General features: G+C 72.6%; 36 protein-coding genes and 2 pseudogenes. 14 read left to right on the top strand and 24 right to left on the bottom strand.

Going from position 1 to position 48,547, the window contains the following annotated elements:
• From KUM49_RS09235 to KUM49_RS09210, 7 genes are all read right to left on the bottom strand, one after another.
• On the bottom strand, positions 1–932 hold a 932-nt coding region (locus KUM49_RS09235), incomplete at its 3' end, for an acyl carrier protein (protein WP_217236253.1).
• Between the two features lie 60 nt (positions 933–992).
• The gene (locus KUM49_RS09230) at positions 993–14,894 is read right to left on the bottom strand and encodes a type I polyketide synthase (RefSeq protein WP_217236252.1); all 13,902 of its coding nucleotides are present in this window, start codon (positions 14,892–14,894) and stop codon (positions 993–995) included.
• Positions 14,895–15,051: 157 nt separating this feature from the next.
• Entirely contained in the window at positions 15,052–16,776 is a 1,725-nt protein-coding gene (locus KUM49_RS09225) for a fatty acyl-AMP ligase (RefSeq protein WP_217236251.1), read from the bottom strand.
• A gap of 258 nt (positions 16,777–17,034) precedes the next feature.
• A complete protein-coding gene (locus tag KUM49_RS09220; protein ID WP_217236250.1) occupies positions 17,035–17,271 on the bottom strand; it encodes a hypothetical protein in 237 nt (78 codons plus the stop codon).
• Between the two features lie 476 nt (positions 17,272–17,747).
• Positions 17,748–19,280, bottom strand: coding sequence for a helix-turn-helix domain-containing protein (locus KUM49_RS09215; RefSeq protein ID WP_217236249.1), 1,533 nt, complete (start codon positions 19,278–19,280; stop codon positions 17,748–17,750).
• Positions 19,281–19,438: 158 nt separating this feature from the next.
• A complete protein-coding gene (locus tag KUM49_RS48125; protein WP_254400971.1) occupies positions 19,439–19,624 on the bottom strand; it encodes an aldo/keto reductase in 186 nt (61 codons plus the stop codon).
• An 11-nt stretch (positions 19,625–19,635) separates the two neighbouring features.
• A complete protein-coding gene (locus tag KUM49_RS09210) occupies positions 19,636–20,046 on the bottom strand; it encodes an aldo/keto reductase (RefSeq protein ID WP_308406577.1) in 411 nt (136 codons plus the stop codon).
• Between the two features lie 67 nt (positions 20,047–20,113).
• Here KUM49_RS09210 and KUM49_RS09205 point away from each other — a divergent pair, with 67 nt between their 5' ends.
• From KUM49_RS09205 to KUM49_RS09185, 5 genes are all read left to right on the top strand, one after another.
• Complete coding sequence (locus KUM49_RS09205; protein WP_217236248.1) at positions 20,114–20,734, top strand: L-threonylcarbamoyladenylate synthase; 621 nt, start codon at positions 20,114–20,116, stop codon at positions 20,732–20,734.
• Positions 20,735–20,879: 145 nt separating this feature from the next.
• Positions 20,880–21,635 (top strand): dienelactone hydrolase family protein, encoded by a 756-nt coding sequence (locus tag KUM49_RS09200; protein ID WP_217236247.1) that lies wholly within the window; start codon positions 20,880–20,882, stop codon positions 21,633–21,635.
• Positions 21,636–21,852: 217 nt separating this feature from the next.
• Positions 21,853–22,734: an MHYT domain-containing protein gene (locus KUM49_RS09195; protein ID WP_217236246.1), complete on the top strand. Its 882-nt coding sequence runs from the start codon at positions 21,853–21,855 to the stop codon at positions 22,732–22,734.
• Positions 22,735–22,781: 47 nt separating this feature from the next.
• A complete protein-coding gene (locus KUM49_RS09190; RefSeq protein ID WP_217236245.1) occupies positions 22,782–24,284 on the top strand; it encodes a metallophosphoesterase in 1,503 nt (500 codons plus the stop codon).
• Positions 24,285–24,356: 72 nt separating this feature from the next.
• Positions 24,357–25,385, top strand: a complete 1,029-nt coding sequence (locus tag KUM49_RS09185; protein WP_217236244.1) for an LLM class flavin-dependent oxidoreductase — start codon at positions 24,357–24,359, stop codon at positions 25,383–25,385.
• Between the two features lie 6 nt (positions 25,386–25,391).
• On the opposite strand, the gene KUM49_RS09180 is transcribed toward KUM49_RS09185, so the two are convergent.
• Positions 25,392–26,366, bottom strand: coding sequence for a TauD/TfdA family dioxygenase (locus tag KUM49_RS09180; protein ID WP_217236243.1), 975 nt, complete (start codon positions 26,364–26,366; stop codon positions 25,392–25,394).
• 262 nt (positions 26,367–26,628) lie between these two features.
• Between KUM49_RS09180 and KUM49_RS09175 the strand changes: the two genes are divergently transcribed.
• Both KUM49_RS09175 and KUM49_RS09170 read left to right on the top strand, forming a co-directional pair.
• Positions 26,629–27,459 (top strand): aldo/keto reductase, encoded by an 831-nt coding sequence (locus KUM49_RS09175; protein WP_217236242.1) that lies wholly within the window; start codon positions 26,629–26,631, stop codon positions 27,457–27,459.
• A 75-nt stretch (positions 27,460–27,534) separates the two neighbouring features.
• On the top strand, positions 27,535–28,137 hold the full coding sequence (locus tag KUM49_RS09170) for a DNA polymerase ligase N-terminal domain-containing protein (RefSeq protein ID WP_217236241.1): 603 nt from the start codon (positions 27,535–27,537) through the stop codon (positions 28,135–28,137).
• 3 nt (positions 28,138–28,140) lie between these two features.
• Here KUM49_RS09170 and KUM49_RS09165 read toward each other — a convergent pair whose 3' ends face one another.
• The 9 genes and pseudogenes from KUM49_RS09165 to KUM49_RS09125 all read right to left on the bottom strand — a co-directional run.
• Complete coding sequence (locus tag KUM49_RS09165) at positions 28,141–30,477, bottom strand: SpoIIE family protein phosphatase (RefSeq protein WP_217236240.1); 2,337 nt, start codon at positions 30,475–30,477, stop codon at positions 28,141–28,143.
• Between the two features lie 65 nt (positions 30,478–30,542).
• Complete coding sequence (locus tag KUM49_RS09160; RefSeq protein ID WP_217236239.1) at positions 30,543–31,010, bottom strand: peroxiredoxin; 468 nt, start codon at positions 31,008–31,010, stop codon at positions 30,543–30,545.
• Positions 31,007–31,387 carry a MauE/DoxX family redox-associated membrane protein gene (locus tag KUM49_RS09155; protein WP_217236238.1) on the bottom strand — a complete coding sequence of 127 codons (381 nt, stop codon included), beginning with the start codon at positions 31,385–31,387 and terminating at the stop codon, positions 31,007–31,009. Before KUM49_RS09155 ends, KUM49_RS09160 begins: the two co-directional genes overlap by 4 nt.
• Positions 31,388–31,567: 180 nt before the next feature.
• A complete protein-coding gene (locus tag KUM49_RS09150) occupies positions 31,568–32,086 on the bottom strand; it encodes a MarR family winged helix-turn-helix transcriptional regulator (RefSeq protein WP_217236237.1) in 519 nt (172 codons plus the stop codon).
• A gap of 39 nt (positions 32,087–32,125) precedes the next feature.
• Entirely contained in the window at positions 32,126–33,322 is a 1,197-nt protein-coding gene (locus KUM49_RS09145; RefSeq protein ID WP_217236236.1) for an NAD(P)/FAD-dependent oxidoreductase, read from the bottom strand.
• Positions 33,319–33,516, bottom strand: a complete 198-nt coding sequence (locus tag KUM49_RS09140) for a ferredoxin (protein ID WP_217236235.1) — start codon at positions 33,514–33,516, stop codon at positions 33,319–33,321. The genes KUM49_RS09145 and KUM49_RS09140 overlap by 4 nt, the downstream gene beginning before the upstream one ends.
• Positions 33,517–33,569: 53 nt before the next feature.
• Positions 33,570–34,799, bottom strand: a complete 1,230-nt coding sequence (locus KUM49_RS09135; protein ID WP_217236234.1) for a cytochrome P450 — start codon at positions 34,797–34,799, stop codon at positions 33,570–33,572.
• A gap of 213 nt (positions 34,800–35,012) precedes the next feature.
• Entirely contained in the window at positions 35,013–35,741 is a 729-nt protein-coding gene (locus KUM49_RS09130) for a response regulator transcription factor (protein WP_217236233.1), read from the bottom strand.
• Between the two features lie 71 nt (positions 35,742–35,812).
• Positions 35,813–36,169: pseudogene (locus KUM49_RS09125) on the bottom strand (TetR family transcriptional regulator); the annotation flags it as partial.
• A 128-nt stretch (positions 36,170–36,297) separates the two neighbouring features.
• Here KUM49_RS09125 and KUM49_RS09120 point away from each other — a divergent pair.
• The 3 genes from KUM49_RS09120 to hemC all read left to right on the top strand — a co-directional run bounded on the left by KUM49_RS09120 (position 36,298) and on the right by hemC (position 39,259).
• Entirely contained in the window at positions 36,298–37,278 is a 981-nt protein-coding gene (locus tag KUM49_RS09120) for an ATP-dependent DNA ligase (protein WP_217236232.1), read from the top strand.
• Positions 37,279–37,421: 143 nt separating this feature from the next.
• Positions 37,422–38,198, top strand: a complete 777-nt coding sequence (locus KUM49_RS09115) for an NPP1 family protein (protein WP_217236231.1) — start codon at positions 37,422–37,424, stop codon at positions 38,196–38,198.
• Between the two features lie 125 nt (positions 38,199–38,323).
• Positions 38,324–39,259, top strand: a complete 936-nt coding sequence (hemC, locus tag KUM49_RS09110; protein WP_217236230.1) for a hydroxymethylbilane synthase — start codon at positions 38,324–38,326, stop codon at positions 39,257–39,259.
• Between the two features lie 16 nt (positions 39,260–39,275).
• On the opposite strand, the gene KUM49_RS09105 is transcribed toward hemC, so the two are convergent.
• The 4 genes and pseudogenes from KUM49_RS09105 to KUM49_RS09090 form a co-directional block, all read right to left on the bottom strand.
• Positions 39,276–39,791, bottom strand: coding sequence for a hypothetical protein (locus KUM49_RS09105; RefSeq protein ID WP_217236229.1), 516 nt, complete (start codon positions 39,789–39,791; stop codon positions 39,276–39,278).
• Between the two features lie 189 nt (positions 39,792–39,980).
• Positions 39,981–40,841, bottom strand: a complete 861-nt coding sequence (locus KUM49_RS09100) for an ABC transporter permease (RefSeq protein WP_217236228.1) — start codon at positions 40,839–40,841, stop codon at positions 39,981–39,983.
• Positions 40,801–41,639: pseudogene (locus KUM49_RS09095) on the bottom strand (ABC transporter ATP-binding protein). Before KUM49_RS09095 ends, KUM49_RS09100 begins: the two are co-directional and overlap by 41 nt.
• Positions 41,636–42,091: a MarR family winged helix-turn-helix transcriptional regulator gene (locus KUM49_RS09090; protein WP_217236227.1), complete on the bottom strand. Its 456-nt coding sequence runs from the start codon at positions 42,089–42,091 to the stop codon at positions 41,636–41,638. Before KUM49_RS09090 ends, KUM49_RS09095 begins: the two are co-directional and overlap by 4 nt.
• A 360-nt stretch (positions 42,092–42,451) precedes the next feature.
• Here KUM49_RS09090 and KUM49_RS09085 point away from each other — a divergent pair, with 360 nt between their 5' ends.
• Positions 42,452–43,243: an RNA polymerase sigma factor SigF gene (locus tag KUM49_RS09085; RefSeq protein ID WP_217236226.1), complete on the top strand. Its 792-nt coding sequence runs from the start codon at positions 42,452–42,454 to the stop codon at positions 43,241–43,243.
• Between the two features lie 10 nt (positions 43,244–43,253).
• On the opposite strand, the gene KUM49_RS09080 is transcribed toward KUM49_RS09085, so the two are convergent.
• Complete coding sequence (locus KUM49_RS09080; protein WP_308406576.1) at positions 43,254–43,586, bottom strand: ANTAR domain-containing protein; 333 nt, start codon at positions 43,584–43,586, stop codon at positions 43,254–43,256.
• A gap of 165 nt (positions 43,587–43,751) precedes the next feature.
• On the opposite strand from KUM49_RS09080, the gene KUM49_RS09075 reads away from it, so the two are divergent.
• Complete coding sequence (locus tag KUM49_RS09075) at positions 43,752–44,555, top strand: VOC family protein (RefSeq protein ID WP_217236224.1); 804 nt, start codon at positions 43,752–43,754, stop codon at positions 44,553–44,555.
• Between the two features lie 72 nt (positions 44,556–44,627).
• Here KUM49_RS09075 and glgX read toward each other — a convergent pair whose 3' ends face one another.
• Both glgX and KUM49_RS09065 read right to left on the bottom strand, forming a co-directional pair.
• Positions 44,628–46,772: a glycogen debranching protein GlgX gene (glgX, locus tag KUM49_RS09070; RefSeq protein WP_217236223.1), complete on the bottom strand. Its 2,145-nt coding sequence runs from the start codon at positions 46,770–46,772 to the stop codon at positions 44,628–44,630.
• On the bottom strand, positions 46,769–47,281 hold the full coding sequence (locus KUM49_RS09065; RefSeq protein WP_217236222.1) for a pep a2: 513 nt from the start codon (positions 47,279–47,281) through the stop codon (positions 46,769–46,771). The genes glgX and KUM49_RS09065 overlap by 4 nt, the downstream gene beginning before the upstream one ends.
• Before the next feature lie 317 nt (positions 47,282–47,598).
• Here KUM49_RS09065 and KUM49_RS09060 point away from each other — a divergent pair, with 317 nt between their 5' ends.
• Both KUM49_RS09060 and KUM49_RS09055 read left to right on the top strand, forming a co-directional pair.
• Entirely contained in the window at positions 47,599–47,898 is a 300-nt protein-coding gene (locus KUM49_RS09060) for a DUF5133 domain-containing protein (RefSeq protein ID WP_217236254.1), read from the top strand.
• 72 nt (positions 47,899–47,970) lie between these two features.
• Positions 47,971–48,547 (top strand): maltotransferase domain-containing protein (locus KUM49_RS09055; RefSeq protein ID WP_217236221.1); only part of this gene is annotated, 577 nt, incomplete at its 3' end.

Here is a 48,547-nt window from a genome sequence, read left to right as displayed (position 1 = left end):
GTGGAGTGGGGGGCGGGCGCGGCGGGGGACGGTGCCGTGGCGGGTGCGAAGGCCGGGATCGGTGCCGTGCCGGGCGTGGTGACGGTGGATGGCGGTGCGGGTGTGGCCGTGGCGATGGCGGTCGGCGGTGCGGGGGTGACCGTGGGCGTGCGGGGGGCCGTTGCGGTCGTATGCGTCCCGAGCCCGGCCGCGGGGACAGCCTCGAGCCAGCGCCGGGCGAGGGTGCGCGGGCGGGCGTCCGCGAACACCTCGTCCAGGTCGATCTCCAGACCCAGCCGGTCCTCCAGCTCCGCTACGAGTTCCACGGCGTTCACGGAGCTGCCGCCGGCGTCGAAGAAGTCGGCGTCGCAAGAGAGGTGTCCGCCGGGGAGGTGGCGGCCGGCGGCGGTGGCTATGAGGGTGGCCAGGGCGTCGAGGTCCGGAGGTGGGTCGGTGGCGGGCGTCCGGTCGGACGCGGAGGTGCGCGGCGCGTCGACGACGGGGGCAGGCGGCGGATCGGCGGCGGGCCCGCGGTCGAAGGCGGGCGCGCGATCCGGCGCGGAGGCGGCGAGCGACAGTTCGACGGCAGAGCCAGACGCCGGCCCAACGCCGGACGCCTTGCCCGGCACGGGCTCAGTCCCGGACACAGGCCTCTTGCGCGGCAGAGGCCCGGTACCGGTACCGACCCCACCCTCGACATCGAGCCCTTCAGCCTCACCCGGCACGGCCTCGGCGCCGGGCACCGGCCCACCGCTGAGCCCGGACCACGTCCCGGCACGCGGTCCCCCCGAGTCGGCCGCCCGGGCCCCTTCCGTCGCCCGCACCTCCTCGCCCGGCCGCGCCACCCTCGCCAGCAGCTCGTCCACGCTCAGTCCCGTCCCGCCCCGCTCGATCGCCTCGGCGGTGGCTCGCTGTGCGGCGTGTGCCGACGCGGCCTCGTTCACCTCACGCATGAGTGCCCTTCATGATGTGCGCTGACTTGTCCCCCACTGCTGCCACTGCTGCCGGCCCGATCACCGCCGGCGCCACGACCGGAACCCTCGCAGCTGTTCCGGCGTGACCACGGTCTCCAGTCTCTCGTCGTCCTGGTCGCCGCCGCCGAGCGCGGCCACCAGACGCCGGGCCGGTACGTTGCGCGGAGTCCGCTCGGTCGTCAGCCGGATCTTCGTGCAGCCCACCTGTTCGGCGCGGTCGGCCAGCCACTGCAGCAGGCGTTCCTCGACGCCCCGGCCGAGGGCACGGCAGCTCATCAACCAGTTCAGGACGTCGAGTCGGTCGCCGTCGGCCCGTAGCGCCAGGAGGCCGATCTGACCGTAGTCACCGAACCGGTCGCGCGCGGCGGCGGTCCAGACCTCGCCGTGCTCCCGCCACCGGGCGAGGTCGCCTCCGTCGGCCGAGCGGGCGCGGAGGGTGAACTGGTTGGTGCGGCGCACGAGTTGTTCGGCCCGCTGGACGTCCGCCTCGGACAGGGCCCGGACGTCGACGGCCAGCTCCAGTTGTGAGAGGAACTCCTCGAAACCGGCCTGTTCGCGTACGGCGTCCCGCTCCCGTTCCTGTGCGTAGAACCGGGCACGCAGCGTGTCCTCGGCGGTCGCCGCCGCGGGGACCAGCGGCCACAGCCGGCCGAGGAAGTCCGCCAGTCGGTCGGCCGGGGGGCAGGTGACCGACAGCACCTGCGGCAGCGCGGAGCGCACCGCGGCGATCTCCACGGGGTTGTCGTCGAGGAACAGGAAGCTGTCGAGGCCGAGGCCCAGGGTGCTCGCCGCGTCCGCCAGGCGGGCCGGCTTGGGGCCCCAGGTGGCGCAGAGCACGCTGAAGTGCTCTGCCTTCAGCAGGCTGTCGGGGCGGTCCAGGACGGCCCGGACGGTGTCCTCGTCGTTGTTGCTGACCAGTGCCAGCAGCGCGCCCGCCTCCCGCCACCGCAGCAGCCTGCGTGCCAGCAGGGCGCGCGGACCGGTCAGGTCGACCGCTTCGGGGCCGGTCTCCCCGGCCACGCCGCCCCACAGTGTCTCGTCGCCGTCGACGGCGATCACCTTGGGCGCGGGGCGGCGGACCGCCCGTACGACGTCGGCGAGACGCAGGGCCACCGCCGCCTGGAAGCGCGGGGTGAACGGCAGGTGGGCCAGCCGTTCGGTCCGCTCGTCGAAGCGTTCGTCGACCTCGTGGAACCGGGTCCAGTCGTCGGGGCCGAGCACCCCGATGCCGGGCGACTCGGCGAGTTCGGCGGCGACTTCGCGTTCCCAGCGGGTGAAGCGGTCCGCGGTGCGCGCGGACGGCAGGAAGCCCACGATCAGCGGCTTGCGGGTGCGTTCCGTCAGGGCCCGCAGTGCGGCCGGGTAGGCGGTGCGGAGCTCCGCGAGCAGCCCGTCGCCGGCCGGCCCGAACCGCTCGAAGTCCACCGCCCGCAGCAGCACCGCGCCCACCTCGGTGGCGGGGTCGGCGAACACGCCGGCCGGGTCCTGGAGGGCGGCGAGGACCTGGTGGTACGGGGCTTCCGCGACCGTTGGTCCGCCGTCCTGCGCGCCCCTGCCGCCCTCGTCGACCGCCGCCTCGTACAGCAGCGGCAGGTTGCCGAGGGCGAAGGTGGCGGCGAGGGCGAGGCTGCCGTCGACGGGAGGGGGCGGAGTCGTCGTACGCACCGGTGCCGTCGGCTCGTCGGCCGTCTCCTCCAGCAGCCGCACCAGCTCCTCCCCCAGCCCGCCCGCGCTCGCCGCGTCCAGGATGTCGAGGTTGTGGTCGAGCCGGATGCGGCCGGCGTCCGGGGTCATGGTGATCATCAGGTCGAGGTCGGAGTAGCCGATCCCGGCCGGCAGGACCTCCAGGTGGTCGAGTCGGCCCGCGGCGGAGCGGACGTAGTTGAAGTACACCTCCACCAGCGGCGCGTCGGGCCGGTGCAGCCCCTGCTTCGCCAGCGTCGCCAGAACGTCCGAGAACATCGCGCCCTTGGCGAGGATCTTCTCGAGGCGGCCGTCGGTGCGGCGCAGTACGTCCTCGATCCGTTCGTCCGCCCCGGCTTCGGCCGGGAACGGTACCGGGACGCCGTAGAAACCCACCGCGCCGAAGGCGTCGGCGTGGATGCGGGTGTCCACGGGCACGGCGAGGACGAAACGTTCCCGCTCCCTCAGCCTGGCCAGCAGGACGGTCAAGGTGCCCAGGCAGAACGCGGCGGGCGTGACGGCGAGCCGGCTCGCGGTCGCCGACACGCGGGCCATGAGTCCGTCGGGAATCGGCACGGTCACGCTGCCGGCGCGGTACGACCGCGTCTGCGGGCGGGGATGCGCGAGCGTCAGGTCGAGCCGGGCACTGCCCTGGAACGCCTCGCGCCACTCGGCCGTGACGGCGCCGGACCCGCCGGTCCGCTGGGCCTCGATCAGCAGGTCGACGTCGCGGTTGGTGACGGTGCCGGACAGCTCGGTGCCGGACAGTTCGGCGTCGATCTCCCCGGCCACCAGCAGCAGCGACTGGAGATCGCTCACGGCGTGGTGCGCGCCGAACACCAGGGTCTGGCCCAGCGCACCGGCATCGAGCAGCTCGAACCGCCACAGCGGCGGGCTCGTCAGGTCGAACGACGGCTCCAGCAGGCGCCGCAGCCGGTCGGCGGCGTCCAGCGGCCCGTCGGTGACGGTCGTCCACCGCAGCACGGGCCGCTCCAACTCGCGCTCGACCAGCAGCTGTCGCCCGCCTTCCGCGCCCGTGACGATCGCGGTACGCAGTGCCGCGTGCCGTGCGGTGAGCCGGTCGAGGATGCCGGTCAGGGCCTCTCGACGGGTCGGCGTGGTGAGCCGTACCGCGAGCCCGACCGCGTGTGCCGCGTCCGGCATGCCGGGCCGGGCGCTGCGCAGGAGTCGTACGACGTCACGGGTGGCGGGACGCAGCGCGCTCTCGGGTACCTCCGCGACCGTCTCGGCCTGGTACTCCTTGCGGTCGCCGTCGGGCAGCACGGTGGCCAGGGCGTGGGACAGGCCGCGGATGTCGGTGGCCGAGAACATGGCGGCGGCCGGGAGTTCGGCGCCGAGTTCGCGGGCGAAGGCGTTGCGCAGGCGGACGAGCATGAGGGAGTCCAGGCCCAGTTCCTTCAGGGCGGTCGTGGCGGACACGTCCGCGGCTCCCCCGGCGACCTGGCCGATCCGGGCCCGTACGTACGCTTCGAGCCGTTCGGCGCGTTCCCGGTCCGTCGTCGCCGCGAACACGCTCTTCACGAGGTGGTCGGAAGCGGCCGTGGGCGCCGGGGTGCCGGCCAGGTCGGCGAGGATCGGGCGGGTGCGTGCCGCGTCCGGGTCCAGGGCCAGCAGCTCCCGGTCCAGGGCGAGGGGGGCGAGTTGGCGGCGCCCGGTGGCGAGCACGCGGTCGAACAGCTCGCCGCCCTCCTGCGCGGAGAAGGCGATCAGGCCCGACCGGCCGGTCTCGGCGGCCCGGGTGCCTGACGCGGCGACCATGCCGACGCCCGCCCAGGCGCCCCAGTCCAGGCTCAGTGCCCGGCGGCCGGTGCGGGAGAGGTGGTGGGCCCAGGCGTCGAGGAAGGCGTTGGCCGCCGAGTAGGAGCTCTGTCCGGGCGAGCCGAGGAGACCGGCGGCCGAGGCGAACAGGACGAGGCTGTCGGCCTCCGGGACCAGTTCGGTCAGCAGGGCGGTGCCGAGGACCTTGGGGGCGAGGACGCGCAGGACGCGGTCGTCGGTCAGGTTGGCGACGGTGGCGTCGTCGAGCACACCGGCCGCGTGGACGATTCCGGCGATGGGGCCGGCGGCGCGTCGTACGGCGTCCAGGGCGGCGGCCAGGCTGTCGCGGTCGGCGACGTCGGCGCGGGCCAGGTGCACGGTGACCCCGCGCTCCTCCAGTTCCCCGATCCAGCTCGCGGCCTCCTCGGTGGGTGTGCCCCGGCTCAGCAGGGCCAGGCGGCGGGCGCCCCGGCCCGCCAGCCGCTCGGCGACGACCCGGCCGAGGCCGCCCAGGCCGCCGGTGATCAGATACACGCCGTCCGGGGTGATGTCGCCGTGTCCCGCGTCGTCGGGGCGGGTGCGGGTCAGGCGTGGGACCAGGCGGCCCTCGCCGCGCAGGGCCATGAGGCGTTCGTCGTCGGCGTGCCGCAGCTGTGTCCACAGCGCGTCGACGCCGTCCGTGGGCGGCAGGTCGATCAGTGTGGCCGCCAGCTCCGGATGCTCCTGGGCCACGGCGAGGCCGAAGCCCCAGGCGAGCGCCTGCTCGGGGCGGGTGACCCGGGTGCTGTCACCGGCGGCCTGGCTGCCTCGGACGACGACGAAGAGGCGGGGTGCCCGGCCCTGGGCGCGGTCGGTGAACGTCCGTACCAGGTGGAGGGTGGTCAGGCAGCAGAGCCGGGCCGCCTCCTCGGCCGTGCCGGCGTCCGTGACCGGCGGGGCGTCGAGCGCCGACAGCTGGACCACGCGCTCGGGCGGCGCGTCCGGGAAGGCCTCGTCGAGGAGTCGGCTCAGGTGCCGTGGATCGGCCGGGTCGATGACATGGCGGCCGGGCCCCTCCGTGCCGTACACCGGTCCTCTGCGGGCGATCACATGCGGCACGGCGGCGGAGTGCAGGCGCTCGGCGAGCGCGTCGGCCACACCGGTCCCGTCCGCCAGGATCAGCCAGCTGCCTTGTGTCTGCGGCTCCTTGGCGGCCGGGCGTGGCTGCCAGCGGGTCTCGAACAGTGCGCCGTCCAGGGGCGAGAGGGCGGCCAGCGTGAACTCCTCGGCTGCCAGGAGGAGTTGTTCGTCCTCGTCGTACAGGCGCAGGTCGAGTGTGGCCGTGTCGCCGTCCAGGGCACGCAGTGTGCAGGCCGCCCAGGCGGGGGCGGTGGCGCGGCCGGTGAAGCGGAGACGGCCGACGCCGGCGGGGACGAACGCCCGCCCCTGGGGTGCGGCGCCGGGCAGGGCGGCGGTGTGGAAGGCGGCGTCGAGGACGGCGGGGTGCAGCAGGTGGCCGTCGGCGGGCCTGCGGGTGAGTCTGCCGAGTGCCGCGCCGGACGTTCGGCGGCCCTCCTCCAGGCCGCGGAAGGCGGGCCCGTAGTCGATGCCGAGGGCGGTGAGACCGGCGTAGACGGCCGGGAGGTCGGCGAGTTCGTCGCACCGCTCGCGCCACGCGGCAAGATCCTCGCCCCCGTCTTCGGCGGGTGCGGTGACCGCCACCCGCCCGGCGACGTGCCGCTCCCACGATGTGCCCGTGGCCGTCGAGGCGATGGTGAAGTCCCGGAAGCCGTCCGCGGCCGGGTGCAGGACGAGTTGCAGACGTACGGGCGTCTCCGCGTCAAGACGCAGCGGCTGCACGAACCTGACGTCCACCAGCCGGACCTCGCTGCCGTCCTGTACGGCCGTGGCGGCTTCCAGCGCCATGTCGAGGAAGGCCGCGCCGGGGAGCCAGACCTCGCCGGTGACGCGGTGGTCGGCCAGGTAGGCGAAGCGGGGGTCGCGCAGGTCGACGTCGGCCTGGAAGAGGTGCCGGCCGGGTTCGTCGCTGGTCTCGACGTGGGTGCCGGTCAGCGGTGAGCCACTGGTCGTCGGGGCGGGGGCGAGCCAGTGGCGTTCGCGGGTGAAGGCGTACGTCGGCAGGTCGACACGGTGCCCGGTCGGGAACAGCGCCGACCAGTCGGGAGCGTGCCCGGCGGTGTACAGCTCGCCCAGCCCGCGCAGGAGGGCGTCCTGTCCCCCGTCCCCGCGGCGCAGTGAGGCGACGCCGACCGCGTCGACGCCGGCCTCGGCCGCGACCGCCTCGATCGCCGCGCCGAGGGAGGGATGCGGGCTCAGCTCGACGAAGCAGCGGTGGCCGTCGGCCAGCATCCGCCGCACGGTGTCCGCGAAGCGGACCGGCTCGCTGAGGTTGGCGAACCAGTATCCGGCGTCCAGCCGTTCCCCCGGCACCGGCTCGGCCAGGACCGTCGAGTACAGGGGGGTCGGGGTCGAGGTTCCGCCGACGGTGGCGAAACGGTTGAGCAGTTCGTCGCGCAGCGGGTTCATCAAGGGGGTGTGCGAGGCGAACGCGGTCGACAGCCTGCGGGCGGGGATGCCCCGCTCCTCCAGGTGACGGGCCAGGTCGGCCAGTGCTTCGGCGTCGCCGGAGACGGCCGTGGAGTGGGCGCTGTTGACGGCTGCGACGAACAGCCGGCCCGCGTGGCGCGTGAGCAGTTCCTCCACCTGCGGGCGGGGCAGTTCCAGGGCCAGCATGCCGCCCCGGCCCGCCAGGGGTACGACGGCCTGAGCGCGCCCGGTCACCACGGTCACGGCGTCGTCCAAAGTGAGCGCGCCCGCGCTGTACGCGGCGGCGATCTCGCCGAGGCTGTGCCCGATCACCGCGTCCGGGGTGACGCCGAGGGAGCGCCAGGCGGCGGCCAGTGCCGCGTTGACGGCGAACAGCACCGGCTGGAGGATGTCGGTCCGGTCGAGGCGGGTCGTGTCCGCGGTGTCGCGCAGGACATCGAGCACGGACCAGCCGGCGTGCCGGGCCACCGCCTCGTCGAGCCGGGTCAGCTCCTCGCGGAACATCTTCGACTCGGCGAGCAACTGCCTGCCCATGCCGGGCCATTGACCGCCGTGCCCCGAGAAGACGAAGGCGACCTTGCCCGTCTGGTCCTCGTGGGGCGGCGCGATCGGCGTCCGTCCGTCCGCCAACCCGTCGAGTCCGGCGAGCAGTTGGGCCCGGTCGCCCGCGACGAGTGCCGCGCGCCGCTCGAAGTGGCTGCGGTGCCGGGCCAGGGTGTGGGCGACGCCGGGCAGGTCGGCGTCCTCGGCGAGGTGCCCGGCCAGGCGGGCGGCCTGCTGCCGTACGGCGGTGTCGTCGCGCCCGGACAGCACGAACAGCCGCTTGCCCGGGCTGGGTTGCGCCGTGACGGACTCCACCTCGGTGTGGGGGGCCTCCTCCACGATCACGTGTGCGTTGGTTCCACTGATCCCGAAGGCGCTGATCCCGGCTCGCCGGGGCCGCGCGGCCGACGACGGCCACGGCCTCGGCTCCTGGAGGAGACGCAGCCCGCTGTCGTCCCAGTCCACGTGACGGCTGGGCGTGCCGACGTGCAAGGTGCGCGGCAGCGTCTCGTGCCGGAGCGACTGCACCACCTTGATGAGCCCGGCGACGCCCGAAGCGGCCTGCGCGTGACCGATGTTGGACTTCAGCGAGCCCAGGTACAGCGGGCGGTCCTGAGGCCGGGCGTCGCCGAAGACCCCGGCCAGGGCGTTCGCCTCGATCGGGTCGCCGAGGGTGGTGCCGGTGCCGTGGGCCTCGACGTAGTCGATGTCGGCGGGCTCCAGCACCGACAGCTCCAGGGCCCGCCGGATCACCTGCTCCTGCGCGGGACCGTTGGGCGCGGACAGGCCCTGACTGCGGCCGTCCTGGTTGACGGCGGTGCCGCGCAGCACGGCCAGCACCTCGTCGCCGTCCCGGCGGGCGTCACCGAGCCGCTTGAGTACGACCATCCCCGCGCCCTCGGCCCAGATGGCGCCGTCGGCCGCGTCGGAGAAGGAACGGCAGCGGCCGGTCGGGGACAGGCCGCGCAGCCGGCTGAACTCGACGAAGGTCTGCGGTGTCACCATCAGCGTCACTCCGCCGGCGAGCGCGAGGTCGCACTCGCCCGCGCGCAGCGCCTGGGCCGCCAGGTGGACCGCCACCAGGGACGACGAGCAGGCGGTGTCGACGGTCAGCGCGGGCCCGTTCAGGCCGAGGGTGTAGGCGAGCCGGCCGGAGGCGACGCTGAGGGCGGTGCCGGTGCCGACGTATCCGTCGAGCTGGTCGAGCCGGGAGCCGGACAGGTAGTCGCTGCCGAACATGCCGACGTACACGCCGGTGCTGCTGCCCGCGAGGCGGGCGGGCACGATTCCGGCGCGTTCCAGCGCCTCCCACGTCGTCTCCAGCAGGAGTCGCTGCTGGGGGTCCATGGCGGCGGCCTCCTTCGGGGTGATGCCGAAGAAGCCCGCGTCGAAGGACTCGATGTCGTCGAGGAACCCGCCTTCACGGGCGTACGACTTGCCCCTCGCCTCCGGGTCGGGGTCGTACAGCGACTCCACGTCCCAGCGCCCGGCCGGGAACGGACCGACGGCGTCACCGCCCCGGGTGACGAGGTCCCACAGACCCTCGGGGTCGCTGACACCGCCGGGCAGACGGCAGGCCATGGCGACCAGGGCGACGGCTTCGTCGGCCGCAGATGTCGTGGGGCGGGCGGTCTCCCTGGCGGGGGCGGCGCGGCGGGTCGGCGCCAGTGCGGTGGTCAGGAGGTGGTCGGCGAGCCGGGCCGGTGTGGGGTGGTCGAAGAGCAGGGTGGCGGGGAGCCGGGTGCCCAGACGGGTGTTGATGCGACCGCGCAGCTCGACCGCCGTCACCGAGTCCATGCCCAGTTCGCGCAGCGGCTGGTCGGGACGCACCCCCTCCGCCGAGCGCAGGCCGAGCGCGAGCGAGGCCTCCTCGCGGATCAGGGCGAGGACGCGGGCGGCGCGTTCGGCCTCGGGCAGCCGGGCGAGGCGGTCCGCGAGGCCCTGTCCGCCGTCGCCGCGCGTGCGGGGCGCGGGCAGCAGCGAGCGCCAGAGGGCGGAGCCGGGTCCGTCTGCGATGGCCGCGTTGTCCCGCAGGCGCGGCAGGTCCAGGGCCCAGGCGACCAGATGCGGGCTGTTCCGGTGCAGTACGAGGTCGACGAGGTCGCGGCCCTGGTCGGCGGTGAGGGCGCGCAGGCCGAGGCGGGCCATCCGGTCGAGGTCGGCGTGGGCGGCGGCCAGGCCCTCCCCGGCCCAGGCGCCGAACGAGACCGAGACGCCGGGCAGGCCCGAGGCTCTTCGGTGGTGGGCCAGTTGGTCGAGGAAGACGTTGGCGGCCGCGTAGTTGGCCTGGCCCGCGTTGCCGAGGACACCGGCGGCCGAGGAGACCAGCAGGAAGAGGCCGAGCGGCAGGCCGGCGGTGAGGCGGTGCAGGTGGGCGGCGCCGTCGACCTTGGGGCGCAGGACCTGGGCGAGGCGTTCGGAGGTCAGTTCGGCGACGATCCCGTCGGCCAGGACGCCGGCGCAGTGCACGACACCGCGCAGGGGCAACTCGTCTCCGACGCGGGTGAGCAACGCGGCCACCGCTTCCGCGTCCGCGATGTCGCACGCCGCCACTTCGACCCGGGCGCCGAGCGCGGACAGTTCGGCGGTGACGTCGGCGGTGCGGGGATCCTGGGCACCCCGGCGGGACGTGAGCAGCAGCCGCGGGACGCCGCGCTCGGCGAGCAGGCGGGCGATGTGGCGCCCTACGGCGCCCAGGCCGCCGGTGACCAGTACGGTGCCGTCGGTGGGCACCTCGGCCGGGATGCCCGCCGCGTCGACCGGGCGGGCGCGCACCAGCCGGGGCGCGAGCAACCTCCCGTCACGGACGGCAAGTTCGGGCTCGTCGGCCTGGGTGACGGCCGCGGTCAGCGCGGCGGCGGGGTCGGAGTCGTCGAGGTCCAGCAGGGTCAGTCCGAGGTCGGGGTGCTCGGCGCGGGCGCCGCGGGCCAGGCCCCAGAGCACCGACTGGGCGAGACCGGGCACGGTGTCGTCGTCGCCGGCCGCGACCGCCCCCCGGGTCACCCACACGATCCGGGCGGGTGCCTCCTCGGCCGGCAGGGCGATCAACCCCTGCAGCTCGGCGAGGGCCGTGGCCGCCAACGCCTGTGTCGCAGCGGCCGTTTCGTCGTCCGGCGCCGGGTGCGGCCAGAACCGTACGAGAACGTCGGCGCCCGTCCCGCACAGCTCGGTCCCCGCCGCGTCGAGAGCGCTCAGGGCATCGGCGACCCACGGATCGTGCCGGTCGCCGACGACGCTCCACGAGGTGCCGGGTGCCTCGGCCGGCCGTGGGGCGACGGGCTGCCACGCCACCTCGTACAAGTGCCGCCCGTTCTGCGAACCGCGCAGGTCCGCGGGACTCACCGCACGCAGCCGTACCGATTCCAGACGGCCGGCGAGGAAACCGTCGGTGTCCCACAGCGCCACGTCCAGGGTGAGGTCGGTCCCCGAACCGCCGGTGCGCCGTACGGACGCGGTCAGTTCGGTGGCGCCGCCGGGCGGCAGGACGCAGCGGCCCACCGCGATCGGGAGCAGCACCCGGTCCTCGGCGGCGTCGAACGCGGCGGCGACGTGCAGCGCGGCGTCCAGGAGTGCCGGGTGCACCGGATAGGGGTCGCCGGCGTCACGGGCCACCGGGGGCAGGGACAGGCGGGCCAGAAGTTCACCGTCACCGGTGGTGACGGCCTGCCGTACGCCCCGGAAGGCGGGGCCGTAGCCGAGACCGAGGCCGGCCAGGCGGGCGTACGTCTGCTCGCTCCAGGCTTCCTCGGCGGTCTCCGGCCACACCGGCGGTTGCCCCGCCGCCGCGGAGGCCGGCTCGGCGGCCGACGCCGTCGCGTGCAGCGTCCAGCCTGCGGACTCGTCGCCGCGGGGGCGACTGTGCACGGTGACCTCCGGTACCGGACCGGCGGTGGTCACCTCGACGGACACCTCGACCGTGCCGGAGGCGGGCAGCGTGAGGGGCGCGAGGAGGAGCAGGTCGGTGACGTCTCCCGGGCGGGCCACGGCGAGCGCGGCACGGCACAGTTCCATCAGGGTGGTGCCCGACACCACGGTGCGGCCGAAGACGGTGTGGTCCGGCAGCCAGTCCGCGGTCGCCGTCGACCATTCGTCGCGGAACGTCCAGCGGGTCTCGTCCGGGGACTGGAGCTGGATGCCGAGCAGCGGGTGGGCGGCGCGGTCGAAGAATCCGGGGCCTGCGGTGGCGGTCGCGGGCTCGATCCAGTGGCGCTGCTGGTCCCAGGCGTAGGTGGGCAGGTCCGCCGGGTCGGTGTGCGGAACCAGGCGGCGCCAGTCGAGGTGCCGTCCCTGGACGTGGAGTTCGGCGGCCGCCCGGTCGAGGCAGGCGGGGCCGCTCTCGTCGCGGCGCAGCGAGCCGATCGCCACGAGGTCGTGGCCGGTGTCCTCGCCGATGGTGCGCAGGGCGGTCAACAGGGCGGGATGGGGGCCGAGTTCGACGAAGTGGCGGTAGCCGTCGGCGGCCATGCGCGCGACGGTGGGGGCGAAGCGGACGGGCTCGCGCAGGTTGGTGTACCAGTAGTCGGCTTCGAGTTCCTCGGTGACCGGTTCGCCGGTGACCGTGGAGTACCAGGCGACGGACGTCGGGCAGGTGGTGACGCCGTCGAGTTCGTCGAGGATCGCCGTGCGGACCGGCTCGACCCGGTCGGTGTGGGAGGCGTAGTCGACGTCGAGGCGGCGGGCGAACACCTGCTGCCGGTCGAGGTCGGCGAGCAGGGTCTCCACGGAGCCCACGTCACCGGCGATCACGGTCGAGCGGCCGCTGTTGACGGCGGCGACGGAGATCCGGCCGTCATGCTCGGCGATACGGGCGCTCACCTCGGTGTGCGGCAGGGCGACGACGGCCATGGTGCCGGTGCCGGACAGCTCGGTCAGGGCCTGGCTGCGCAGGGCGACCACGGCCGCGGCGTCGTTGAGGCTGAGCGCCCCGGCGACACAGGCGGCGGCGACCTCGCCCTGGCTGTGTCCGATCACGGCGTCGGGACGTACGCCGCGGGCCCGCCACACGGCGGCCAAGGACACCATCACCGCGAAGAGAACCGGCTGGACCACGTCGACACGGTCCGGGGAGGGGGCGTTGGTGTCGCCCCGCAGGACGGCCGCGACCGACCAGGTGGTGAAGGGGCGCAGGGCGGCGTCGCAGCGGTCGAGTTCGTCGGCGAACACCGGGTCACTGTCGAGAAGGTCACGGGCCATGCCGGTCCACTGGGAGCCCTGGCCGGGGAAGACGAACGCCACTTTGCCGTGCGGCCTGGCCCGTTCCGGGCCGACGACCCACTCCGGGTCCGGCCGCCCCTCGGCCAGCCGGCGCAGAGCGGCCAGCAGCGCGTCCCGACCGCCCGCCCGGACGACGGCCCGCTGCTCGAAGTGCGTGCGGTGGTGGGCCAACGCGGCGGCCACGGACGGCAGCGCCACGTGCGGCTCCGCGGCGAGGGCCGCGTGGAGACGGTCGGCCTGCCGCTGAAGGGCGGGAAGGGTACGGGCGGACAGCGGGAAGAGGCTCAGTGCGGGGCGTCTCGCACCGGTCGCGTGTGCCTGTTCCTGCGGACCCTTGTCGGTCGGGTCGGGATTCTGTGGTGTTCCCTCACCCGGCCGACCCTGTCTTCGCGGTGCACCATCGCTCGGGTGGTCCGCGTCCTGCTCCGGCTCCCCACCTGGGCGGGCCGCCCCCGGCAGAGTCGCCGGGCCCGGTCGCCCCTGGTCCTGCTCCGTCTCCTCGTCCGGTCGAACCGACTCCGGCAGCACACCGCCACTTGAGGGGACCGGGCCCCGCCCCGCCAGGTCGCGCGGTGTCTCCTCGAGGACCACGTGTGCGTTCGTGCCGCTGATTCCGAACGCGCTGACGCCGGCGCGTCGTATTCGTTCCTCGTTTCGGGGCCAGGGGCGGGTGTCGGTGAGGACGGTCAGGCCGGCGGTCGTCCAGTCGACGTGCTCGGTCGGGGTGTCGGCGTGCAGGGAGACGGGGAGTTGTCCGTGGCCGAGGGACAGCACGGTTTTGATGACGCCGCCGATCCCCGCGGCGGCCTGGGTGTGACCGATGTTGGACTTCAGGGAGCCGATGCCGAGCGGGCGGTCGACGGGGCGGCCAGGTCCGAACACGGCGGCCAGTGCTCGGCCTTCGATGGGGTCGCCCAGCGGGGTCCCGGTGCCGTGGGTCTCGACGTAGTCCACGTCGTCGGGCCGTAGGCCGGCCGCGTCCAGGGCGGCGCGCACCACCCTTTCCTGGGCGGGTCCGTTGGGGGCGCTCAGGCCCTGGCTGCGGCCGTCCTGGTTGATCGCCGAGCCCTTGACGACCGCGAGGACCCGGTCTCCGTCCCGGCGGGCGTCCGCCAGCCGCTTGAGCAGGACCAGGCCGCAGCCCTCGGCCCACACCACGCCGTCCGCGCCGGTCCCGAACGGACTGCACCGCCCGGACGGCGACAGCCCGCGCAGCCGGCTGAACTCGACGTGCCCGCGCGGCGTCACCAGCAGGCTGGCGCCGCCGGCCAGCGCCAGGTCGCACTCACCGCCCGCGAGCGCCCGCGCCGCCAGGTGCAGGGCGACGAGGGAGGAGGAGCAGGCGGTGTCGACGGTGACCGCCGGTCCCTGGAGGCCGAGGGTGTAGGCGATGCGACCGGAGGCCACGCTGCCGGCCGAGCCGGTGCCGACGTGTCCGTCGAGTCGGCCCAGTGGGGCCGAGGTCAGGTAACCGCTGTCGTACAGGCCGACGTAGACACCCGTGGAGCTGCCGTTCAGCGTCTCGGGGACGATGCCGGCGCGCTCGATGGTCTCCCAGGCGGTCTGCAACAGGAGCCGCTGCTGGGGGTCCATGGCGTCGGCCTCGCGCGGCGAGATGCCGAAGAAGGCAGCGTCGAAGCGGTCGATGCCGTCGAGGTAGCCGCCGTGCAGGGAGTAGGCCGTGCCGGTGGTCTCCGGGTCGGCGTCGTACAGGCCCTGCGTGTTCCAGCGGCCCGGCGGTACCTCGGTGACGGCGTCCGCACCGGCGGACAGCAGCCGCCACAGTGCCTCGGGGTCGTCGGCGCCGCCCGGGAAGCGGCAGGCCATGGAGATGATCGCGATGTCGTCGTCCCCGCGCACGGGACCCGCGGACGGAACCTGGGGAGTATGGGCGGGGTCAGCGGCCGGAGCGTCGCCGAACACGGCGTCGGCGAGTGCCGCGACCGTCGGGTGGTCGAAGACGAGGGACGGGTTGAGGGGCCGGCCCGTCCGTTCCGAGAGTTCCGCGGCCAGGGTCACCAACTGCCGTGAGCCCAGGCCGAATTCGGCGATCGGCCGGTGCGGGTCGACGGTCAGCGGGTCCAGCCCGGACGCCTCGGCCACGGCCGACACCAGCCAGGCCCGTACGCCCTCGGGTGTGGTGACGGACTGCTTCGGGGACTCGTTCGCAGGCATCTGGTCGGGTGTCCTCGTGAAGTCGGGTCGGGCTGTTTCCCGTGCGAGCGGGGGCGGTACGGCCGGCATGACGGCCGTACGACGGAACGCGCGGCCGGTGTGGTGCGGCCGCGTGGCCGCCACCGGTGCGAACGGGTCGCGCCGACGGCGGGCGGTGTCAGCGGGTGGCGGGCGCGGTGACGACGGCGAGGGTGCCGCCCAGGTGCGCCGCCCGGGAGGCACGGCGCTGGATCTTGCCGCTGGACGTCTTGGGGATCGTGCCGGGGTGGACCAGGACGACGTCGCGCACGGACACGCCGTGCGCCTCGCCGATGGCGCTGCGGATCAGCTCCGTGATCTTCTCGGCCTCACCCGCGGCCTCCGGGGCGGCCTCGGCCACGAGGACGACCTGTTCTCCGTCCACTCCGGCGTCGACGGAGAACGCGGCGGTGCAGCCGGGGCGCAGGGCGGGGTGGGCCATCTCGGCGGACAGTTCGAGGTCCTGCGGGTAGTGGTTGCGGCCGTCGATGACGATGAGGTCCTTGATGCGGCCGGTGACGAAGAGCTCGCCGTCGCGCAGGTGTCCGAGGTCGCCGGTGCGCAGGAAGCGGCCCTCGCGGCCGGGGAGGGTGGCGCGGAAGGTCTCGCGGGTGGCGAGGGTGTTGCGCCAGTAGCCCTTGGCGACGCTCGCGCCGGCGACCCAGATCTCGCCGACCTCGCCTTCGGGGAGTTCCTTGTGGTGTTCGGGGTCAGCGATCACGAGGGTGACGCCCGGGCCGGGCCGGCCGCAGCCGACCGCCGCCGCGTCCGCCTCACCCGCTTGCGGTCCGGTGTCCTCGGCGGCGAGGAGTGTGGGCGGGGTGTCCACCGTGCCGCCGGTGACCATCACGGTGGACTCGGCCAGGCCGTAACAGGGGTAGAAGGCCTCGCGGCGGAAGCCGGCCGGGGCAAAGGTCTCGGTGAACCGGCGCAGGGTGGCCGGGCGTACCGGTTCGGCGCCGTTGAAGGCGACCTTCCACGACGACAGGTCGAGCCCGTCGACGAGTTCGGGCGTGGCGTTCTTCAGGCACAGTTCGTAGGCGAAGTTGGGGCCGCCGCTGGTGTGCGGGCGGTAGCGGCTGACGGCCTTCAGCCAGCGGTCGGGCCGCTGGAGGAAGTGCAGCGGGGAGAAGAGCGTGGTGGTGAGGCCGAGGTAGACCGTGTTGAGGACCGGGCCGATGAGGCCCATGTCGTGGTAAACGGGCAGCCAGCTGACGATCAGTTCGCGGCCGTACGCCTCGATGGTGTCCGGGGTGTGGCCCATCCGTTCGGTGATGACCCGTTCGTTGTCGAGCAGGTTGCCGTGGGTGAGGACCACGCCCTTGGGTGCGGAGGTGGAGCCGGAGGTGTACTGGAGGAAGGCGACCGAGTCGGCGGTGAGGTCGGGTTCGCGCCAGGAGGCGGCCGCCTCGTCGGGGATGTCCTCGGTGGCCACGCAGGTGAGGTCGGCCAGCTCGGGCAGGTGTTCCGCCATGCCGGCCAGGGCGGCGATCACGTCGCGGCCGCCGAGGATCACCTTGGCGTCCGCGTCGGCTATCAGGCGTTTCGTGCGGGTCAGCGCGCGGTGGTTGTGCGCCCGGCCCTGCGGGGGCACGCCCGGTACCGCGACGACCCCCGCCGACAGGCAGCCCAGGTAGCCGCTGATGAACTCCAGGCCGGGCGGGTACAGCAGCATGGCCCGGGATCCGGTCAGGCCGCGCTCCTGGAGCCAGGCGGCGATCGCCCGGGCCCGGCCGGCCAGTCGCCCGTAGGAGATGTCCTGGATCTCCCCGTCGCAGTCGCCCGTGACAAGGAAGCGGTACGCGGTCCGGTCGGGGTGGTCGGAGGCGTGCGTGGTCAGCAGGTCGACCAGGGAACGAGCCATATGTACGAGTCTCACCTGTCCGGATAGGCGGGAGAAACGTGCCGGCCCACCGACCCCCCGTGATCACTCCTACAGCTTGCTACCGGCGGGTAACACGTTAGCAAGTCCCGCCGGGCACGTCGGCTGCCACAGTGTAAACCCTGTGTATCAAAGGAACTTGAGTGCTCAACGACTCGACGACGGCTCGACATGCCGGGCTCGACATGCCGAAGGCCCGGACGCCGGTCTGCCTTGGCGTCCGGGCCTTCGGTCAGGGCGTCAGCTCCCGTCGAGCCGGGCGCGCAGAAGCCCCTTGCCCAGTTCGGCACCCTTGCGGCTGTCCGCCTGCGCCTTGCGGAACAGGTCGGCGACCTCGGTGTCCTTCTCGCGCTCCGCGTCCTGGATGTAGCTCTCCAGACGCAGCGCGTTGTTCAGGCACGCCTCTACATACCAGATCAGGTTGTAGTCCTTGTCCGGCGTACCGGTCACGCCGCCGGTCTCCGTGCTGCTGGTCATTCGGGCCTCCTCCAGCGGTAGTCGTTCCGGGACCGCCCGAGTACCCCTCCCCCACCAGGGCACACCGCCCGACGATTCCGACAGGTGCCGCGGAAGCGACGGAGCGCGGCCACGGTCGAAGCGACGTGTCCGACGACGCTGCGAGACCGGCCGATGACGGTGTGTACCGTGCCGCTGATCGAATTACCGGACCTGACGGCCGGTAGTCCCTCCGCCGGCCCACTGTCCGCACTCCCCCTCGGCGGCGGGCTGCCGCGATCGCGGCGTCAACAAGTGCCGTCGTTCATCGCGTCCGGCCGGCAGGAGATCCCGGTACGGCTGCGCGGCTGACCGGGCGGTCAGTACGGCTCACCAAGCCAAGGCGCGGGAGCGCGACCGGTCCCCCGTTCCGGTCGTGCCCCCGCGGTGCCTAGAACTTACGTGTGGAACGCAACCGTTGTGAATCGTGTCGATGCCCGCTGTGCCGTGCACAGGGCTCACCCGTGCACAGGTGAGTCCGGATGGCCCGGTTTCGCCCGGTCCAGGACGGGCGGTTCGAGGTCGCCCACGGCCAGGTGGGCCAGCACGACCTCGTAGAGATCGCTGCCGGCGGCGAGGAGCTGGCGTTCCAGGACGGGTTCGGCGCCGCGGACGTGCTCGCGCACGGTCTGCGCGTGCATGCCGAGGATCTGGGCGGCCCGTTCGGAGTTGCCGCCGGCGGCTATCCAGGTGCGCAGCGTCCGGCGCAGGTCCCGGGTGTCGGCGTCCAGCCGGCCGAGCAGGTCGTGCGCCCAGGCGCGGACCGCGGTGCCGGTGAGGAGGTCGGCGAACCGGACCGGGACCGGCTGCGCGGTGCCCCGTACGGCCGGGATTTCGGCGAGGCCGATCTGGGTGTTCAGGGCGAGATGCGCGGCGGCGCGGACGGTCAGGTCGGAGAAGTCGGTGCCCAGGAGCCCTTCGACGCGTTCCATCCGGGCGCGGACGGTGTTGCGGCTGACGCCGAGGACCTTCGCCGCGTTCACGGCGGTGAACTCCAGGCCGAGCCGGGTGGTGGCGAGGAGTTCGGCGCGGGTGTGGTGCGGCAGTGTGTCGAGCGGGTGCAGCACGTGGGCGGTCCACTCACGGAGGGCGGCGGGGTCCATCAGGCGTTCGGGGTGGGTGCGTTCCGCGTAGACGGCCGCCTTGTCCGGCCGGAAGTGCGCGACGGCGAGGGCGCTGACGGCCTGTCCGTAGGCGGTGGCGGTGCGGGCGAGGCTCTGCCGGGCGCTGCCGCCGAGGAACGTACCGGGGTTGCGGACGATGAGGGACCGCAGGGCAGCACCCGCGGCCTCGCCGGGGGTCACGACGATCACGTGCTCGTCCATGGCCGGGCAGCGTACGACGAGGGCCTGCTCCTCCGTCGCGTCGAGGCATTCCTCGGCGAGGCGGTCACGCTGCTCGGCGGAGCCTTCGACGACGTAGACGCAGGCCGTGTCCGTGTCGAGCAGTCCCGGCCACAGGCCCGCCGCGACCCGACGGGCCGAGACGGTGTCCTCCACCATCAGCAGTTGCAGGATCGCCAGCCTCAGGTCGGAGGTGGCCCGCTCCAGCCTGCGACCTGCCGCGGTCGCCTCGCGCGCCCGCAGCAGCAGCTCGACGACCTGCACGGTGTGCGTCACGATGTCCGAGGCACGCCGGTCGAACGGGGCCGTGCGTGCCACGGCCAGCACCCCGGCGCAGGAAGGGGCAGGCCGCTCCACCCTGACCAGCCGCAGGTGCCGGTCGTCCCCCTCCCAGGCGGCGGAGGCGATGCGCCCGGCGACGATGTCCGCGACCAGGTCCGTGTCCACCGGCACCCGGGTGCCGGCGAGGAGCGCGCCGGTGCCGTCCTGCAGGGAGACCCGGCCCTGCACGGCGTCGGCGAGCCACGCGACGACCCGGCGCACGTCCCGCCCGGTGGGCCGCAGATGGTCGAGCAACTCCTGCGCCCACGCCACGTCCTGCGTGCCCCTCACCTCCGTGTGACGGTATCCGTCCCCTCGGCCAGCCACGTCGGCCTTCTCCTCGCCCCTCGCATCGTCCGGCACATCGGTCGGGGACGTTACCTCACGCCCGGCGGACGGTCGCCGCAGGCCAGTGCTCACCGCGTCCCGCACGCGAACGTGCCGGTGGCCGTCGAGGGAGTCAGGGCCGTTCGCCGTGACCGGCGTCAGGTCAGCAGCGAGCCCGTTCCCTCGGGGACGAAGCCGGCGAGGGCCCGGTCGATCCGGGCCAGGGTGTCGGCGTGCAGGTCGACGCGGGCGGCGGAGAGGTTCTCCGCGATGTGGGCCGGGGTGCGGCTGCCGGGAATCGGCACCACGTGGTCGTCCTGGTGCAGCAGCCAGGCCAGTGCCAACTGGCCCAGGGTCAGGCCGAGGTCGGCCGCGATGCCGCGTAGCGGTCGTTGTCGGCCTTGAGGTTGGCCTCGTCGAAGCGGGAGAGGTTGCGGCGGAAGTCGTCCTCGGCGAGGCCGTCCACCTTGCCGGCCAGAAACCCGCTGCCGAGCGGGCCCCAGGCCACGATCCCGACGCCGAGTTCGCGGACGGCGGCGTGCAGTTCGGGCTCGACGGGCTGCCACAGCGACCACTGGGTCTGTACGGCGGCGACCGGGTGGACCGCGTGGGCCCGGCGCAGCTGGGCGGCGGTGACGTTGGACGGGCCCAGGTGGCGCACCAGGCCGGCCTGCACCAGGTCCGCGACGGCGCCGACGGTGTCCTCCCACGGGACCTGCGGGTCGGGGAAGTGCGGGTAGGTGGCGGAGTTCGTGGCCGCGTTCACGCCGTTGCCTTGAGAGGCCCCCTCGGGCTTGCGCGGTCGTCGCCCGCGTACGGCATAAGCTCGACGGATGGCCAAGTACTTCGACGTGCACCCCGACAACCCGCAACCGCGCACCATCTCCCAGGTCGCCGACAGCATCCGCTCCGGTGCGCTCATCGCGTACCCGACGGACTCCTGTTACGCGCTGGGCTGCCGACTGGGCAGCCGTGACGGCATCGACCGGATCCGCACGATCCGCCGGCTGGACGACCGGCACCACTTCACCCTGGTGTGCCAGGACTTCTCGCAGCTCGGCCAGTTCGTACGGGTCGACAACGACGTCTTCCGCGCGATCAAGGCGTCGACGCCCGGCAGCTACACCTTCATCCTGCCCGCGACGAAGGAGGTGCCGCGCATGCTCCAGCACCCGAAGAAGAAGACGGTCGGCGTGCGCATCCCCGACCACGTCGTCACCCAGGCCCTGCTCACCGAACTCGGCGAGCCGCTGCTGTCCAGCACGCTGCTGCTGCCGGACGAGGAGGAGCCGATGACGCAGGGCTGGGAGATCAAGGACCGGCTGGACCACGTCCTGGACGCGGTGGTCGACTCCGGGGACTGCGGAACCGAACCGACGACGGTCATCGACTTCTCGGGCGGCGAGGCGGAGATCATCCGCAAGGGCGCGGGCGACGTGTCACGGTTCGAGTAACGGGTTCACCAAGGGGTGTTCACGGCGGGGCAAGGCGAGAAGGGGTGCGGGACACGCCCCTGACCAGGCGTGTCACGATGACCATGGTCCGCCCGGCCGTCCGGGCGGTCTCGCCGGCCGACCCCACAGAGAGGCAGCCCCACCCATGACCGCTGTACAGGGCACCGCAGTCGACATCCCCACCGGCGACGGCACCGCCGACGCGTATCTGGCGCATCCCGGTGACGGTCGCCCGCATCCGGCGGTTCTCCTCTACATGGACGCGTTCGGGCTGCGCCCTCAGCTGACGTCCATGGCCGACCGGCTGGCCGAGGCCGGCTACACGGTCCTGGTGCCCAACGTGTTCTACCGGCACGGGCGGGCGCCCGTGGTGGAACTGCCGGAGTTCATCGATCCGGAGGCACGGCCGGAGATCTTCGAGCGGATCGCCCCGATCATGCAGGCGCTGACTCCGGAACCGGCGATGCGGGACGCGGACGCCTATCTGCGGTGGCTGGCCGACTCCCCCGAGGCCGCCGACGGCCCGATCGCCGTCACCGGCTACTGCATGGGCGCCCGGCTGGCCCTCCTCACTGCCGGCACCTACCCGGAGCGGGTCGCGGCCGCGGCGGGTTTCCACGGCGGCCGGCTGGCGACCGAGGCTCCGGACAGCCCGCATCTGGTGGCCGGCAACGTCACCGCGGAGCTGTACTTCGGGCACGCCGACCAGGACCCGTCGCTGCCCGTCGAGCAGCAGGAACGCCTGGAGGAAGCGCTCACCGCGGCCGGGGTCCGTCACACCTGCGAGGTCTACTCCGGCGCACGCCACGGTTTCACGCAGGCCGACACCGCGTCGTACGACCGGGCGGGCGACGAGCGGCACTGGTCGGCCCTGCTCGATCTCCTGAAGCGCACGTTCTGATCCGGCGGCGTCACGTGGGGGAGGTGCGCGGAGCGTGTCACATCGGGCGCCCCGGAGGGCGCATCTGGCTGGAAATCGCGCCTGCGTGACCGGAGTCGAACCCTGCCGAACGTGACTTGAATCCTTACCCCCGGTTACTCATTGGAACCGCTTGCTTTACCTGGCCCATACCCGTAAGCCTTCCTACCCAAAGTGTGACTCGGGGGGTTGTTGGCGTATGGAAGGCACGGTTGACGGGTTCCGCTATGGGTTGGTGACCCCATTGGCGGCCTATGTGATGGCGTGTCTGGGAGGGGCTCTGGGACTGCGCTGCACGGTCCGGTCCCTGCTCGACACGCAGTCGTGGAAGGCCGGCTGGCTGGCGCTCGGCGCGGCCGCGATCGGCTGCGGCATCTGGACGATGCACTTCATCGCCATGATCGGGTTCCAGGTCGAGGAGACCCGGATCCGCTACGACGTGGGACTGACGGTGCTCAGCCTGGCCGTGGCGGTCGTCGTGGTCGGCATCGGCGTGTTCACGGTGGGCTACCGGGGCGCCAGCACCGCCAATCTGTCCGTCGCGGGCGTCGTCACCGGTCTCGGTGTCGCGGCCATGCACTACCTGGGCATGGCCGCGATGCACCTGAACGGCGAGGTCCACTACGACCCGCTCGTCGTCGCACTCTCCGTGCTGATCGCGATCATCGCCGCCACGGCGGCCCTGTGGGCGGCCGTCACGATCCGCGGCTTCCTGACGAGCCTCGGAGCCAGCCTGATCATGGGCGTGGCCGTGTCCGGGATGCACTACACGGGAATGGCCGCCGTCAGCGTCCACGTGCATGACACGAGCGGCGGCACCTGGGCCGGCGACTCGGCCCACTCGCTGCTGTTACCCATGCTGCTCGGGCCGGTCGTCTTCCTCGTGCTGGCGGGCGTGGTGGTGATGTTCGATCCCCTGCTGGTCCTGGGCGACGGCGACCCGAGCCGGTCGGCTCTGCCCCGGCGGGCCGCCCGGACCGCGCTCGCCGAGTCGCGCGGTTCCGTCCACGAGAACTCGGCGGGGGGCGTACCGCGACCGCGGCAGCCGTACGAGGCTCCGCAGCGCACCCGCCGTCGGTGAGCTGACCCAACTCCTGGCCGGTTCCGCATCGTTGTTACGGTGCACCGGTGTCTGAATCCTCACGTGATACCGCCGAAGGCGCCGGCTGGGGCACCACGGAACGCGGCCGGTACCAGCAGCTCATGCCCCACAAGGCCGAGAAGATCTCGTGGCTCAACCCGAAGACGCTGTGGGCCGCCCGCAACGGAGTCGTGGCGTCCTGGTTCGGGGACCCGACGGGCCGTACCCGCGGCCGTTGGGTGGCGCAGCGGGCGGCGGCGGGCGCACCGGCCGACAAGGTGATCCGGCGGGACGACCCGGACCGGTTCTCCTTCATGGTCCTCGGCGACACCGGTGAGGGCGACGATCCCCAGTACGCCGTCGTCCCCGGGTTTCTGAAGGTCGGTGAGGACACGCGGTTCGCGGTGGTCGCCAGTGACGTGATCTACCCGGTGGGCAGCGCGGACGACTACGGCACGAAGTTCTTCCGCCCGTACCAGGACTACCGGGCACCGATTTACGCGATACCCGGCAACCACGACTGGTACGAGGACCTCGGCGCCTTCATGCGCGTCTTCTGCGACGACGCCCCGCCCCTCGAACCGGAACCCGGGCCCCGCCCCCTCACCCGCGCCTGGCTGCGGTCCCTGCTGTGGCACCGGCCCCGCGCGGACGACGGCCAACGCCTCGACGAAACACGGCAGTTGCGGTCGGACGCGGCCCAACGGGCCGTGCAGCCGGGCCCGTACTGGGCCATCGACGCCGGGCCGGTGCGGATCATAGGCATCGACACGGGCCTGCTGGGCGGTATCGACGCCGAACAGGGCGCCTGGCTGCGCGAGGTCTCCCAGGGCCCCCGCCCGAAGATCCTGATCACCGGATCGCCCCTGTACGTGGACGGCGAGCACCACCCCTGCGCGATAGACGGCGGCGGCACGGTCGACGACATCGTCCGCGACCCGGAGCACCACTACGTGGCGGCGATCGGCGGCGACATCCACAACTACCAGCGCTACCCGGTGCGGGTGGACGGCCGCACCATCCAGTACGTCGTCGCGGGCGGCGGCGGCGCGTTCATGCACGCCACCCACACCATCCCCCACATCTCGGTCGCCGACGTCACCGAGAAGGACTTCCGCTGCTACCCGCTGCGCGGCGACTCCCTCGCCTTCTACAGCAGGCTGTACGGCCGTCGGCTGCGCCTGCGCCGTTTCTTCACGCTCACCGAGGCCGAGGCGACGGCCGTGATCGCCGAGCGGCTCGGCATCCCGCCGACCCGCACCCCGGGCGGGCCCGTGCGGGTCACCCTGCGCACGCGGGTCGTCGCCAGTCTGCTGGGCGCCGGCGGCCGCCCCGACCGCACCTCGCGGTTCCGGCTCCCGGTCCGCAAGATCTACACGCAGCTGTTCTCGCCGAGTTCGGCCACCTACAGTCCGCCGTTCTTCAAGTGCTTCCTGCGTCTGGACGTCACCCCGGAGACGATCCTGCTGCGCTGCCACGCGGCCACCGGCAACCGCGCCCAGGAGACCGAGCCGCCGGTCGAGGACGAGATCACCATCGCGCTGACCTGATCGCGGTCGTACGGCCGCCGCCTGCGACACTCCGGACAGAACCGCTGTACGACTCGACCGATGGAGGGCCCCGTGCCGCCGATCTCACGCCCGTTGCGCAAGCTGGGCTTCCTGACCATCGGGCTGTTCGACGAGGAGAATCCACGCCGGGGCCACGAGTCCACGCTGGAGATCATCGAGCTGGGCGAGCGGCTGGGCTTCGACAGCGCGTGGCTGCGCCACCGTCATCTGCAGTACGGCATCTCCTCGCCCGTCGCGGTGCTGGCGGCGGCCTCGCAGCGCACCCGCCGTATCGAGCTCGGCACGGCGGTCATCCCGCTGGGCTGGGAGAACCCGCTGCGGCTGGCCGAGGACCTGGCGACCGTCGACCTGCTGTCCGGCGGCCGTCTCAACCCGGGGGTGAGCGTGGGCCCGCCCATGCGCTACGACGAGGTCAAGGGCGCGCTGTACCCGGACACGGCGGACGCCGAGGACTTCAGCTACGAGCGGGTGCGGCGGCTGCTGGACTTCGTGCGCGGGGAGCCGGCCACCGACTTCAGCGGGGTCGAGGGGTTCGAGGTGTTCTCGGACCGGGTGCAGCCGCACTCCCCCGGCCTCGGCCGCCGCCTCTGGTACGGCGGCGGCAGCCTCGGCTCGGCGAAGTGGGCCGGCGAGCACGGTATGAACTTCCTGGTCAGCAGCGTCGTCAAGGCGGAGGGCGTCGAGGGAGCACCGGACTTCGCCGAGATCCAGCTCTCCCACATCCGCGCCTTCCGTGCCGCCCACCCCGACGGCGAAGCCGCCCGCGTCTCCCAGGGCCTCGTCGTCATCCCCACCGACTCCGCCTCGCCCGAGCAGCGCGCCAGGTACGAGGAGTACGCGGCCAAGCGCACCCCTCGTACCGCGTCGCCGCAGGGTCCGGCCCGTCTGATGTTCGCGCCCGACATCGTCGGTACGTCTCAGGAGATCGCCGAGCGGCTGCACGCGCACGCCGCGTTCCGCGAGGTCGACGAGGTCGCGTTCGCGCTGCCGTTCACCTTCGAGCACGAGGACTACGTGCAGATCCTCACCGACATGGCGACGAAGCTGGGCCCGGCCCTGGGCTGGCAGCCGGACAGCTGAGCGAGGTCACCAACGCCCGGGCTCGGTCCCGGTGACCGGCTCCGACGGCTTGCCGTCCACGCCGACCGGGACGTCACCGGTGAGCATCACCCTGTGCATGGTCCGGGGGAAGTCGAGGTGGGCGTTGTCACCGGGCGCGAGGTGGATGGTGGCCCGGTTGTCCCAGAAGGCCACGCTGCCCGGCTCCCAGCGGAACCGGACCGTGTACTCGGGCCGGGTCGCCTGCTCCAGCAGCATCTCCAGGATCGCGCCGCTCTCGGCCCGGGAGAGGTCGGCGATCTGCTCGACGTAGTAGCCGTTGACGTACAGGATCCGCTCCCCCGTCTCCGGGTGGACGCGCACCAGCGGGTGCAGCGAGGCGACCTGACGGTCCAGCAGATGGCGGACGTACGCGTCGTCGCCGGGCCGCGGCTGGTAGCCGACGCCGAGCCGGTGCTCGGCGCGCAGTCCGTCGACGAACTCCCTGAGGGGGGCGGAGAGTCCGGCGTAGGCGGCCGCCAGGTTGGACCAGGTGGTGTCGCCGCCGTAGGGCGGGACGGTCTCCGCGCGCAGGATCGTCGCGGCCGGGGGGTCGACGCGGGCGCCGTGGTCGCAGTGCCAGCCGCGCAGGAGGGTGTGCCGTCGGCGTCGCAGCCATTCGTCGTGCTCCATGCCGAACCTGCCGCCCAGCTCCAGCCTGTCGGCGGTGGTCTCGATCTCGGGGAAGTCCGGCGGCGAGGCGCTGCCGCGCTTGCGCAGCACGACCGGTTCGCCGAAGCGGCGGGCGAACGCCACATGCCCCGGGTGATCGAGCCGCTGCCCGCGGAAGAACACCACCTTCCAGCGCAGCAGCGCCGCCCGGATCGCGGCGACCACGGTGTCGTCGAGGCCGTCGGCCAGGTCGACGCCGGTGATCTCGGCCCCGATGTGTCCGGCGACCGGCTTCACCTCGGTCCCCGAGGCCTCGTCCGATCGGCCCGCAGTGGCCCTGTCCGTCGTCATACACGCTCCGCATGGTCGTCCCTGGCGCCGGCCGGGATCGGACCGACTCCAAAGATCGTGACAGCGTTGGGCGAGCGTGGCGACAGGGCCTCGTCGGGTACGTCTCCGCGACGCGGGGCCGGCTGGTACGCCCCCGGAGGTCCCCTCCACCGCCGGACCGCACCGAAGCCCGGACACGGCCTCCTCCCCGCCTGTCCGTTTGATCACTGCTCCCCCTGTCCCCGACCCTGGAGGGACGACACAGTCAAGGGAAGGCCACGCAGTGATCAGCATCCCGACGCACACGCTCAACGACGGAACGACGATCCCCGCCATCGGCCTGGGCACCTGGCCGATGGACGACACACAGGCGGAACAGGCGGTGCGCGGCGCGTTGGAGGCCGGCTACCGGCTGGTCGACACGGCGACGAACTACCGCAACGAGAGCGGCGTCGGTCGTGGCGTGGCCGGCAGCGGCGTGCCCCGCGAGGAGATCGTGGTGACGACCAAGCTCCCCGGCCGGCACCACGGCTACGACAAGACCCTCGCCTCCTTCGAGGCGTCCCGCGCCCGCCTCGGCCTGGACCATGTGGACCTGTACCTGATCCACTGGCCGCTCCCCCGTGTCGACCAGTACGTCGACTCCTGGAAGGCCATGATCAGGCTGCGCGAGGACGGTCTCGTGCGCTCCATCGGCGTCTCCAACTTCACGGCCGAGCACATCGAACGCCTGGAGAAGGAGACCGGGGTCCTGCCCGCGGTCAACCAGATCGAACTGCACCCGTTCTTCCCGCAGGACGAGCTGCGCGCCTTCCACGCCCGCAAGGGGATCCTGGTCGAGAGCTGGAGCCCGCTGGGGCGGGGCACGGCGCTGCTGGAGGATCCCGTCGTCGCCTCGGTCGCCGAGGCCCACGGGGTGACGCCCGGCCAGGTCGTCCTGCGCTGGCACGTCCAGCTCGGCGCGCTCCCCATCCCGAAGTCGGCGGACCCCGAGCGGCAGCGCCGGAACCTCGACGTCTTCGGCTTCGAGCTGGACCCCGCCCAGATGGCGGCGATCGCGGACCGCGCCCACCGGCGCATCGGCGGGGACCCGGAGACGCACGAGGAGTTCTGACCCCTCGGCGGGGTACCCGGGGGCCCGTGGGACAGGGCGGCCCGGTGGTGTGGAACGCCCGGGAAGGAGTCGACGGTGGGTGACCGTGACCGGCTGCGGGACTACCACGGCAAGCGGGACTTCGGCCGGACCGGCGAGCCGCCGGGACGACAGGCCCCGGCCGGCGAGGAACCCCGGTTCGTCGTGCAGATCCATGACGCCCGCACCCTGCACTTCGACTTCCGGCTCCAGGTCGACGACGTCCTGAAGTCCTGGTCGGTCCCCAAGGGCCCCTCCGACGACCCGAAGGACAAGCGGCTCGCCGTGCCCACCGAGGACCATCCGCTGGAGTACGAGGAGTTCGAGGGCGTGATCCCGGCGGGCGAGTACGGCGGCGGCACGGTGATCGTCTGGGACCACGGCACGTACGAGCCGCTGAGCCACGACCGCAGGGGCCGGCCCGTGGACTTCGGGGAGTCGCTGGAGCACGGGCACGCGACGTTCCGGCTGCACGGGTCGAAGCTGCACGGCAGGTACGCCCTGACCCGGTTCCGGGGCGGCGACGACGAGTCCTGGCTGCTGGTGAAGGCGTCCGAGGGGCGCACCCGGGGCCACGGCACGCCCGACCCTTACCGGGCCCGGTCCGCGCGCTCCGGCCGCACCCTCGCCCAGGTCGCCGCCGACGCCCCGGAGAAGTGACGATCAGTCCGGCGGCGGCAGGATCTGCTCGGCCCAGATGGTCTTGCCGCTGCCGGTCTGCCGACTGCCCCAGCGCTGGGTGAGCTGGGCGACCAGGAGCAGTCCGCGGCCCCCTTCGTCGAAGGCGTGGGCGCGGCGCAGGTGCGGGGAGGTGGAACTGCCGTCGGAGACCTCGCAGATGAGGGTGCGGTCGCGAATCAGCCGTAGCTGGATGGGCGGTTCGCCGTAGCGGATCGCGTTGGTGACCAGTTCGCTGACGACGAGTTCGGTGACGAACGCGGCCTCGTCCAGTCCCCAGGCGGTGAGTTGTTCGGTGGCGGCCTGCCGGGTCGCGGCCACGTGGGCGGGGTCCGGTGTGACGTCCCAGGTGGCGACCTGGTCCGCGCCCAGCGCCCGGGTGCGGGCCAGCAGCAGGGCCACGTCGTCTCCCGGCTCTTCCGGCAGTACGGCCTTCAGCACGGTGTCGCACAGGTCGTCGAGGGTCTCGGTGCGGGCGGTCAGGGCGCGGCACAGTTCGTCGGTGGCGTGGTCGACGTCGCGATCGCGGTCCTCGATGAGGCCGTCGGTGTACAGGGCGACGACGGCGCCCTCGGGCAGTTCCATCTCGCTGGCCTCGAAGGGCAGCCCGCCGACGCCGAGCGGGGGGCCCGCGGTCAGGGGCATGAGCCGTGCGGTGCCGTCGGGCAGGACCAGGGCCGGCGGGGGGTGTCCTGCGGCGGCCATGGTGAGGCGGCGGGAGACCGGGTCGTAGACGGCGTAGAGGCAGGTGGCGCCGAGTTCCGCGACGTCCTCGTCGGTGTCGCCGGACGCGAGGTGGGTGACCAGATCGTCGAGGTGGGTGAGCAGTTCGTCCGGCGGGAGGTCGACGTCGGCGAGGGTGCGGACGGCGGTGCACAGGCGCCCCATGGTCGCCGACGAGGGGATGCCGTGGCCGACGACGTCGCCGACGACCAGGGCCACCCGGCTGCCGGAGAGCGGGATCACGTCGAACCAGTCGCCGCCGATGCCGGCGAGCGACCCGGAGGGCAGGTAGCGGTGGGCCACCTCGACCGCCGCCTGACCGGGCAGGCCGCGAGGCAGCAGGCTGTGCTGGAGAGCCAGAGCGGTGGTGCGTTCGCGGCCGAAGCGACGGGCGTTGTCGATGCAGACGGCGGCGCGGCCGGCCAGTTCCTCGGCGAGGACGGCGTCGTCACCGACGTAGTCCTCCGGGTGGGCGATGCGGACGGCCACCGCGACACCCAGCGTGGTGCCGCGGGCGCGCAGCGGCACCGCGAGCATCGAGTGGACCCCCCTGCGGTGGGGGCGGCCCGCGGGGGCCCGCGCGTTGCGTTCGGCGACCCACCGCATGAAGTCCGGCTCGCCGGCCTGGCCGAGGACCGCCCTCACCTGCCGCAGCGCCTTCGCGGGCGGCGAGTAGGGGGGATAGACGTCCACCTCGCCCAGGTGTACGGCCGCTTCGGGGGTGCCCTCGGTGCCGGAGCCGTGGGCGACGCGGCGCAGGACGATCTCGCCGTCCAGGGCCGCCACGGGTTCGTCCGCGCCGAGGACCCATTCGAGCAGGTCGACGCTGGCGAAGTCGGCGTACCTCGGGACGAGGAGTTCGACGAGTTCCTCGGCGGTGCGGACCACGTCCAGGGTGGTGCCGATGGCGGCCCCCGCCTCGTTCAGCAGTGCCAGGCGCTGGCGGGCCCAGTACTGCTCGGTGCTGTCGAGCGCCGCCAGGGCGACTCCGGTGACGTCGCCCGAGGCGTTCCGCACGGGCCACATCTCGATGTTCCAGGCGTGCTCCCGGTTGAGGGCGGGCGCGCCGGTGAAGCTCTCGTAGTGGACCGGCCGGCCCGTCTCGGCGACCTGGCGCAGATTGCTGTGGAAGCCCCGGCTGTGCTCGGCGTCCTCCACGGTCTCCGGGAAGGGCCTGCCGAGCAGGACGTCCTCCGACACGCCCATCACCCGGCAGGCGGTGTCGTTGAGGCGCAGATAGCGCTGCCGGGTGTCGAAGACCGACATGGACACGGACGCCTGCTGGAAGGCCTGCCCGGCGAGGGTTTTCTCGCCGGGCCGTTCCGCGGTGATCACGTACCCCTGCGGGGTGCCGTCACCTCCGCGCAGGGGGTGTGCCTTCACGTCGAGTGTGAGGGGGGTGCCGTCCCGGTGCCGCAGCACGGCGGTGCCTGTCAGCGCCGCCACGGTCTCGTCCGGCGGGTCCTCGGCGAGCAGTTCCCGCGCCGGGCGTCCCACGACCTCGTGGGCCGGGTATCCCGTCAGCCGCAGGGCGTCGTCGCTCCACCCCGTCACGATGCCCCGGGCATCGATGGTTGCCGCAGCGGAGGCGTGCTCCATAGCGTCCAGGATGGTCCCTTTGCGGCAGGGCATCAACCGCGGTGCGCCCTTCGGGGTCCGGTCGGTCAGGCGCGGTGGGCACGCAACGCGTCGAGAGCCCGGTCGGCGTGGGTGTTCATCCGCAGTTCGCTGCGGACGACCTCCAGGATCGTCCGGTCCTCGGCTATGACGAAGGTGATCCGCTTGGTGGGCGCGAGGGAGAAGCCCCGCTTCACGCCGAACAGCTCCCGGATCTTCCCGTCGGTGTCGGACAGCAGGGGCATGCCGAGGTTGTGCTCTCCGGCGAACTCCTGCTGGCGTTCGACGGCGTCGCCGCTGATGCCCACGGGCCGGGCGCCGACGGCGGCGAACTCGGCGGCCAGGTCGCGGAAGTGGCAGGCCTCGGCGGTGCAGCCGGGGGTGAAGGCGGCGGGGTAGAAGAACAGCACGACGGGTCCGTCGGCGAGCAGGTCGGACAGGCTGCGGGGCGTGCCGGTCTCGTCCGGCAGCGTGAAGTCCTCGATCTTGTCGCCGGTCTCCGGACGGGCGCTCATGACCGGCCCTCGCCGCCGCGCGCGACGCTGCGGGCCCACAGGACGAGGGGTATCTGGAGCGGCAGCCGTCCGAGGGCGGCGGCCTTCAGGGGGGCGGGGCGGTGGCGCCAGTCGACGGCCATCTTGACGTTGGCGGGGAACACGCCGACGAAGAGTGCGGCGGCGGCGAGCGCTGCCGGCTTCCGGGTGCGCGGGGCGGCGATGCCCGCGGCCAGCGCCAGTTCGGCGACTCCGCTGGCGTACGTCCAGGTCCTGGGCGTGCCGGGCAGGCTGCGCGGGACGATCGCGTCGAACTGGCGTGGAGAGGCGAAGTGGGCGACACCCGCGGTGGCCAGCAGGCCGGCGAGCAGCAGGGGTGAGCGTTCGGACCGTGACACGGTTCCTCCTCGGATGACCTGCCGCGCGATATTACGTGACGGTAGGGGTCCGTGGACCCACCGCCCTGCCGCGGGGACGGGGGCACGCCGCTTGGAGGGGACGCCGGGAGGGTCGCACCGCTTCGCCCCCGTCCGGACGGGGGCGGCGGGGAACCGCGGCGATGCGAGGGACCGGTGCGCTCAGGCGGTGCCGGCCGGGGTGCTGGGCTGCTGCTCGGTGTCGTCGTCGATGGCGTGCGACAGGAAGTCGTCGACCATGCGGTGGAAGAGCGTGGCGAGCTCGCGCAGTTCCTCGGGCGACCACTCGGACAGCGCCAGCTGCATGCCGCGGGCGCCGGCGCCACGGATCCGGTCGATGGCCTGCTGACCGGTCTCGGTGAGCTGGATGCGCTGGGCGCGGCGGTCCTCCGGGTCGGGGACGCGGGTGACGTACCCGGACTTCTGCAGCTGCTGCACGGTGCGGGTGACGTGGGAGGCCTCCACGCCCAGCCGATTGGCCAGCTCCCCGGGCCGCAGTGGCTCGGAGTCGGCGACCTGGCGCAGCAGCGCCACGGCGGCACGGTCCAGGGGGACCTCGGCCAGGGCCATCAGCCGGTCGTGCTGCCGGGCGCGCGTGCTCAGGTAGGTGATGCGGGTGAGCGCACGCTCGATCTCGATGACTTCCGGGGCGGGGACGTCGGGGAGCGATGGTGTGGACATGGGAACCACTTTACCATCTTGTTGCGTAACTCAAGTAACTTACAGTGTGACGTGACGCAGAGTACTGCTCCAGGCCGCGCCCGCGGCGATGGCCTGCCGCCACAGCCGGATCGCCTTGGGCGGCATACCGACCGCGAGGGCACCGCTCACCCGGTCGCCGGTGCGGTACACGGCGACGAACCGGCGCTCCGCCAGGTCCCCGTCCACCACGGCCACCTCGTCGTGGCCCCGCAGGAAGCCGTAGGCCTGCACTTTCATGTCGTACTGGTCGGACCAGAAGTACGGCACCGGCGCGAACGGCTTGCGGGCCTCGGGACGCAGGAGGTTGCGTGCGGCGGCCATGCCCTGTTCGGCGGCGTTGGTGCGGTGCTCGACGCGCATCGAGGTGCCGAACAGGGGGTTGTACCAGCGGGCGACGTCACCGGCCGCGTACACTCCCCCGACCTTCGGCCGGGGGGACTCCCAGGCAGCCTCGCAGAACTCGTCGCAGACCAGGCCGTCGCCCACGGGCAGGCCGCTGCCGTCCAGCCACTCGGTGTTCGGCAGCGAGCCGACGGCGACGAGCACCTCGTCGGCGTCGATCACCGTGCCGTCCGCGAGCCGCACCCCGTCCTCGGTCACCTCGGTGACCGTGACCCCGCAGCGCAGGTCCACGCCTCGCTCCACGTGGGCCCGCGACAGCACCTGACCGACCGCCGTGCCGACGGCGTGGGCCAGCGGCACGGCGGCGGGTTCGAGGAGGGTCACGTGGGCGCCGAGGCCCCAGGCCACGGCGGCGGCCTCCGCCCCGAGGAAGCCGGCGCCCACGACGACCAGGTGCCGCCCCGGTGTGAGCCGTTCCCGCAGCGTCAGGGCGTCGTCGAGGGTCCGCAACACGTGCGCGCCCTCGCCGGGCAGCCGGCGCGGCCGGACGCCGGTGGCCACGACCAGTCCGTCGTACGGCAGGTCGGAACCGTCGGCCAGCCTCACCGTCCGGTCGACGGGTTCGAGGCCGGTCGCGGCCACGCCCAGCCGCAGGTCGAGGCCGAGCCCGGCCAGGTCGTCCGGTGTGCGCAGGGCCAGCCGGTCCGGCTCCCACTGGGCGGCCAGCAGTTGCTTGGACAGCGGCGGCCGGTCGTAGGGTGCCCGCGGTTCGTCTCCCACCAGGGTGAGCGTGCCGTCGTAGCCCTCGCGGCGGAGCGTCTCGACCGCCGCGAGCCCGGCGGCCGAGGCGCCGACGACGACGATCCGCCTCACTGGTCCACCAGGCGGATGGCGGCGGCCGGGCAGATCGCCACGGCCTCGCGCACGTCGTCGAGGGAGTCCGCCGCGGGGCGCTCGTCCAGCAGGAAGGCGATGCCGTCCTCGTCCCGCTGGTCGAACACCTCGGGGGCGGCCATCACGCACTGCCCCGACGCGACACACTTCGGCTCGTCCAGTTCCACGCGCATGATCTGCACCTCGTTGTTCTGATGTTGTGGGGGGTTGTCCGTCGGCAGCGGGGTCACCAGGTGACGGGCAGTTCGTAGACGCCGTAGACCGAGCCGTCGTGCTTGAACGGCAGGCCGTCGACCTCGGCGGCCGCCCGCAGGGTGGGGATGCGGCGGTAGAGGGTGCTGTAGACGACCTGGAGCTCCATGCGGGCAAGCGGCTGGCCGAGGCACTGGTGGACGCCGAAGCCGAAGGCGACGTGCCGACGGGCGTCGCGGGTGAGGTCGAGCCGGTCGGGGTCGGCGAAGGCCTCCGGGTCGCGGTTGGCGATGTCGTTGGGCATGATGACGCCCTCGCCGGCCCGGAGCACCTGTCCGGCGATCTCGATGTCCTCCAGGACGGCCCGGCGCCGGCCGCCGTGCACGATGCTCAGGTAGCGCAGCAGCTCCTCCACCGCCGACGCGACGAGTTTGGGGTCGTTCGTGTCGCGCAACAGAGCGAACTGTTCCGGGTGTTCGAGGAGCGCGAGCGTGCCGAGGGCGATCATGTTGGCCGTGGTCTCGTGGCCGGCCAGGAGCAGCAGCACACCGATCTGGGCGACATCCTGCCGGGACAGCTCGCCCGACTCGACCCGCGCCACGAGCCCGGAGAGCAGGTCGTCGGCCGGACGGGCCAGCTTCTCGCCCATCAACTCGTCGAGGTAGCCGAGCAGCTTGCCGTGGGCGGCCATCCGGTCCTCCATGACCGCGTCCCGCGTGATGAGGATCTTGCTGTTCTCCTGGAAGAAGTCGTGGTCCTCGTACGGCACTCCGAGCAGTTGGCAGATGACCAGGGAGGGCACCGGCAGGGCGAACGCCTGCACCAGGTCGACGGGGCCGCCGACGGCGAGCATGCCGTCGATCAGGTCGTCCACGATCTTCTGCACGCCGGGGCGCAGCGCCTCGACCCGTTTCACCGCGAAGGGGGCCGTCACCATGCGGCGCAGGCGGGCGTGCTCCGGGTCGTCCATGAGGATGAAGCTGATGTTGTTCTTGCCGTTGCTGGGGGCCTGGAGCGGATATCCGGGGCTGGTGATGTCGGCGCTGACCCGGGGGTCGAGGAGCAGGGAGCGCTGGTCCTCGTAGCGGGTGACCAGCCAGGGGGTGCTGCCGTCCCAGAGCCGGACCCTGACGAGCCGGCCCTCGTCCTGCTGGGCCCTCAGGCTGGGGGGCGGGTCGAAGGGACAGCCCGCCGCCCTGGCCATCGGGAACTCGGGGACCGGTGCGGCCGCTCGGGGCGTGGAACCGGTCAGGGTGTCGGCCATGGTTCTCCTCGGGGTGGGGGGCTCCGCTCGACGGGCGGAGCGCCGGGGTGAAGTGGTCGAGGCCTCGATGAGCACAGGCAAACAGACGGGGCTGACGCCTTCCCGTCAGTTTCCTGACAGAAGGCTGACGTGACCCGGATCACACGATGCCGATGCATCCAACTGCCCTTGGACTTAGTCGAGTTGACGGTCCGATTACCCCTTGACGGAGACTCAGCCCTCGGCGTCGGCGCGCCCCAGCCAGTAGCCGAAACCGCGGCGCGTGTGGATCAGCACGGGAGCCTCCTGATCCACCTTGCGCCGGAGCCGGGAGACCAGTTGCTCGATGGCGTTGTCGCCGCGGTGGTCGCCCCAGACGTACCGGCCGATCTGCTCCTTGGACAGCACCCGGTGCGCGTTGGCCAGGAGATGGCGCAGCAGCCGGTACTCGGCGGGCGTGAGGCCGAGCGTCCGCGTACCGCGGCGCGCCTCGCACAGGGTGTCGTCCAGGACCAGGTCGCGGTAGCCGAGCACACCGCCCCGCGGACGGCCGGGGCCGGTGCGGGTGCCGCGCAGCAGGACCTGGACGCGGGCCAGGACCTCGGCCATCCGGAAGGGCTTGGTGACGTAGTCCCGTTCCCCCAGGTCCAGTTCGGGCACGAGCCGGTCCAGGGAGTCGTACGGGGTCAGCAGGAGCACCGGCGGGCGGTGGGCGAGGACCGGCCGGTCGCGGCCGAGGCCCTCCAGGTCCGGCAGCGCCGCGTCGAGGACCACGAGGTCGAACCGCCCCGCACCGAGCCGCGCCAGCGCCTCGGTTCCGGAGCCGGCCACGCCGATCCGGTATCCCGCCAACTCCAGGGTGGTGGACAGCAGTTCGGCGACGTCCGGTTCACCGACGACGACCAGGAGGTGCTGACCGGCCCCGCGGGCGAGCGGCGGTTTCTCACGGGTGCTGCCGTACATGCGCCCACCCTACCGCCTTGCTTGCCTAACTCAACTAATTCAGGACAGCCCACAGACGGACGTGCGCGAGGTCAGGAACCGGGCGTGATCGGCGCCAGCCACATTCCGGCGACCGCGTCGATGAGGCCGGTCGCGGCGTCGTGCCAGGTGGCCCGGGGCGTGGGGGCGTTCTCGGCGAGGGCCCGCTCGCGTTCGGCGGACATGTGCACGATGAGGTGGCGGGCCATGTCGCCACGTTCGGCGCGGACCTCGGCGGGCAGCTCCGGCAGACACCGGTTGAGGCCTTCGACGATCTGCCGCAGGGACGGCGAGGACAGCGACTCCTCCACCATGATCGGCCGGAGCGCCGGGTCGGTCATCACCTGAGCACAGAACCGGGCGTACCAGGTGGGACTGCCGAGCGCCGCGAGGTGTTCGGGAACCGGGCGGCCTACCGGTCGGGCCTGGTGCAGGCCGTTTCGCCCTCCACGGACCGCTGATCCGCGGTCGGCGGCCGTTCAGGGGAACCCTGCCGGGAGGGCGCGTGGCGGTGGCCGGACCGGTCGACAACTGACCCGTGAGCCTCCCGCTGATCCCTCCCATGCTCGCCACGCCCGGCACGCTGCCGCCCGCCGCGCAGGACGCGCGGTGGGCGTACGAGACGAAACAGGACGGCCAGCGGGTGGTGGTCTATCTCCCCGGTGACGGCAGCGTGGTGCTGCGGGCCCGGTCCGGGGAGGTCGTCACCGTCGCCTACCCCGAGCTGCTGGCGCTGGGCCACGCCCTCGGCGCCACCCCGGCCGTGCTGGACGGGGAGGTTCTGGCCCTGGACGAACAGGGCCGCGGCGACTTCCAGTTGCTCCAGTCCCGGATGGGGTTGGTGCAGGCGCCCGGCAGGGCGGCGCGCCGGGCGGCGGAGGTCCCCGTCCACCTCGTGCTGTTCGACGTGCTGCACCTCGGGCGGCGCTCGCTGCTGGGCCTGTCCTACGTGCGGCGGCGGGCGCGGTTGGAGGAGCTGGGTCTGGCCGGGCCCTACTGGTCGACCCCGGCCGCGCTCGTGGGCCGGGGCGAACAGGCCCTGCGGGCCACCCGTGAGCACGGCCTGGAGGGCCTGGTCTGCAAGCGGCTGGACTCGGTGTACGAGCCCGGTGTGCGCTCCCGTGCCTGGATCAAGATCCGGAACATGCGCAGCGAGGACGTCGTCGTGGGCGGCTGGCTGCCCGGCAAGGGACGGCTCACCGGCCTGCCCGGCGCCGTCCTGGTCGGCCAGCGCGCCGCCGGGCGCCTGCGGTACGTCGGCGGTGTGGGCACCGGCTGGAGCGAGACGGAGCGGGAGCAACTCGCCGCACTGCTGCACACCGCCGCGACGGACGTGTGCCCCTTCGACCCCGTGCCACGGGTGCCCGGTGCGCGCTGGGTGCTGCCCCGGCTGGTCGGCGAGGTCCGCTACAGCACCCGTACCCGGGCCGGGATGCTGCGCCAGCCGTCCTGGCTGCGGCTGAGGCCGGACCTCGCCCCCGAGGAGTCGGCGGCCGACGTGCCGGACGACCTCGTCTGACACCCCGTCAAGATCCAACTGTTGGGGCGGCCGTCACCAGAGAGTCGCCTGCGACCCCTTGGCGTGGACATGAAAAGCAGGGAAGCTGAACCTCCCTTTCCCCCCACAGCCGTTGGGCTGCGCCCGGACCAGAGGAGGACGCAGTGTCGTCACCGTCGTTCAAGGCACACCGCCGGAGATGGATCACCGGCCTGGCCGGCGCCGCCGCGCTCGTCGTCGCCTTCCCCACCGCCGCCTTCGCGGCACCGCCGACGGCCTTGCCCGCCAACGCCGAAGCCGCCGAGAAGACGTACCAGCCGGCCTTCGACTACGACACCGACGGCTGCTACCCCACGCCGGCCATCGGCCCCGACGGCACGGTCAACGGCGGCCTCAACCCGACCGGCGCCCTCAACGGCAGCTGCCGCGACGCCTCGGACCTCGACAACACCAACAGCTACTCGCGCTCCAAGTGCAACAACGGCTGGTGCGCCTACATCTACGGCCTGTACTTCGAGAAGGACCAGGCCGTCGCCGGCAGCAGCATCGGCGGCCACCGCCACGACTGGGAGCACGTCGTGGTGTGGGTGCAGAACAACCAGGTGCAGTACGTCTCGACGTCCAACCACGGCTCGTTCACCGTGACCGCGGCGTCCGGGGTCCGCTTCGACGGCACGCACGCCAAGATCGTCTACCACAAGGACGGCGTCAGCACGCACTGCTTCCGCCTCGCGAACTCGGGCGACGAGCCGCCGGAGAACCACAAGGGCACCTGGCAGTACCCGCCGCTGGTCGGCTGGAACGGCTACCCGTCGGGGCTGCGCGACAAGCTGAGCGCGTACGACTTCGGCAGCGCCAACTTCGCTCTCAAGGACGGCAACTTCGCCTCCGCGCTGTCCTCGGCCAAGCCGTCCGGGATCGCCTTCGACCCCAACGCCTGACCGTTCGAGACGTCCGCCGGCCCGGCGCTGCCCGCACACGGCACGCCGGGCCGGCCCGTCTGCCGGGCGGGTGGCGTCGGCCGGTACGGCGCAAAGGCACCGCCGTGAGGGTCTATCGTGGCCGTATGTCCGTGCCCGAACTGATCCGTGTCGTCTCCCGCGACTCGCCCATGGCGCTCGCCCAAGTGGAGCGAGTCCGCGTCGAGTTGGAAGCCCTGTACCCCGGAGTGCGCACCGAGGTCGTGCCGGTGAAGACGACCGGTGACAAGTGGATGGGCGATCTGTCCATGGTCGAGGGCAAGGGGGCGTTCACCAAGGAGGTGGACGCCGCGTTGCTGGCCGGCGAGGCGGATCTCGCGGTGCACTGCGTGAAGGACGTGCCCGCCGACCGGCCGCTCCCGGCGGGCACGACGTTCGCCGCGTTCCTGAAGCGGGACGACATCCGCGACGCCCTCGTCCACCCCGGCGGCCTCACCCTGGACGAGCTCCCGGCCAGGACCCGGATCGGCACCTCGTCGGTGCGCCGGGTCGCGCAACTGGCCGCCACCCACCCGCAGCTGGAGTGCGTACCGTTCCGGGGCAACGCCAACCGGCGGCTGGAGAAGCTGGCGGCCGGAGAGGCGGACGCGCTCCTGCTCGCGGTGTCCGGTCTGGAACGCATCGACCGCCGGGACGTGATCAGCGAGGTCCTGTCCCCCGAGACGATGATGCCGCCGATCGGCGCGGGCATCCTCGCCCTGCAGTGCCGGGAGGGCGACACCGAGATCATCGACGCGGTCAGCGCGCTCGGCGATCCGGACACACATCGCGAGGCGACCGCGGAGCGCATGTTCCTGCACGTCCTGCAGGGGCACTGCAACAGCCCGATCGCCGGGTACGCGCGCGTGGACCGCGGTGGCGAACTGTCCCTGCGCGCCTGTGTCTTCACCCCGGACGGCAAGACTCGGCTGAACGCCCACGAATGGGCGGGCCGCCTCGACCCGGCGACGCTCGGCACCTCGGTCGCCGTGGCGCTGCTGCGTCAGGGCGCCCGCGAGATCATCGACGGCATTCCGCACTGAGCGCTTGGCCCGCCCGTCAGGCGGTGCCCTCTTCGGCCTGATCCCGCAGGAAGTTGCTCACCTGGCAGGCGAGGCCGTCGCGCACCGCGCCGGTGCCGACGGCCTGCTCGTCCAGTCCGATGCCGCCCGCCCACAGCCGGCGGTCGGCCCACTCGTCGTCGACCCGCAGCTGGACCTGGACGTCCACCTGGCTCAAAGACGCCTCCGGGCCGGCCGCGTACAGCACGGCGGTCGCCCTGCGCAGCGGATAGACGTCGAAGCCCTCGATGAACTGCGAATTGCGCCAGTCGATGAACGCGCTCTCCCCGTCGGGGCCGATGCGCACGTCGATCTGGCCGTCCTCCAGATGGATGGTGGAGTGCAGGCTGCCGCGGTTCTCGACGGTGACGCGGACGCGGAAGTACGTCAGCCCTTCGGCCGCGTCGTCCCGTCCGCGCGGCGGCTCGGCCGCCTCCAGACGATGGACGCGGACACGCAGACCGGCATGCTCGTCGTACTCCTGCCAGTCCCCGACCACGTTCGGCTCGTACACAATCCACCTCTCGACCTCAGAGAGCTGCTTCCTATCTGTGCGCTCTGCACACTGTCAAATGAGCAGAATGCGCTGTGGCCAGCGAATTCGTCCCCTTGATCAGTGATCAAGCCGTGCGCAGGAAGAATCCGCCGACCGGTCGGACGGCCGGATTCCCGCGCGTGCCGCACATCACTTTCCGGACGCCGGTCATCGGGCCAGCCGGCCCAGGAGCGACGAGGCCGCGGCGATGCCGAGCGCGGCGGCCACGATCAGCACCGCGAAGTCGAGCGTCAGGTGCGCTGGTGTACCGATGAGGAGGCCGCGCAGGGCGTCCACCTGGTGGCTCAGGGGGTTGACCGTGCTGACCGCCTGGAGCCACCCGGGCATGAGGGACACGGGGTAGAGGGCGTTGGAGCCGAAGAACAACGGCATGGTGATCGCCTGGCCGATGCCCATCAGCCGGTCACGGCTGAGCACGATGCCGGCGATGGTCATCGACAGGCAGGAGAAGAAGACGGATCCGAGGATCACCACCGCCGCGACGCCGAGCAGCTTGAGCGGGTTGCAGGTGAGCGCCACGCCCAGCAGGGCGGCGATGAGGATGACCACGACCGCCTGGATCAGCGACTTCACGCCGGCCGCGAAGGCCTTGCCGGTGATCAGCGCCGAGCGTGGGGTCGGCGTGACGAGAAGCTTGTTCAGTACGCCGGCGTCCCGCTCCCAGATGATCTGGATGCCGTAGAAGATGGCGATGAACATCGCGGACTGGGCGATGATGCCGGGCGCGAGGTAGTCGATGTAGGGGATGCCGTCGGTGGGGATCGCCTTGACGCGGGTGAAGGTCTGACCGAAGATCAGCAGCCACAGGGCCGGCTGGACCGCCCGGGTGTACAGCTCGGTGCGGTCGTGGCGCAGCTTCTGCAGTTCGACGGCGCACATCGCCACGACCCGGGTGGGCAGCAGCCGCCAGCCCGCGCGGGGCTCGGGCGGGCTCAGCAGCAGGCCGATGCCGGCCTCGCGGGCGCGGTCAGCCGACGCGGCCTGCGGTGCGGCGGGTGCTTCGGACATCGCGGAACTCTCCTGACTGGTCGTCGAGACCGCTGCCGGCGACGTCACGGAAGACGTCCTCGAGGGTGGGCAGCGGGTCCGTTGCCCTGGCGCCCCTGCGCGCACCGAGTCCCTGCCGCAGTTCGGCCGGGGTGCCGAGGGCCCGGATGCGGCCGCGGTGCATCAGGGCGACCCGGTCGCAGTAGTGGTCGGCCTCGTCCATGTGGTGGGTGGTCACCAGGACCGTCATGCCGGTGGCCGCGCGGACGGCGTTGATGTGTTCCCACACGTCGGTGCGGGCGATCGGGTCCAGGCCGATGGTCGGTTCGTCGAGGATCAGCAGGCGGGGCGCGCTGACCAGGGCCTGGGCGAGTTCGAGGCGGCGGATCATGCCCCCGGAGTAGGTGCCGGCGAGCCGGCGGCGGCGCCGGTGAGGTCGACGGCGGCCATGGCCTGTGCGACGCGCTCGGCGCGCTCACGGCGGGGCACGTCGAACACCCGGGCGAACAGGGCGACGTTCTCCCGGCCGGTGAGGCCCGCGTCGGCGGACAGCTGCTGCGGCACATAGCCCAGCAGGCGTCGTACGGCCATGGCCTCCTTGGCGGCGTCGCGGCCGAAGACGTGGACCATTCCGGCGGGGACGGGCAGCAGTGTGGTGATGCAGCGGATGGCCGTGGTCTTTCCGGCGCCGTTGGGTCCGAGCAGCCCGAAGACCTCGCCCGGCGCCACCGACAGTTCGAGCCCGTCCACCGCGTTCGTCTCGCCGAAGGAATAGGCGAGGCCGGTGCAGTCGACCGCTCCCTGAGCGTCCCGTGTCATGACTCCTCGGCCTCCTCGTGCAGGTTGACGGCGAGCTTGCGCAGCGCCGGGATCGCCGCGTGCAGTGCTTCCCGGTCCGCCGCGTCGAGCCGGGACACCTGGCGTCGTACGAGGTCGCTGCGCCGCCTGCGCCACTCCTCCAGCCGGGTCTCGGCCGCGGCGGTGGGCAGCAGCCGCGCGGCCCGGCGGTCGGCCGGGTGCGGCTCGCGGACCAGGTAGCCCTGCCGGACCAGCTGGTTGACCAGCGTCGAGACCGAGTTGCCCGCCAGACACAGCTCCCTGGCGGCGTCCGAGATCCCGATGCCGGGCCGATCCACGACGAGGCGCAGCAGGTCCACCTCCGCGCCCCGCAGCCGGGGGTCGGGCATGTCCCGGCGCAGTCGGCGCCGGATGAGCCGCTGGACGCCGACGAGTGCGTCGGCCAGCTCCTCGGTGAAGGTCTCTGGTTCCACACCGGGAGATTACCTCTGTAGCAGAGGTAACATCCCCAAACGCTGGTCAAGAACGTGCAGGCAGGGGGATATCCCGGCTGCGGATATCACTCAACGAATTCCGTCGATTTCAGAAAGTTCCTTCCCGAGGTAAACCCCGTCCCCTTTTCAACATTTCACCACTTCGCTGTCGCAGGCCATCAGCAGAATTCACCGGAATTGTTTCGGACCGGACGCCCGCGGGAATCGGCATTTCAGTGCTTCGGACAGGAGGCACGTCCGTGGGAGCCGCCCCTTCCGGCCCCGGGTGGTCTCCGCGAGGTCCGAGCCCGCGCCCCCACGGTTCTGTCCATCCAGCACCTGCTGAGGGAGGCGCGCACCATGCCTGTCACTGGCAGAACGAAGCCGCACCCGCACGACGACGCCCCCGACACCGCCGCCGACTTCCTGCGGCTCACCGACCTGCCCCCCGGCCCGGAACGCAAGACGCTCCGCGACGAACTGGTCGAGACCTGGCTGCCGATGGCCGAGCGGATCGCCGTCCGCTTCCGGGGCCGCGGCGAGTCCCTGGAGGACCTGTACCAGGTGGCCGCCCTCGGCCTCGTCAAGGCCGTCGACCACTACGACCCCGGGCGGGGCTGCGCGTTCGAGGCGTACGCCGTGCCGACCATCACCGGCGAGATCAAGCGGCATTTCAGGGACCACATGTGGACCCTGCACGTGCCCCGCCGCGTGCAGGACCTGCGCAACCGGGTGCGCCAGGCCGCGAAGGAGATGTCGCAGACGGCCCCGGGCCGGGGTCCGACACTGGCCGAGCTGGCCGCGTTCGCAAACATGAGCGAGGAGGAGGCGCGCACCGGGATGGAAGCCCTGGAGTGCTTCACCGCGCTGTCGCTGGAGGCCGAGATGCCCGGCACCGAGGGTTACGCCCTGGGTGACGCGATCGGCGGCCCGGACCCCGCCTTCGACACCGTCGTCGACCGGGTGGCCGTGCGGCCCTGCCTGGAGGCACTTCCCGAGCGCGAGCGGACCATCCTCTACCTGCGCTTCTTCCGGGGCATGACGCAGAGCAGCATCGCGGACCAGCTCGGTATCTCGCAGATGCACGTCTCCCGGCTGCTCAGCAGCTGCTTCGACCGGCTGCGCGAGGAGATCCTCACCGAGGCCAGGTGAGGCGCCGCCGTCACTCCGGCGGCACTCCCGGAATCTGCGTGGGGCCGTAGCGGTCCAGGGCCTTCTCGAGCTCCGCGCGGATCTCCGGGGGCATGGTCCCGGCCCGCCCCCACAGGAGGATCAGTTCGGCGACATTGCGCAGCTTGATGTTGGTGTGCTGCGAGACGTCCTTCAGCACTTCCCACCCCTGGTCGGGCGTGACCCTGCCGAGCGCGACGACCATACCGATCGCCTGGTCGACGACGGCGTGCGAGGCGACCGCCTCCTTGAGCTGGTCGATCTCTTCCTGCAGCTCGAAGATGCGGTCCGACTCGGCGGCTGATTCGTCCGGTTCGGCTGACACGTCTTCATCCTGACACCCGCCCGGCCCCGCGCCACCGGGCGTGACGCGGACCGGCCACCGTTTCGGTGGCGCCACGGGGGTACTCGGCATGCGCCCCGAGCGCTTCCGGCCGGACACTGGGACGAGACCTGTGTCGCCGGCCGACGAGAGCAGGACACGAACACCATGAACCACGACACGCGACCACCCAGCGCCACCAAGACCGTCCGGTCCACGCATTCCGTGTTCGGCGCGCCCTGCTGGGTGAGCCTGACCAGCCGCGACCAGCAGGCCACGGAGGAGTTCTACGGAGCCGTGCTGGGCTGGAAGTGGCAGCCGGCGAAGCTCGGCGACCGCTTCCGGGTCGCGCTGGCCGACGGAACACCGGTGGCCGGGATCGCCGCGGTCGCCTCCATGTGGCAGATGGCGGTTGCCTGGACGCCGTACTTCGCCGTGCCCAGCGCGGACGAGGCCGCGGCGCGAGCCCAGGAGCGCGGTGGCACGACGGCGGTGGGACCGCTGTCCTTCCCGCCCGGGCGGGCGGCGCTGCTCGCCGACCGGGACGGGGCCGCCTTCGGCATCTGGGAGGGGGAACTCGTCGCCAACTGGGAGAGCTGGCACCAGGCGCAGCCGGCCTTCATCAAGCTCCACACCCGCGACGCCTTCGACGCCGCCATCTTCTACGGCGAGGTCCTGGACTGGGCGTCGGACCGGCCCGGCTGCTGCGAGGTCCGCTACGAGGCGGGAGAGGTCGTGCTGCGCAGCCGGGGCGACGTGGTGGCGCGCATCGAGTCCGGTGCGCTGGAAGCGGCTCCCGACCCCACGATCCGGCCGCACTGGCAGGTCCACTTCGCGGTCTCGGACGTGGCGGCCTGTGTGCGGGCCGCGGAGGTGCACGGCGGCAGCGTCCTGTCGAAGGGCAGCGAGGAGGCCCGGCTGCGCGACCCCGACGGGGCTCAGTTCACGGTGACCTCGCGACGCGAACGCTGACCTGCCGCGCGAACGCGAACGTGACGAGGCCCCGGGCACACGGCCCGGGGCCTCGGTGCTGCGCGCCGAGCCTCAGCGGGCGGCGCGCGAGGGCCTGGACAGCAGGACGAGGCTGCGCGCGTCGACCGTCATGCGCGTGCCGGCCTTGTGCTCGGCCTCGTCGGCTCCATGGGGTTCGGCGGTGTCGATCAGCGTCGTCCAGCGGTCGCCGTAGGTGGCGTCGGGCAGGCGGAACTCCACCGGCTCCCAGTAACCGTTGAGCAGCAGCAGGAAGGAGTCGTCCACCACCCGGTTCCCGCACGCGTCGGGCTCGGCGATGGCGTCACCGTTGAGGAAGACGCCGACGGAGTGCGCGTCGGAGCGCTGCCAGTCCTCGTCGGACATCTCGCGCGCGTCCGGCAGCAGCCACACCAGGTCGGGCAGTGGCTGGCCCGCGTGCGTCACGGTCTCGCCGCGGAAGAAGCGGCGCCGGCGCAGCACCGGGTGGTCGGCGCGGAGTCCGATGACGTACCGGGTGAAGTCGGCCAGCGCCTGCTGGTCCTCGGTCAGCCGCCAGTCGACCCAGGAGACCTCGTTGTCCTGGCAGTAGGCGTTGTTGTTGCCGCCCTGGCTGCGGCCCAGTTCGTCGCCGTGGCAGAGCATCGGGATGCCCTGTGAGAGCAGCAGTGTGGCCAGGAAGTTGCGCTGCTGGCGGGCGCGCAGCGCCAGGACGGCCGGGTCGCGGGTGTCGCCCTCGGCGCCGCAGTTCCAGGAGCGGTTGGTGCTCTCACCGTCCTGGTTGTCCTCGCCGTTGGCCTCGTTGTGCTTGTCGTTGTACGAGACGAGGTCGCGCAGGGTGAACCCGTCGTGCGCGGTGACGAAGTTGACGCTGGCGCGCGGGCGCCGCCGGCTGTGCTGGTACAGGTCTGAGGAGCCGGTCAGCCGGGAGGCGAACTCGCCGAGCGTGTGCGGCTGGCCGCGCCAGAAGTCCCGTACGCAGTCCCGGTACTTGCCGTTCCACTCCGACCACAGCGGCGGGAAGTTGCCGACCTGGTAGCCGCCCTCCCCCACGTCCCACGGCTCGGCGATCAGTTTGACGCGGCTGATCACCGGGTCCTGCTGGATGAGGTCGAAGAACGCCGACAGCCGGTCCACCTCGTGGAACTGCCGAGCCAGCGTGGCCGCGAGGTCGAAGCGGAAGCCGTCGACGTGCATCTCGGTCACCCAGTACCGCAGCGAGTCCATGATCAGCTGAAGGACGTAGGGGTGCCGCATCAGCAGGCTGTTGCCGGTGCCGGTGGTGTCGTAGTAGTGCCCCCAGTCGCCGTCCACCAGGCGGTAGTACGAGGCGTTGTCGATGCCGCGGAAGGACAGCGTCGGACCCTTCTCGTTGCCCTCGGCGGTGTGGTTGTAGACGACGTCCAGGATCACTTCGAGGCCGGCCGCGTGCAGCGCCTTCACCATCGACTTGAACTCGGTGACCTGCTGACCGCGGGTGCCGTGGGCGGCGTAGTCGTTGTGCGGGGCGAAGAAGCCGATGGTGTTGTAACCCCAGTAGTTCGACAGGCCGCGGTCCGTGAGCACCCCGTCCTGCACGAACTGGTGCACCGGCATCAGCTCGACCGCGGTCACCCCTAGCGAGGTCAGGTGCTCGACGACCGCCGGGTGCGCGAGCCCCGCGTAGGTGCCGCGGAGTTCGGGCGGGACGTCGGGGTGGGTACGGGTGAGCCCGCGTACGTGCGCCTCGTAGATCACACTGTCGGCGTACGACCGCCCGATCGGCCGGTCGTCGCCCCAGTCGAAGGCCGGGTCGGTGACCACGCCGAGCATGGTGTGTCCGGCACTGTCGGCCGGGGACGGCCCGTCCGCCGCGCGCTCGAAGAGCGCGGCGTGGTTGTCGACCTGCCCGTCCACCGCCCTGGCGTACGGGTCGAGGAGCAGCTTGGCCGGATTGCACCGGTGGCCGAGGGCCGGCTGCCAGGGTCCGTGCACCCGGAAGCCGTAACGCTGCCCGGGCCCGATCCCGGGCAGGTAGCAGTGCCACACGAAGCCGTCGACCTCGGTCATCGCCGCCGTGAGGTGCTTGCCCTGGTCGTCGACGAGGACCAGTTCGACGCGTTCGGCGACCTCGCTGAACAGGGCGAAGTTGGTGCCGTTCCCGTCGTGCGTGGCGCCCAACGGATAGGGGCGCCCGCTCCACACGGGCACCCCTTTCCGGTGCGGTCGGCGCGCGGTCACCGCGCGTCCTCCAGAATGCCGTCCGGTGTGCTCGCCGGCCCGGCCAGGGCCGCGACCGGCACCTCGCGGGGCACCTGGAGCACCTCGGGCAGACTGGGCCAGGGTGTCGTGGGGACGAGGGGGACGCGTTCGCCGGCGCGGGCGCGCTGGGAGAACCAGATGACCTTGCTGCCGGTGTCGGTGGCGCAGCAGCCCCAGCCGTCGCTCATCGCGGCGATGTGTTCCAGGCAGGCGCGCAGGTCCTGGTGCGGGCGCAGATCGCAGTCGTTCTCGCCGATGGCGGTGATGAGGTGCTGGCCGTTCCACCACATCTCGATCGACGTGTTCTTGTCGGTGGCGTGCTCGTCGATGGCCCTCAGCAGCATCTCGGTACCGCGGCAGACGGGCTCGACCAGGATGTCCAGGTCCCAGTACCGGAGGTGGGCGGCCAGGATGCGCCTGACCTGTCCGACCCGTTCCGGGCCGACCTCCACGTCGAGGTGGTAGTAGCAGGGCGATGCGGTCTTCATCGTCGTTGGCTCCTCACCGGCGAAGCTCTCGCTTCCCCTCACCCCCTGCGGGGCATGGGCCCCGAACACGAAGCGTGAGCACTGATCGCTTCTGAGTCACCTACAGAGTGAGTGGGCTACGCCGTTCGTGCAACACGAGCGACGGACGAGGCGAGAGGGCCCACTGTTGATTGAAGATCCAACAAGACGCTGAGTCATTGCGCATGCACCATGTGTGAAGACCTCGATGCCCGTAACGGATCCGTGTGCGTTCGCGCGCGGCCGCCGCCCGACGGTCGGGAGACGTGCCATCGAGCCCCTGGAAGGTGAACGGCACCATGCTGCTGCCGGCCAAAGCCGAAGTGGCCCGCCAACTGCGGCGGTACCGGGCGTGGGAACGCAGGATGCTCGCGGCCCCCGCCGACCGCAGGATCCGCGCCACTTTCGAGGACTCGGGCTACACCCTCTGCGTGCTCATGGGAAAACGCTGCGCGCGCGAGGCCGCGGACGCCGCCGAACGCTATCTGCGGACCACCTTGGTCGCCTACCTCCAGGAGGAGAGCGAACGGCCCGGCCCACGGGCCCTGGTCAGACGGGGCCCGCCGAGTACGGACCGGCGTTCCCCCGCGGGGAGGTAGACACCTTCCGGCGCAGCTTGGATCCCCGGCCGGGCCACGGGCCCGGCCTCGAGCACGGCGGAGGTGTGACTCATGAGTTCGAACCAGACCCAGGTGATCGGCCGCATTCCGGTGCGGGACGTCCGGCCGTCCGTGGAGTGCGGCAGGCGTCCGGCGAAGGCCGTCGAGAACGAGACGTTCGAGGTCACCGCGACCGTGTTCCGCGAGGGTCACGACGCGGTCGCCTGCAATGTCGTACTGACGGATCCGGAGGGCGGGCACGGCCCCTGGACGCCGATGCGGGAACTGGCACCCGGCACCGACCGCTGGGGCGCCGAGGTCACCCCGGGCGCCCCGGGCCGCTGGACCTACCGCGTCGAGGCGTGGAGCGACCCGCTGACCACCTGGCGCCGCACGGCGTGCATAAAGGTTCCGGCCGGCATCGACACCGGGCTGGTCCTCGAGGAGGGCGCCGACCTGTACGAACGGGCGGCGGCCGGGGTGCCGCAGGGCCCGGAGCGTACGGCGGTCCTGACGGCCGTGGACGTGTTGCGCGACGACACCCTGCCGGTCGCGACGCGCCTGGCGGCGGCGTTGACGCCGGAGGTGGACGCGGTCCTGTCGCGGTATCCGCTGCGGGAGTTCGTGACGGCGTCGGAGACGCTGCCGC

The sequence above is a fragment of the Streptomyces sp. AC555_RSS877 genome, from assembly GCF_019049245.1.
GTDB lineage: Bacteria > Actinomycetota > Actinomycetes > Streptomycetales > Streptomycetaceae > Streptomyces.
The sequence above is the reverse complement of the archived record's forward strand: the minus strand, read 5'-3'. Positions and strand labels throughout refer to the sequence as shown.

Excerpts from the sequence above, each read along its gene's own strand:
- KUM49_RS09230 (WP_217236252.1), bottom strand. The coding sequence starts at position 14,894 with ATGCCTGCGAACGAGTCCCCGAAGCAGTCCGTCACCACACCCGAGGGC.
- KUM49_RS09225 (WP_217236251.1), bottom strand. The coding sequence starts at position 16,776 with ATGGCTCGTTCCCTGGTCGACCTGCTGACCACGCACGCCTCCGACCAC.
- KUM49_RS09220 (WP_217236250.1), bottom strand. The coding sequence starts at position 17,271 with ATGACCAGCAGCACGGAGACCGGCGGCGTGACCGGTACGCCGGACAAG.
- KUM49_RS09205 (WP_217236248.1), top strand. The coding sequence starts at position 20,114 with ATGGCCAAGTACTTCGACGTGCACCCCGACAACCCGCAACCGCGCACC.
- KUM49_RS09200 (WP_217236247.1), top strand. The coding sequence starts at position 20,880 with ATGACCGCTGTACAGGGCACCGCAGTCGACATCCCCACCGGCGACGGC.
- KUM49_RS09195 (WP_217236246.1), top strand. The coding sequence starts at position 21,853 with ATGGAAGGCACGGTTGACGGGTTCCGCTATGGGTTGGTGACCCCATTG.
- KUM49_RS09180 (WP_217236243.1), bottom strand. The coding sequence starts at position 26,366 with ATGACGACGGACAGGGCCACTGCGGGCCGATCGGACGAGGCCTCGGGG.
- KUM49_RS09165 (WP_217236240.1), bottom strand. The coding sequence starts at position 30,477 with ATGGAGCACGCCTCCGCTGCGGCAACCATCGATGCCCGGGGCATCGTG.
- KUM49_RS09160 (WP_217236239.1), bottom strand. The coding sequence starts at position 31,010 with ATGAGCGCCCGTCCGGAGACCGGCGACAAGATCGAGGACTTCACGCTG.
- KUM49_RS09150 (WP_217236237.1), bottom strand. The coding sequence starts at position 32,086 with ATGTCCACACCATCGCTCCCCGACGTCCCCGCCCCGGAAGTCATCGAG.
- KUM49_RS09140 (WP_217236235.1), bottom strand. The coding sequence starts at position 33,516 with ATGCGCGTGGAACTGGACGAGCCGAAGTGTGTCGCGTCGGGGCAGTGC.
- KUM49_RS09135 (WP_217236234.1), bottom strand. The coding sequence starts at position 34,799 with ATGGCCGACACCCTGACCGGTTCCACGCCCCGAGCGGCCGCACCGGTC.
- KUM49_RS09130 (WP_217236233.1), bottom strand. The coding sequence starts at position 35,741 with ATGTACGGCAGCACCCGTGAGAAACCGCCGCTCGCCCGCGGGGCCGGT.
- hemC (WP_217236230.1), top strand. The coding sequence starts at position 38,324 with ATGTCCGTGCCCGAACTGATCCGTGTCGTCTCCCGCGACTCGCCCATG.
- KUM49_RS09100 (WP_217236228.1), bottom strand. The coding sequence starts at position 40,841 with ATGTCCGAAGCACCCGCCGCACCGCAGGCCGCGTCGGCTGACCGCGCC.
- KUM49_RS09085 (WP_217236226.1), top strand. The coding sequence starts at position 42,452 with ATGCCTGTCACTGGCAGAACGAAGCCGCACCCGCACGACGACGCCCCC.
- KUM49_RS09075 (WP_217236224.1), top strand. The coding sequence starts at position 43,752 with ATGAACCACGACACGCGACCACCCAGCGCCACCAAGACCGTCCGGTCC.
- KUM49_RS09065 (WP_217236222.1), bottom strand. The coding sequence starts at position 47,281 with ATGAAGACCGCATCGCCCTGCTACTACCACCTCGACGTGGAGGTCGGC.
- KUM49_RS09060 (WP_217236254.1), top strand. The coding sequence starts at position 47,599 with ATGCTGCTGCCGGCCAAAGCCGAAGTGGCCCGCCAACTGCGGCGGTAC.